At 62.7% G+C, this 56,181-nt stretch carries 52 protein-coding genes and 2 pseudogenes; 33 read left to right on the top strand and 21 right to left on the bottom strand.

What is annotated here, in order from left to right:
- Positions 1–119: 119 nt before the first annotated feature.
- The 3 genes from HDG34_RS36785 to HDG34_RS36795 form a co-directional block, all read right to left on the bottom strand.
- Complete coding sequence (locus HDG34_RS36785; protein WP_184068430.1) at positions 120–788, bottom strand: response regulator transcription factor; 669 nt, start codon at positions 786–788, stop codon at positions 120–122.
- An 18-nt stretch (positions 789–806) separates the two neighbouring features.
- Positions 807–1,712 (bottom strand): S1C family serine protease, encoded by a 906-nt coding sequence (locus HDG34_RS36790; protein WP_184039521.1) that lies wholly within the window; start codon positions 1,710–1,712, stop codon positions 807–809.
- Between the two features lie 241 nt (positions 1,713–1,953).
- Positions 1,954–2,163, bottom strand: coding sequence for a hypothetical protein (locus HDG34_RS36795; protein ID WP_084754273.1), 210 nt, complete (start codon positions 2,161–2,163; stop codon positions 1,954–1,956).
- A gap of 163 nt (positions 2,164–2,326) precedes the next feature.
- On the opposite strand from HDG34_RS36795, the gene HDG34_RS36800 reads away from it, so the two are divergent.
- On the top strand, positions 2,327–2,749 hold the full coding sequence (locus HDG34_RS36800; protein WP_184068433.1) for an ACT domain-containing protein: 423 nt from the start codon (positions 2,327–2,329) through the stop codon (positions 2,747–2,749).
- Positions 2,750–2,932: 183 nt separating this feature from the next.
- On the top strand, positions 2,933–3,394 hold the full coding sequence (locus HDG34_RS36805) for a hypothetical protein (RefSeq protein WP_184068436.1): 462 nt from the start codon (positions 2,933–2,935) through the stop codon (positions 3,392–3,394).
- Between the two features lie 12 nt (positions 3,395–3,406).
- Here HDG34_RS36805 and HDG34_RS36810 read toward each other — a convergent pair whose 3' ends face one another.
- Entirely contained in the window at positions 3,407–6,160 is a 2,754-nt protein-coding gene (locus HDG34_RS36810) for a UPF0182 family protein (protein WP_184068439.1), read from the bottom strand.
- A 296-nt stretch (positions 6,161–6,456) separates the two neighbouring features.
- Here HDG34_RS36810 and HDG34_RS36815 point away from each other — a divergent pair, with 296 nt between their 5' ends.
- Entirely contained in the window at positions 6,457–7,041 is a 585-nt protein-coding gene (locus HDG34_RS36815) for a glutathione binding-like protein (protein ID WP_090811025.1), read from the top strand.
- Positions 7,042–7,103: 62 nt separating this feature from the next.
- Here HDG34_RS36815 and HDG34_RS36820 read toward each other — a convergent pair whose 3' ends face one another.
- Together HDG34_RS36820 and HDG34_RS36825 are read right to left on the bottom strand one after the other, a co-directional pair.
- A complete protein-coding gene (locus tag HDG34_RS36820) occupies positions 7,104–8,036 on the bottom strand; it encodes a hypothetical protein (RefSeq protein ID WP_184068560.1) in 933 nt (310 codons plus the stop codon).
- Positions 8,037–8,264: 228 nt separating this feature from the next.
- On the bottom strand, positions 8,265–9,308 hold the full coding sequence (locus HDG34_RS36825) for an AraC family transcriptional regulator (RefSeq protein ID WP_184068443.1): 1,044 nt from the start codon (positions 9,306–9,308) through the stop codon (positions 8,265–8,267).
- A 488-nt stretch (positions 9,309–9,796) separates the two neighbouring features.
- Between HDG34_RS36825 and HDG34_RS36830 the strand changes: the two genes are divergently transcribed.
- Together HDG34_RS36830 and HDG34_RS36835 are read left to right on the top strand one after the other, a co-directional pair.
- Entirely contained in the window at positions 9,797–9,961 is a 165-nt protein-coding gene (locus tag HDG34_RS36830; RefSeq protein WP_167368794.1) for a hypothetical protein, read from the top strand.
- Between the two features lie 236 nt (positions 9,962–10,197).
- The gene (locus tag HDG34_RS36835; RefSeq protein ID WP_184068447.1) at positions 10,198–10,914 is read left to right on the top strand and encodes a transposase; all 717 of its coding nucleotides are present in this window, start codon (positions 10,198–10,200) and stop codon (positions 10,912–10,914) included.
- Between the two features lie 71 nt (positions 10,915–10,985).
- On the opposite strand, the gene HDG34_RS36840 is transcribed toward HDG34_RS36835, so the two are convergent.
- The 4 genes from HDG34_RS36840 to HDG34_RS36855 all read right to left on the bottom strand — a co-directional run bounded on the left by HDG34_RS36840 (position 10,986) and on the right by HDG34_RS36855 (position 14,394).
- Positions 10,986–12,209, bottom strand: coding sequence for a polysaccharide pyruvyl transferase family protein (locus HDG34_RS36840; protein ID WP_184068450.1), 1,224 nt, complete (start codon positions 12,207–12,209; stop codon positions 10,986–10,988).
- Entirely contained in the window at positions 12,184–13,209 is a 1,026-nt protein-coding gene (locus HDG34_RS36845) for a lysylphosphatidylglycerol synthase domain-containing protein (RefSeq protein ID WP_184068453.1), read from the bottom strand. The genes HDG34_RS36840 and HDG34_RS36845 overlap by 26 nt, the downstream gene beginning before the upstream one ends.
- A 336-nt stretch (positions 13,210–13,545) precedes the next feature.
- A complete protein-coding gene (locus HDG34_RS36850; protein ID WP_184068456.1) occupies positions 13,546–13,743 on the bottom strand; it encodes a hypothetical protein in 198 nt (65 codons plus the stop codon).
- Between the two features lie 108 nt (positions 13,744–13,851).
- Complete coding sequence (locus tag HDG34_RS36855) at positions 13,852–14,394, bottom strand: phasin family protein (RefSeq protein WP_311734928.1); 543 nt, start codon at positions 14,392–14,394, stop codon at positions 13,852–13,854.
- 404 nt (positions 14,395–14,798) lie between these two features.
- Here HDG34_RS36855 and HDG34_RS36860 point away from each other — a divergent pair, with 404 nt between their 5' ends.
- The gene (locus HDG34_RS36860; protein ID WP_311734927.1) at positions 14,799–15,569 is read left to right on the top strand and encodes a DUF3047 domain-containing protein; all 771 of its coding nucleotides are present in this window, start codon (positions 14,799–14,801) and stop codon (positions 15,567–15,569) included.
- Between the two features lie 67 nt (positions 15,570–15,636).
- Here the strand turns inward: HDG34_RS36860 and HDG34_RS39685 are convergent, their stop codons facing one another.
- Both HDG34_RS39685 and HDG34_RS36870 read right to left on the bottom strand, forming a co-directional pair.
- Complete coding sequence (locus HDG34_RS39685; RefSeq protein ID WP_260321459.1) at positions 15,637–15,951, bottom strand: hypothetical protein; 315 nt, start codon at positions 15,949–15,951, stop codon at positions 15,637–15,639.
- A 277-nt stretch (positions 15,952–16,228) separates the two neighbouring features.
- A complete protein-coding gene (locus HDG34_RS36870) occupies positions 16,229–16,705 on the bottom strand; it encodes a hypothetical protein (protein ID WP_184068462.1) in 477 nt (158 codons plus the stop codon).
- Between the two features lie 331 nt (positions 16,706–17,036).
- On the opposite strand from HDG34_RS36870, the gene HDG34_RS36875 reads away from it, so the two are divergent.
- A complete protein-coding gene (locus HDG34_RS36875; RefSeq protein ID WP_260321460.1) occupies positions 17,037–18,755 on the top strand; it encodes an alpha/beta-hydrolase family protein in 1,719 nt (572 codons plus the stop codon).
- Between the two features lie 71 nt (positions 18,756–18,826).
- On the opposite strand, the gene HDG34_RS36880 is transcribed toward HDG34_RS36875, so the two are convergent.
- Positions 18,827–19,555 (bottom strand): FadR/GntR family transcriptional regulator, encoded by a 729-nt coding sequence (locus HDG34_RS36880; RefSeq protein WP_184068465.1) that lies wholly within the window; start codon positions 19,553–19,555, stop codon positions 18,827–18,829.
- Positions 19,556–19,970: 415 nt separating this feature from the next.
- Between HDG34_RS36880 and HDG34_RS36885 the strand changes: the two genes are divergently transcribed.
- Genes HDG34_RS36885 through HDG34_RS36900 form a run of 4 tightly spaced genes read left to right on the top strand, consistent with a single transcriptional unit; the run spans position 19,971 to position 24,644 of the window.
- Positions 19,971–21,098: a sugar ABC transporter substrate-binding protein gene (locus HDG34_RS36885; protein ID WP_184024175.1), complete on the top strand. Its 1,128-nt coding sequence runs from the start codon at positions 19,971–19,973 to the stop codon at positions 21,096–21,098.
- Positions 21,099–21,133: 35 nt separating this feature from the next.
- On the top strand, positions 21,134–22,684 hold the full coding sequence (locus HDG34_RS36890) for a sugar ABC transporter ATP-binding protein (RefSeq protein WP_184068468.1): 1,551 nt from the start codon (positions 21,134–21,136) through the stop codon (positions 22,682–22,684).
- Positions 22,681–23,661, top strand: coding sequence for an ABC transporter permease (locus tag HDG34_RS36895; RefSeq protein WP_184068471.1), 981 nt, complete (start codon positions 22,681–22,683; stop codon positions 23,659–23,661). Before HDG34_RS36890 ends, HDG34_RS36895 begins: the two co-directional genes overlap by 4 nt.
- On the top strand, positions 23,658–24,644 hold the full coding sequence (locus tag HDG34_RS36900) for an ABC transporter permease (RefSeq protein ID WP_184068473.1): 987 nt from the start codon (positions 23,658–23,660) through the stop codon (positions 24,642–24,644). The genes HDG34_RS36895 and HDG34_RS36900 overlap by 4 nt, the downstream gene beginning before the upstream one ends.
- A gap of 84 nt (positions 24,645–24,728) precedes the next feature.
- On the opposite strand, the gene HDG34_RS36905 is transcribed toward HDG34_RS36900, so the two are convergent.
- The gene (locus HDG34_RS36905; protein ID WP_018422453.1) at positions 24,729–24,953 is read right to left on the bottom strand and encodes a hypothetical protein; all 225 of its coding nucleotides are present in this window, start codon (positions 24,951–24,953) and stop codon (positions 24,729–24,731) included.
- A gap of 587 nt (positions 24,954–25,540) precedes the next feature.
- Here HDG34_RS36905 and HDG34_RS36910 point away from each other — a divergent pair.
- A complete protein-coding gene (locus HDG34_RS36910; RefSeq protein ID WP_184068476.1) occupies positions 25,541–26,872 on the top strand; it encodes an NRAMP family divalent metal transporter in 1,332 nt (443 codons plus the stop codon).
- Positions 26,873–26,958: 86 nt separating this feature from the next.
- Here the strand turns inward: HDG34_RS36910 and HDG34_RS36915 are convergent.
- From HDG34_RS36915 to HDG34_RS36930, 4 genes and pseudogenes are all read right to left on the bottom strand, one after another.
- Positions 26,959–27,186 (bottom strand): annotated as a pseudogene (locus HDG34_RS36915) (acetylornithine deacetylase); the annotation flags it as partial.
- Positions 27,179–27,856 carry a DUF1028 domain-containing protein gene (locus HDG34_RS36920; protein WP_184068479.1) on the bottom strand — a complete coding sequence of 226 codons (678 nt, stop codon included), beginning with the start codon at positions 27,854–27,856 and terminating at the stop codon, positions 27,179–27,181. The pseudogene HDG34_RS36915 and the gene HDG34_RS36920, both read right to left, overlap by 8 nt.
- Before the next feature lie 10 nt (positions 27,857–27,866).
- On the bottom strand, positions 27,867–28,298 hold the full coding sequence (locus HDG34_RS36925; RefSeq protein WP_184068482.1) for a RidA family protein: 432 nt from the start codon (positions 28,296–28,298) through the stop codon (positions 27,867–27,869).
- The gene (locus tag HDG34_RS36930; protein WP_184068485.1) at positions 28,298–29,656 is read right to left on the bottom strand and encodes an NAD(P)/FAD-dependent oxidoreductase; all 1,359 of its coding nucleotides are present in this window, start codon (positions 29,654–29,656) and stop codon (positions 28,298–28,300) included. Before HDG34_RS36930 ends, HDG34_RS36925 begins: the two co-directional genes overlap by 1 nt.
- Positions 29,657–29,834: 178 nt before the next feature.
- On the opposite strand from HDG34_RS36930, the gene HDG34_RS36935 reads away from it, so the two are divergent.
- From HDG34_RS36935 to HDG34_RS36965, 7 genes are all read left to right on the top strand, one after another.
- Entirely contained in the window at positions 29,835–30,758 is a 924-nt protein-coding gene (locus tag HDG34_RS36935) for a LysR family transcriptional regulator (RefSeq protein ID WP_184068488.1), read from the top strand.
- Between the two features lie 124 nt (positions 30,759–30,882).
- On the top strand, positions 30,883–32,034 hold the full coding sequence (locus tag HDG34_RS36940; protein ID WP_184068491.1) for an SRPBCC family protein: 1,152 nt from the start codon (positions 30,883–30,885) through the stop codon (positions 32,032–32,034).
- Positions 32,035–32,077: 43 nt separating this feature from the next.
- The gene (locus HDG34_RS36945) at positions 32,078–33,283 is read left to right on the top strand and encodes an ABC transporter ATP-binding protein (RefSeq protein ID WP_090810995.1); all 1,206 of its coding nucleotides are present in this window, start codon (positions 32,078–32,080) and stop codon (positions 33,281–33,283) included.
- 2 nt (positions 33,284–33,285) lie between these two features.
- Positions 33,286–34,341, top strand: coding sequence for an ABC transporter substrate-binding protein (locus HDG34_RS36950; protein WP_184068494.1), 1,056 nt, complete (start codon positions 33,286–33,288; stop codon positions 34,339–34,341).
- A 39-nt stretch (positions 34,342–34,380) separates the two neighbouring features.
- Positions 34,381–35,637: an ABC transporter permease gene (locus HDG34_RS36955; protein WP_184068497.1), complete on the top strand. Its 1,257-nt coding sequence runs from the start codon at positions 34,381–34,383 to the stop codon at positions 35,635–35,637.
- A 66-nt stretch (positions 35,638–35,703) separates the two neighbouring features.
- Entirely contained in the window at positions 35,704–36,531 is an 828-nt protein-coding gene (locus HDG34_RS36960; RefSeq protein WP_090810989.1) for an ABC transporter permease, read from the top strand.
- A gap of 233 nt (positions 36,532–36,764) precedes the next feature.
- On the top strand, positions 36,765–37,214 hold the full coding sequence (locus tag HDG34_RS36965; RefSeq protein ID WP_090811862.1) for an SET domain-containing protein: 450 nt from the start codon (positions 36,765–36,767) through the stop codon (positions 37,212–37,214).
- A gap of 158 nt (positions 37,215–37,372) precedes the next feature.
- Here the strand turns inward: HDG34_RS36965 and HDG34_RS36970 are convergent, their stop codons facing one another.
- The gene (locus tag HDG34_RS36970) at positions 37,373–38,149 is read right to left on the bottom strand and encodes an aspartate/glutamate racemase family protein (protein ID WP_184068501.1); all 777 of its coding nucleotides are present in this window, start codon (positions 38,147–38,149) and stop codon (positions 37,373–37,375) included.
- 310 nt (positions 38,150–38,459) lie between these two features.
- On the opposite strand from HDG34_RS36970, the gene HDG34_RS36975 reads away from it, so the two are divergent.
- The 11 genes and pseudogenes from HDG34_RS36975 (at position 38,460) to HDG34_RS37020 (ending at position 49,404) form a co-directional block, all read left to right on the top strand.
- Positions 38,460–39,662 carry a branched-chain amino acid ABC transporter substrate-binding protein gene (locus HDG34_RS36975; RefSeq protein ID WP_184068504.1) on the top strand — a complete coding sequence of 401 codons (1,203 nt, stop codon included), beginning with the start codon at positions 38,460–38,462 and terminating at the stop codon, positions 39,660–39,662.
- 25 nt (positions 39,663–39,687) lie between these two features.
- A complete protein-coding gene (locus HDG34_RS36980) occupies positions 39,688–40,587 on the top strand; it encodes a branched-chain amino acid ABC transporter permease (protein WP_018422469.1) in 900 nt (299 codons plus the stop codon).
- Positions 40,588–40,590: 3 nt separating this feature from the next.
- Positions 40,591–42,399, top strand: coding sequence for an ABC transporter permease subunit (locus HDG34_RS36985; RefSeq protein WP_184068507.1), 1,809 nt, complete (start codon positions 40,591–40,593; stop codon positions 42,397–42,399).
- Positions 42,387–43,118, top strand: coding sequence for an ABC transporter ATP-binding protein (locus HDG34_RS36990; protein WP_090810981.1), 732 nt, complete (start codon positions 42,387–42,389; stop codon positions 43,116–43,118). The genes HDG34_RS36985 and HDG34_RS36990 overlap by 13 nt, the downstream gene beginning before the upstream one ends.
- Before the next feature lie 58 nt (positions 43,119–43,176).
- Positions 43,177–43,305, top strand: a complete 129-nt coding sequence (locus HDG34_RS39690; protein WP_260321461.1) for a hypothetical protein — start codon at positions 43,177–43,179, stop codon at positions 43,303–43,305.
- Entirely contained in the window at positions 43,299–44,144 is an 846-nt protein-coding gene (locus HDG34_RS36995; protein ID WP_184068510.1) for a DUF1989 domain-containing protein, read from the top strand. Before HDG34_RS39690 ends, HDG34_RS36995 begins: the two co-directional genes overlap by 7 nt.
- 107 nt (positions 44,145–44,251) lie before the next feature.
- Positions 44,252–45,496, top strand: coding sequence for a D-amino acid dehydrogenase (locus HDG34_RS37000; protein WP_184068513.1), 1,245 nt, complete (start codon positions 44,252–44,254; stop codon positions 45,494–45,496).
- Positions 45,497–45,979: 483 nt separating this feature from the next.
- Positions 45,980–47,506 (top strand): glycosyltransferase family 39 protein, encoded by a 1,527-nt coding sequence (locus tag HDG34_RS37005; protein ID WP_184068516.1) that lies wholly within the window; start codon positions 45,980–45,982, stop codon positions 47,504–47,506.
- Positions 47,503–47,850, top strand: a pseudogene (locus tag HDG34_RS37010) (hypothetical protein); the annotation flags it as partial. The gene HDG34_RS37005 and the pseudogene HDG34_RS37010, both read left to right, overlap by 4 nt.
- 113 nt (positions 47,851–47,963) lie before the next feature.
- The gene (locus HDG34_RS37015; protein ID WP_184024102.1) at positions 47,964–48,320 is read left to right on the top strand and encodes an STAS/SEC14 domain-containing protein; all 357 of its coding nucleotides are present in this window, start codon (positions 47,964–47,966) and stop codon (positions 48,318–48,320) included.
- 181 nt (positions 48,321–48,501) lie between these two features.
- On the top strand, positions 48,502–49,404 hold the full coding sequence (locus HDG34_RS37020) for an NAD(P)-dependent oxidoreductase (protein ID WP_184024092.1): 903 nt from the start codon (positions 48,502–48,504) through the stop codon (positions 49,402–49,404).
- Between the two features lie 174 nt (positions 49,405–49,578).
- On the opposite strand, the gene flgM is transcribed toward HDG34_RS37020, so the two are convergent.
- Complete coding sequence (gene flgM, locus HDG34_RS37025; RefSeq protein WP_184068522.1) at positions 49,579–49,890, bottom strand: flagellar biosynthesis anti-sigma factor FlgM; 312 nt, start codon at positions 49,888–49,890, stop codon at positions 49,579–49,581.
- Between the two features lie 850 nt (positions 49,891–50,740).
- Between flgM and HDG34_RS37030 the strand changes: the two genes are divergently transcribed.
- Together HDG34_RS37030 and HDG34_RS37035 are read left to right on the top strand one after the other, a co-directional pair.
- A complete protein-coding gene (locus HDG34_RS37030; protein WP_184068525.1) occupies positions 50,741–51,208 on the top strand; it encodes a CBS domain-containing protein in 468 nt (155 codons plus the stop codon).
- Positions 51,209–51,239: 31 nt separating this feature from the next.
- Positions 51,240–53,255 carry an acyl CoA:acetate/3-ketoacid CoA transferase gene (locus tag HDG34_RS37035; protein WP_184068527.1) on the top strand — a complete coding sequence of 672 codons (2,016 nt, stop codon included), beginning with the start codon at positions 51,240–51,242 and terminating at the stop codon, positions 53,253–53,255.
- A 72-nt stretch (positions 53,256–53,327) separates the two neighbouring features.
- Here HDG34_RS37035 and HDG34_RS37040 read toward each other — a convergent pair whose 3' ends face one another.
- Positions 53,328–55,613, bottom strand: a complete 2,286-nt coding sequence (locus tag HDG34_RS37040; protein WP_260321462.1) for a filamentous hemagglutinin N-terminal domain-containing protein — start codon at positions 55,611–55,613, stop codon at positions 53,328–53,330.
- Between the two features lie 32 nt (positions 55,614–55,645).
- Here HDG34_RS37040 and HDG34_RS37045 point away from each other — a divergent pair, with 32 nt between their 5' ends.
- The gene (locus HDG34_RS37045; protein WP_184068533.1) at positions 55,646–56,170 is read left to right on the top strand and encodes a hypothetical protein; all 525 of its coding nucleotides are present in this window, start codon (positions 55,646–55,648) and stop codon (positions 56,168–56,170) included.
- The last annotated feature ends 11 nt before the right edge of the window (positions 56,171–56,181 follow it).

A 56,181-nucleotide genomic window follows, 5' to 3' on the forward strand; every position in this document is an offset into this window, starting at 1 on the left:
ATCGTCGCTGCAACGGACTTGTGCCGCATCGTCCGATTACCCTTGGGATTCAATAACTGTTTCTCTTATTGACACGCAGCGACCATATCAGTGTCGTGGGTAGAGAAACGCGAGCTTGACTACACCATGATGAATCCGTGCCGCATGCCGAGCATCACCGCTTCGGTGCGGTTGGTCGCACCGAGTTTGCCGAAGATTGACGAGAGGTGGAATTTCACCGTGTTGTCCGAGATGTCGAGGTGCCGCGCGATCTCCTTGTTGCCGAGTCCGTCGGCGAGCATCGCCAGTACTTCGATCTCTCGTAACGTCAAGGCTTCGAACGGTTCGCCGGATCCCTTCTGGCGCGACGGTCTTGTTTCGGCCAGCAGCCTTGCGAGGATGTCGGGCGTCAGCACGCAAAGGCCTGCGGCGACGGCTTCGATGGACACGACGATTTCAGCTGGCATCGCGTTGCGCGGCAGGATAGCCACCGCATCGGCGGGCAACGCATCGAAGATCCAGTCGCTGTCCGGGTCGTCGCTCAACAGGACGAGCGACGGTGACCCGGGCGAGAGTTCGAGTAGCGTCTTGAGCGCATCGCTCGCCTCCGGCGCGATGTCGGTGACGACCACATCCGGCACCGATCCGGCGAGGCAATCGACGAGCTTTTCGGCGTCGGGCGCGCTACCCAGGAACTCAAGTGCCGGGTTCGCCTCGACAAGCGCTTGCAGGCTTGCGCGCTCTTGCCACGATGCCGCAATCACTACGACCCGTAAAGGCGCCCTCCGTATCGTCTGTCCATCCGACATTTGGTCGCTTCCCGGACGTCACCTGCACGAATTCCGTTGGGGCCGTTCGCCCACCGTTACCGAACACGCGTGGCGTTCGCCGCCTCGGATCAAGGCGATATGCAACTGCTGCCCAATGCTTGCGGAGCCCAGCGCCGCACTTACGTCACCCATGTCGCGGCAAGGCTTGCCGTCCAGTTCGATCAGTACATCGCCTATCAGCACGCCCGCCTGCTCCGCAGGGCCGCCCGGCGCAAGCGAATTGATCAGCAATCCACTGCTGAACGACAGGTTCATTTTATTGACCCAGGCGTCAAGCAGGCCGACCCGCTGCGTGCCGACACCAAGGTAGCCCCGCGAGACGCGCCCTTTAGCCAACAGTTCATCGGTGACGCGCTCCACGGTCATCCCCGGAATCACGATGCCGGCGCCGCGCATCAGGGCCGAGGTGCAGATGCCGATGACCTGCCCGCGCATGTCCGCGAGGGCCGCCCCGGAGAAACCCGGGCGCAGACCGCCGTCCAGTCGCACGAACGCATCGAGTTGTCCGCCTTTCCACGTGCGCCAAGGACCACCTATGCTGCCGATCACGCCAAAATCAGCGCTGACGCCGGAATCGTCCGCACGTGCGACGGCGAGCGCAAGATGACCCGGCTTCAGTGAGTGGGCGTCGCCGGAACCGATCGGGTCGAGGTCCACGCCGTCCAGTTTCAGCACGCCGACGTCGGACCCCAGATCCAGGCCCGCGAGGACTGCGGCGACCGTACGGCCGTCGGTCAATGTGACTTCGATGCCGTCCTCACGCCTGAGCGTGTGTGCAGCCGTCACGACGACGCCACGTCGCCAGATTACGCCACTCGACGGCATGCGATGTCGGCCGTGTACTGCGACGACACTCCGCCCGACTCGCGCGACGATGTCTGCCAGATTGTCCGAGAGATCCATTAAAGGATTTCCGCTCGAGGATGTGGTTTCCATTTCAAGCCCCCTGTCAATTGCGTGCGACCTGCCAGTGCTTCGCGTCGACGTTTGCTCGCCTGTCCAGCGAGCGTTATGACGACGGGTTCACAATGACAGAACGACGGGGGGCGCACACCACCCAAATGGGTAGCCGGGTGGATGCAGCGCGGACTTCACGATGCAACGAGTCTGGTCTGCGACCAGCACGTCCCTGATCACACTGCGGTTAGCGCCGCCCGCTACGGCCCCATACATAGCGAACCCACCGCTGCCACCGGCTTTGCGGTGGAGCGGGCGCGTGGCGCGCAGTCTGCGCTTCGCAGTCGCGCTGGACGGACTTCTGAACCTGTTCGTGGATCTGCCTCAAACTCATGCCGCCTGGGCCTTTCAGTTTGTCGGGATCGGTAGCAGGATCGCCATCGGGATCGTCTGTCATGAGAGTCGCCTGTTTGTGATGAGGCGACTTGATCTTGATACAGATGCTCGGTAGCAGCAAGTTGGACGCGGCTCGCCGACCGGCGCGTACTCCGACAGTCCTTGCCCGCGTGCCGTTCGTGAAGTAGATTTTTCTAATGAGGTTCGAGCCGGGAGGGACGGCCATGGAACTGAGCGTGGAACGGGTCGAGGTTTGGGCAGCTACCATCGACGATAAACCGGGAGGCCTTGCGAAGGTCTTAAGCGTCTTGCGGGATGCTGGTGTCGACTTGCAGTTCGTCGTGGCACGTCGAACGCCAGAGGCAGCGGGTAAGGGAGTCGTGTTTGTCGCTCCGCTAGAGGGAGAAAGTGTGATCCGTGCCGCCACACAGGCGGGGTTCAGCGTCAGCCCGAGCCTTCACTCCGTCCGTGTAATGGGTCTGGACCAGTTGGGCATCATCGCGCAATTGACCCAGACGTTGGCCGATGGGGGGATCAACCTTCGCGGCGTTTCGGCCGCTGTACTTGGCTCGCAGTTCATTGCGTATCTCGCGGTCGACTCGTTGGACGATGCCGAAAAGGCGATTGACCTTCTACAAAGGGCGTGAAGTACCCGTACCGGACTGCAAACCGGCCTGGCTCTTGCTGACGAGGCAAGGGGGCCACTCTGTCTGACACGACTGCCGTCGACCATCTCAAATCCGTTGCGACAAAGCCGAGCGGCCATTTGAATGGCGAACGAAGCGCCGGGCATGGCGGCGAATCCCGTTGCCGGTAGGAGGTCGACAGTGATGAAGACACCGACGACCCGAAGGCGGGTGCTTTGGGCGCTCTCGCTTTGCATTATCGCGACTTGCATGGCAGTTGGCGGGGCATTGCTGTTCGAGCTGTCGGTGGTCGGCCGTGCCGTGAGCGATTTCCGCCGGGACGCGGCCCTGGCGCAAGCGGGCATCGCACGTGGCGAGCCGGCTACGTCCGAGGAGCGCATCAACCCGCCCTATCTGAAGCGATACGGGTTGGACCGTAACCTGTACAAGGACATTCACGGAAACTTTTCGCCAACGGGTGCTGACTGGCGCCAATGGGGGCTGCGAACCAAGGTCGCAGCCACTGTGTTGTGGCTGGGTCACGATCCACCGGGAACGTGGTGGACCTACGTTCAGATCAAGTGCGTCGATCGGTTTCCTCAAGCTCACGCCGACAGCGAGCCGATCGTCGATGTTGCCGACGCTTGCCTCGGCGAGCCGCATTGATCGTCCCGTTGGTCACTTCCGGTCATCGGAACGGCCAGCGCCGAGTGCCTCGAGCAACGGCCGGAGGGCATCCAGTTCCGCGCCGAAGCCGCTCCAGTCTCCCGCCTTCAGTCTCTCGATGGCGCGGTCATAGTGGACAAGTGCCTCTCGCGCGCGAGCGTCCACTGTGCCTCGGGCTGGCGATGCCGCTTGTGCGGTCTCACTGAAAAGCGCCGCCAGCGCCTCATCCAGAGTGTTCTCCATCACCACACGGTCCCCATAGGCGGCAATCACCCGCTTCAACTCCGGCAACTGACCGGACGCCGCGCGCAAATAGAGCGGCGAAACGTAGAGGATCGAGTTCTCGATCGGCACGACCACGAGATGACCGCGAATGACGCGTGAGCCCATCTGGTTCCACAACGAGATCTGCTGCGAGATCTCGGTATTCTGCTGAATCCGCGCTTCGATCTGAAACGGCCCATAGATCAGCTTGTCCTTGGGAAAGGTGTACACGATGAGCTTGCCGTACCCGGGCGCATCGCAACGCGCCGCCAGCCAGGCAATCATGTTCTCGCGCTGGCTCGGCACCATCGGCAGCATGAGGATGAACTCGGCGCGTGCGTCGCCGGGGAGTCGCATGATCGTGTAATACGGCGGCATCGTGCTGGCGGTGCTTCCGCCATCCATTCCGACCAGCTCCTGGGGAAACTGCCACAGATCCTCGCGGTTGTAGAAGATCTCCGGCGCATCCATATGATAGGCGCGGTAGAGCTGCGCCTGGATCAGGAACAGATCTTCGGGGTAGCGGATATGCTTGCGCAGCTCCGGTGGCATCACGTCCAAAGGCTTGAACAAACCCGGGAAGATGCGCTCGTATGTGCGCAGGAGCGGATCGGCGGGATCGCTGACGTAGAAATCGACCGTGCCGTTATACGCATCGACCACGACCTTGACGGCGTTTCGGATGTAATTGGCGCCGTCGCCGAAACCCGGCCGGGAGTAAGGAAACCACCGGCTGACGGTGTAGGCGTCCTGGATCCAGAACAGGCGCCCATTGCTTGCGACGACATAGGGGTCATGGTCGAGAGTCAGGAATGGCGCGATCGTACGCACGCGGTCCTGAATGTTGCGATGAAGCAGGATCCGGCTCTTGTCTGTGATATAGCCGCTCAGCAGGATGTTCGGATCGTCGAGCTGCCAGGCGAACAGACTGCGGCGTGCCACACTGCCGATGCTGACGCCATCGCGCCCGCTATACGTCGTGTAGGCGTTAGTCGGCCGTTGGGGAAAGTCGAACTCCGCTACGTTGCCGTTCACGATGACGTAGTCCGGCCGGCCTTCGCTGAAATAAAGACGTGGTTCGCGAATGACCGGGCCGCCGCTGGAGACTGGCGGAATATCGTGCAGATAGAAAAACGGTAAGCCTTCGGTGGATTTCTCGGTGACTGGCGACATCACGACGCCGATGCCGTGAGTAAAGATAAGGTGCAGGTTCACCCAGGTTTGGGCGTTGGTCGGAAGCATCGCCGGTTCCAGTTCACGCGCCGACAGCATTACCTGTCTGTATCCGGCGTCAAGCTGATAGCGGTCGATGTCCACCGAAATAAATTTGTAATAAGTCCTGATCTCCTGCAACTGTGCATAGGTATCCATCAGCGGTCGCACATCCCATAGCCGGATGTTGTCGATGGTCGCCCGATTGGCCTGCAGCGAATCGAGAGTCAGTCCCTGCTCGGCCTCAAACGGTTTAACCTCGATCTTGGCGAGGCCGTAAGCCTGTCGCGTTAGCGCGATAGCGTGCTCGATATAGGGTGTTTCCAGTTTCAGCTCGCTCGGTTTGACATAGAAGCGCTGAAACAGCGACGGATAGATCACAGCGAATACAAACGAACTGCCGAATACGAGCAGCGCGAGAACGACGGGTTGCAGATGGCTCCGCCGGCGCATGTTGATGCAAAGGGCAACGGATGAGGCTGCGGCAAGGCCGACAAGCATCCACAGGACCGGCAACTCGACGTGGACATCGGTATAGCTGGCGCCGACCACGACGCCGTTGTCGCCATAGAGCAGCAGAAAGCGGTCGAGCCACCACGACCAGGCCTTCACCGCAAAGAACAAACCGAGCAGTGCCGAACCATGAGTGAGGGGGGCGGCCGAGAGCGTGCGTGGTGGCCGCTCCAGCGCGATGTCACCGCGCACCCCGTAGACAACGCCTGCCATGATCGCGCTCCAGAAGATTAGCTGCAGCAGCCAGTTCTTGAGTGCGACATACGCGGGGAGCGAGAACAGATAAAAGCCGATATCCCTGTCAAAGATCGGATCGCGTTCGCCAACAGGGACCTGATAAATGAAGCGAAGCGCGAGGTCCCAGCTCGAGACTTCGCTAGCGGCAATAACCAACCCCAGGACGACCGCGGCGCAGGCAATACTGGAGCGCCAGGGAACGTGCGGCGCGATCAGCTCAGACAATTCAACGGCAACTTCCGTCGCACCCGATCGATCAACAGATTGAGCTCGCAAGACATCGATGCGCCTCGCGTAACGATGCGCCAAAATCCCAGACAGCCATATCGCGCACGCCGAGACTGCGAACACCGCGGCAAACAGCAGCGCTCTCGCGCAGAGGATGGTCCAGAAAACGCCACCATAGCCGATCGAAGAGAACCACAGCCAGTTGACCAGGATGCCCGTGATGCGTCCGACGACAAGCAGGCCAACGATGACGGCCGTCACCGTGATTGCATAACGTCTCAGGCGCACGCCGGACTTCACTTCCGACCGCATGGTCTCTCCTGTGCTGGCCGTCGCCCTGCCCTGCTGCGATTGCGATCCGGGTTCGGATGGCTACATTAATTCAAGCTATCTGAAGCCGCTCCACGAACCATGACGAAAGACCCTTGTGGACGTGGCGCGAGTGAAAACGGACAGTGCCCGGCGCAGCGATGCGGCAATTATGCCAAAGTTCATCCATCGCAATCGACGCTCGACGTCGAACTCTCGTTCCAGGTGTCGACGGCGGCGGCACGCCCTTTGCTGCGTTGAAACGGTTCAGTTCATCTCACGAAAAGGGACCCCCTATCATGAAGCTCTACTATTCGCCTGGTGCCTGCAGCCTCGCCGACCATATCGCAATGCATGAGGCCGATCTCACTTTCGAAAGGATTCGCGTCGACCTGAAGTCCAAGGAGACCGAGACTGGGGAGCAGTTCAATCGGATCAATCCAAAGAGTTACGTCCCAACCCTCGAAATGGATGATGGTCAACGGCTTACCGAGAATATCGCGATTCTTTCGTGGGTCGCACAGCGCAAGCCTGCCCTTGCGCCGAATAGCGAACCCGGCAGCCTGCGCCTGCTCGAGATGCTCGCGTTCATTTCGACGGAAATCCACAAGCAGTTCAGCCGTGTTTTCAAGCCCACTTCGGATGCTGAAGCAACGGCAGCGCGCGAGAAGCTCGGTCAACGCTTCCAGTTGATCGCCACCATGTTCAAGGGCGAATACCTGTTCGGCAGCGAAGCGAGTGTGGCGGACGCCTATCTGTTCACGATGCTGCTCTGGGCCAAAAAGGTAGGCATCGAAGTGCCGGAGAAATTGCGAAACTTTGCCGAACTGATGCGCGCGCGTCCGGCCGTCCAGCTTGCCATGAAGCACGAGGGACTCGACTGATGAAACGCAGATCCTCGCCGCGCGCACCTTTAGCTGGATGATTCGTGTGCGTTCGGGCTCGCTCAATGCAGTGTGGCGAGTGCGGCCCGGATACGCATCCCCTGCTCTTCGGAGACGAGCCGATCGAGCACTTCCGCGAAATGGGGGTGATGCATACCGGAATGGAGGTACTGCCACCGGTAGGCATGATGGAAATTCGCTTCGATCGACATGGCTTCTGCCTCGACGACGGCACGCCCGCAGTTCGCGATGAAATACCGCGAGTCCGCTGTCGCCTGCCCGCCCAAAATGCCATCGATCGCAATCATCAGGTCGATGAACTCGTTGACCGCGTTGTCGCGCGCCGCATCTGTCAGCGTGGCGTCGTGCCGCTTCCATTCCAGCTCATCGAGAATGGCGTGCTGACTTTCTTCCTTCCAGTGGTACAGAAATACATCCTTGAACAGCTCGGATAACTGATCGTCAGGATGAATGCTCTGGCGGTAGTGAATTTGCGAGAACAGTTCAATATGCAGCGTCATGGCCAGCACCGCCCAGGTGCTCTTGCCGAGGACCACGGCGGCAAGCGCATCGGGATCGACGTCGAAGCGATAACCCACTGGCAGCGTTTCGCCGATCATTTTTTCGATGCGGCGAAACAGCGCCTGGTGTTTAAGCTCTTCGTCGCTGAAACGCACGAGCGCTTCGAGCGCCACCTGATCGCCGAGCCAGTAGTCGCGGCTCACTTCCAGCACCTTGGCGTTAATGAAGCGCTCGACGAGCCCGAACACGTTCGCGTATGTGCGCCCCTGAATCTGGCTGACGAACCGCTTCTCAGCCTCCGAGAGCATGATGAAATCCGGCACCAGCGACAGCCCGTCCGGCAAATACTTCTGGGACATGTCGAAGGTACGGCCTCCAATCACGTCACGGTCGATGTCCCAATTGACCATCTTCGAAGCGCGAATGCATCGGGCGTAGCGATCGCGATCGGACAGCCGCAATATTGCGTTCATTGAAGTTCTCCCAATATGGACCGCGATGCGGTCTAGCGTTGAGTGTCGGTTCACCGGGCAGAGCCAGTCGGATGATCTGGCTTTCCGGCACGCTCAATTTACGATTGGGAGTCTTGAAGTTCTATGATCGAGTCGCCGGACGATATGACTGAAACGCCGTTTCGTCACGTTGGTCGCACAGGTCGACAATTGAGTGGGTAGAAACAGCACGGCGCGTCGCGGCAGGCATCACTGATCCCCCAGTGCGGCAACGCCACGCGTAGGTTGCGCGTGCTGCGCTGATGTGGCCACGCCGTTCGACTTTCCCTTGCTCTTGCGCCAGCCGGCCGGCGGCATGCCGAATTCGCGTCTGAACGCGCGACTGAATGCGGCTTCCGACTCATAGCCAATCTGTTCCGCAACGGCGTTGAGCGGCTTGCTACCGATCAGAAGTTCGTGCGCCGCAATCTGCATGCGCCATCTCGCGAGGTATTGCATGGGCGGCTGCCCCAGAAGATCGGTAAAGCGTTGCGCCAACGCGGAACGCGACAGGCCCACTTTGCGCGCAAGTTCCTCGACGGTCCACGCATGCGCCGCCTGCGCGTGAAGCAGCGAGAGCGCGCGTCCAACGTAGCGGTCACGCACGCCGGCGAGCCACCCGGTCTGGTTATCAGGTAGCGCTTCAATACAGCTACGGATTGCTTCGACAAACAGCAGTTCCGATAGCCTGGCAAGCACGATCGTGCCGCCCGCGCGCGAGTCGGCCGCTTCCGCGGCAGCAAGTTTGAGAGACGACTCGAGCCATGCCGCACGCGGATCCTGGCGCATGTCGATCTTGAACAGTCGCGGCAGCGATGAGAGCAGCGGATTGCTCAAAGTATCGTCGCAGGCCAGAAAGCCGCACACGATGCGCGTCACAGCGCCCCCGCCGCCATAGGACAGCGTCATCACTTCACCGGGTGCTGTCGCCATCTGCCCGGCCAGTAGGGAGTCCGACGGCACAGGGGAGATATCGATCGCGCTGCCGATGATGTGCGTTTCACCCTGAGGCACCACGATCAGTTCGCCGGCATGGACGTGAATCGCCGAACCGGGATCGTCGGCCAGCGTCGCCCAGCAACTCCCCTCTATGATCAGATGATAAGAAACGACGCGCTCGGAAGGCGGCAAGTAAGCGCCGCAGAGCGATGCATCGGTGCGACCGATCAGACACCACGGCGCGGTGAGTGTCCCGTTCAGAAACACGGCGCCGCTCAGACGAACAGCGCGCAGAACCTCAGAGACTGCATCCATGGATAGCTCGCGTGAAATGCGATTTCCCGGGCGAGAAACCTGGCCGCCGTTCATTCGTCAGGATGGCCAAGGGCTCCATGTTATACCCGCAACCTCACTTGATGACAATTCCCTTACTGGCGTTTTTCGCGAGGCTTATGAAGCGCTTTGCGGGTCCGTTGAAGACTCGCGCCTGGCAAAAAGCGCACCGCGGAACGTGCGCTTCGCCAGGATGACAGGACGATCTTTGTGGACGCCCGCACTGCGCACGCGATGCATCGGCAAGAAGTGGACGATCGGTCAAGAAAGATCGACGCACGGGCAGGACGGCAATCGCTTGCCGCGGGCAGAGTTCATGACAGGAAGGAACATCACGGATCGGCGTCATCCGTACTTCGCCAACAAGCCTTCCTCGGACTCTGGAAACCTGGCGCGTCACCCAACTTGCACGAATCGGTTCAAGCACAGCAACTGACCGCTTCGCGCAAACACAGTAGCGTGAGACACCGATGAAACGCCTGATAAGCCGTGCGATGTACCACCCGATCATTGCGCTATCCGTTTTCTATCTGGCCGACGTTATGCATCACGTCGATTACAGCATCGCTGGTGCATTGCTGGTTCTGACCGCGAAAACGATCTCGCGGGTTTCAAGTCTGTTCGACAAGGGATAGAGCTGCGATGCGAAGCGTTCGTCGATCAACGTCCGAGCGCGGCGCTGCAATTCAGCATTGGCATAAGAGACACTGGTGCGATCGGCAAATCAACGAACAGAGGCCATAAAAAAGGCCTGTTCGTGATGCAGATGCACGAACATGATCGCTAGAATTTCCTCCAGCACGTTACACACGGTCCCGCGTCCGATATCTATCGGACCGCTTTCTCACATCGGATCTCCGGTTAATTCAGCATGGCACGGCTTGCACGGCACTACGTCCCCGATCAACCGCAGCACGTTATCTTGCAGGGACTCGCGGGGCCCGCTTTCATGGACGAAGGAGACTACCTGTACTTCCTCGCCTGCGTGGCAGACGCAGCGCGCGTCGCCGATCTGGCGGTCCATGCGTGGGTGCTCATGCCTGATGCGGTACAGTTCCTCGTCACGCCTTCGTACGAGTCGAGCGTCGCCATGGCAATGCAGGCGGTTGGCCGTCGCTATGCCGAGACCTTCAACCGCCGCCATGGACGCCGCGGTGCGGTATGGCGTGGCGAGTACCGGTCGACAGTGATTGAGCCCGACCGGTATTTCCTGCTCGCGAGCCAGGTCATCGATCAGGCGCCGGTGCGCAATGGCCTGGCGGCCGAGCCGGGAAACTACCCGTGGTCGAGCTGCGCGCACCACATCGGGCTGCGTGTCGATAGGTTCATCAAGGACCATCCACTGTACCGGGCGCTCGGCAATACGCCGTTCGAGCGCCACCAGGCTTATCGCGATCTGGGCGCACAGCCTGTTGACGAACGCGAGATCAATAACCTGATGCAGTCGACGCTCAACGGCTGGGTGCTCGGCAGCCCCGCGTATTGCGAATGGGCGGCGCAGACAGCCAATCGGCGCTTGATGCCACTGCTGCTGCGCGACCGGCCGTCCACGGTTCGCACCACACGCTCGCTCGTACACGTGGGCTGAGCAAAGAACGATCGAGCTTCGCGAGATTACACGACCGCGCCGACGCCGCTCGTCGCGCGAGGCCCTGCATTTCACGCACAACACATTGCCGCTCGCGTCTGCGCGAATCCCTCGCGATAGCGAGCGGCAAGGTGTGTGGCCGTGCGCCGCAGCAACGTCCGGTCGATCGTCAGGGCATGGAGCATTGCTTGCGAAAGTGCCTCGATCCCGACGCTGCCCGGCACGCACGCTGGCTCCCACGTCGCGGCAAACGCGGACTGTTTGGTCGTGTGGTTCGCGCGCGCCGGATGGAAGAAGTTCACCCGCGGCAAGCCGAACGCCAGCGCGACGATCCGTCCGTGCAGGCTGCTTCCCGCGTAGGCCGTGGCGTCCGCGATCAGTGCGCAGATGTCCCATATCTCCAGCGAACGGAAGAGTTGCGTACGTGAGACCTTCATCCGTGCCGCAATCCGCTCGTAGCAGGCCATATCGTCATGCCAGGGCGCCGCACCCGCTCGAAAGAACACAATACCAAGCCCGCTCTCGTTCGACACGCGATCGAGCTCGCGCGCAAGCACACCGAGCGTTCCGTCGTCGCCGAAATCCGCACTGAACTGCACGGCGACATACCCCTCGGGAAACGCCCTTTGCAAATCCGCCACGCCGCTTCGTTCCTTGCACGCGCGAATGTTCGCGCCGAACAGCTCCGTCACCATCACCGCCGGATCCGGCACGAGCCGCGCGAGAATGCCTGCTGCGGCGAGCCCGTTCTGGGTGCGGATGTCACGCACGCTGACGTCGTCGGCTTGCGCGAGCTTCGACAGGACTTCTGCTCGCATCCCGGGATCGAGTCCCTCCACATCGACGCCGCCGGCCGCTTGATAAGTGACGCTCGACGCACAGGGAAACATCGCGCGAGACGTCATGTAGGGGGCAAGCGCATCGAGACCCGTCAGCGCACGTGCCCACGCGCGTCGCTCGTCGTTGTGCGTTTCCAGTCGCGCGATGACCTTCTGTGCCTGGTCCCACGGCAGCAGCATCACCGCCGCCTCCCAGTCGCCGCAAGTCAGGATCTCGCCGCCCGCGTGCACGATATGCACACGGTCCTTGCCGCGTTCTGCGGCCAGTTGCGCGAGCGCCTGAACAGCGTGGCCGCCGTGGACGCGCAGGTCACGCTCCGCGAGCCCGGCGAAGATCACGTCGTCGCACGCAAGCAGTTTTGCGACGACGTGAGGGAACAGCAGGTCACCCAGGTTGTGGCGATCGAAGGCGCCGAACACCACGACCGCATCATGTTTTCCTGTGTCTCGCATCATGATTCGGACCCCGACCTCCCTCGGTACGAAGTCGCCGCTTGTCGCGCCACTCCTCCACCTGCCAGGCGATCAGTCCAGGCAAAAAGACGATGATGTCACGAATACGGCGCGCACCCGCGAGCGCGAGGCAAAGCTGCGGATGGAAACCAAGCACCGTGCCGATCAGCAGAAATCCACCTTCCTGAACGCCGAGTGCGCCAGGCACAAAGAACGCGACGCTACTGAGCGCCTGGATGAGCGACTCGAGTACGACTGCCTGCAGGAAACCTGCTTTTGCCGACAGAAAATAGAGCGCGAGCCATAGCTCGAGCGCCGTCGCGATGCATTGGAGTGATTGCCAGATGAGCAGGTAACGGATGATGACGCCGGGCTGATGCCAGAGCTCACTGATCGATTGATCGATGCGCACCGACTCGCCGACGAGCGAGCGGAACTTGCCGCTCGTGATGCGATTGAAAAGTTTCGTGAGCCGCGCGAACGGACTCGCTCGCTGCACGAACGAAAACGCCAGGAGCAGAACCGCCAGAATCGCGATGCCGCCTCCGAGCCTGGCTGCGAGGTGCAACGCCCTGGAGCCGGCATGGGCGATCAGATAGCCGATGGCCGCGATGGCGAACAGCATTTCGCTGATGAGCGTGAGCTGGAGGTCGACGACGAGGCTCGCCATGGCTGGGGCAGGCTCCATGCCCCATTTGCGCATCATGCGAAACGTCACGACTTCACCGCCCACACGGGCAACGGGCAACATGCCGTTCACGGACTCCCGAATCCAGACGAGATGCAGTACCGCGAACAGCTTCGGGCGTATCGCGCCGCGCATCAGCATTTGCCAATTCCTTGCGTTGGCGAGCATCGGCAGAATGTGGACCATCCCTGCAAGCGCGAGCCCGGCGCCGGCCGCGCGCATCAAACCGAGCACCTTCTGCGCGTCGGCGTGCCAGACGAGCCAGACCGCGATGGCCAGGCCAGCAAGTGCGGCAGCCCGGGCGAGATATTTCATAAGCTGGCGCGAGCGTAGTGTCAGTCGCTTTTAAGCGGCAGCAATAGACTTTTGCGTCCACTTCGGAGATCGAGGCGCAGCTGCGAACTCTCCCGATAACTTTTCACCGAGAATCTGGCAGATCGCACCTCGGGCCCCTATTCGAGCTATCGCATAACTCGTTCCCCGCGCGGGGAGAATGGTGGTGTGATTAGCGACCGTGACGAAGTCCCCGCTGCGCGCTGCGGTGCTCAGCGACAGTCACTGGCGAAGCTGTTCGTACACACGATTGCCGAGCGGCGGCGCAGGCGGCCACCCAACGTATGTAGGTCGTCAGATACGTTGTCTGCGCACCGGTCAGCGGACCCGTGCGAATGCTCGCAGCACGGCGTCGCCGCGCGGCGTCACGCGAGGTAACCGGAAGCCCGGCCCAGTTGGCTCATTCGCAATCAACTGCAGTTCGCGGAGCGCGCCAAGCTCTGCCCGATCCGAATCAATTCGTTCAGGCGCATCCTTCAACAGCAGCAACGTGGCCACTTCGTGCGGGCTCAACATGTCGTTTACCTCACGGCGGGAGCGAAGGAACGGGTGACCAGATCCGGCCACGGCTGCATCGGCAGCACGCGAATACCGGACCCGGCAGGATTGGTGGAAGCTCGTCGCCTATCGGGTTGACGAGCGACGTGTGCGAGGCGGACCTCGTCGTTCCGCCGTGTCAGGCGTCGCCTTTTCGACGCGCTCGAGAAAGGCACGGACCATTTCTCCGACCTGTGCCTCGGCGACGGACACGCCATCCGGCTGCACTTCCGGCGGCACGGCCGCGCGCATCATCGCGTCGACGCCCGTTGCGCAGGCCGGCAGCCCAGCGGGCCTGGTGTCCTCGTGGAGCTCACGCTCGTCGTCGTGATCGCCGCCGGCGTGGCACGGTCTGATTGTTTCAGACGCAATATCCATCCAGCCGCGGGTGTATCCGGCGAACTGCAGGGTGAGCCAAGGCATCACATCCGCTTGACGTCTGAGGAACTGTTCAGGCGTCTGGGCGCGCAATACGCTTTCCCAGTGCAGCGCGGCACCCGTGACCGCGGACCTGTATGTATCCACGTTCAGCCGTATCAGCGCGCAATAACCGGCGAGGAACTGGTTGGGCAGTTGCGACACGTCGGTCGGAACGGATAGGGTAAATGGCATCTGTTTTGGGCTGCTCACGGAATATCTCTCAGGTTCTCGCGGACACGGCGATCGCTGCCACTGCGATTCGTGAAGGTCGTTCCCATACCGGGCCGTTGGCCAGGCACACGGTCTGAAGCCGTCTTAGAGCAGCCATTCTAACTTTGTTAAGTCGAGTTACGATTTTTACGAGCCAGGGAGTTTCCCCAATATGTGGGAAATTGACGCCTGTGATGAGTGGCGGCGATCACGGTCATTGATAGCAAACCCCTCGCGCGCCGCACGACGCGACGGGAATACCGCGCGGCGCGTTGCGAGCCTCGTCATGCAGCCGCTACGACGCAGCAAACAGAACCTCAACCGCCGGCGTGAAAGCTCCGCTGAAACGTCGCCCGAGGAGCCCATTACAATGGACGCTATCCAACATACGAATGCGACCTGCCGTGCATCTTCCCACGCGCCGTCGAGCGCAAAAACGAACAGCCCCGTCAGCCTGGATCGCCGCATGCGTCGCGCTTCTTTTGTTGTCGCCACCCATCCTTGCCCAGGACGAAAAGCCCGGTATCGCCTTTTCCTCGTTCGAGCCCGGCGCATCGCTGCCCGCGGGCTGGAAAAACCTGCCGGTCGTGCGCGGCAAGCCCATCACGCAATACACGCTCGTTCACGACGACCACACCACTGTGCTGCAGGCGGACGCGAACCGCTCTGCTTCCGCGCTGATGCACGACGGTGATATCGACCTCGCTCGCACTCCCGTCGTGGCATGGCGCTGGAAAGCGGATAGACCGATCGAAGGCGCCGATAACCGCGTGGCGTCGAAGGAAGACGCGCCAGCGCGGCTGGTGTTCATGTTTGCCGGAGACAAGAGCAAGCTGTCGCTTTTCGACCGGGCGAAGATGGGGCTGGCCAAGGAACTGAGTGGCGAAGATCTGCCCTATGCCACGTTGATGTACGTGTGGTCGACCACCGCCGCGCCGGGTACCGTCATTGCCAACCCTCACACGAACCGCGTACAGATGATCGTGGTCTCCGGTCTGCCTGGCGATGCGGGTCAGTGGCAAAGCCTGCGCCGCAATATCGTGCAAGACTATGAGCGGGTCTTTCACGAACCGCCAGGACGAATCACAGGCTACGGGCTGCTGACCGATACCGACAATACCGGTGCCACGACACGCGCCTGGTACGGAGACGTCCAGTTCCTTCCCGGGCCTTGATCACCGGGTGCCATCGAGTTGATCGAGCCCGTCGGCGCGGCGTGGCCGGCTGAGCGTCCCGCGCGCTTTACCCGTGCCGATGCGCGTCCGCAGGCCAATGCCGTTCATGCGTACCCCATCGTGGTTCCGCCGGCTGCATGCCCTCTTCCACGAACGCGTCGACGGACCACGTATCGACGAACTCGTTTCGCGCCTTGCGGCTTTTGGCGACCTGGAAGTCCCGTTCCGCCACCTGAATCGCCTTGATGTTCAGCCGGTGCGCGAGCGCCGCGTCACGAAGATCGGCGGAATGGCCACGAGCGCAGCCGCGCTGCGGGCCGAGACGATGGTTGCCGCGCGGGAACGCGCGTTGCTCGATGTGCATCGTCAACACGAAATGCATAACGAGACACCCATGGGCTGCGCGTTTTTCGCGGCCGAACGGCGCGACCAGCGGGGCGAGCGTCTATTTCCCGGTCGCGGACGAGATCGACTATCCCGCCGATCTGGAGGCCGCGCGCAACCGCCGGCAAAGCAGACGTACGTGGCAAGCGTTCAGTTGTGGGAGAAAAGCGATGTCCATTCAGGAATATGCGCCGTATCGCGGCTGCAATATCGAGGTGAACGTTACGCTATCGAAGACGCATTGGCTCGGTGGCAAATATCGCCGTTATCGCGTGTCATGGACCGTGACGTTGCCCGGCAATCCGGAACAGGAACTGCTGAGTTTTCCGGAACAGTTCGATTTTCTGACCGAGCATGAAGCGTTCAAGTATGGAGAAAATCGGGCGCACACCTTTGTCGATTCGATGTTGTCGACGCCTTCTCAAAGGCGCAGGTTCCGCGACGCGGCCGCTCGGCCCGCAACGCGCCAGGAGGTTTAATGGCTCGCGCCGGCGTGCCCTTTCGGAGCGGTATGGCGCGTCGCCGCGTTTGCCTATGATCCCTTCGAGCTTCGTGCGGCAGACAGAAGCGACCGGAGACACCGGGTCTTCCTGGAAGTCTCGCGACAATCGCAACACCATCTCGCTATCTGGCCTGTTTGCCTTGCCGGTCAACTGCGTAGCGTCGGCAATGCTCCAGATATTCGGCTTGGTTTGCGACGGCCAATTCAACCAGCGGGTTTCGAACCGCTTGCCACCGACAGTCCGGTTCATCGATGTTTGAACACGATGCGCGCAGAGCGACGATGTTGTTCGGGGGACAGAAAGGTAAATACAATGCGACGCATGGCCGGTTTATCGTTGACGTTTTTTCGACGTAGGAGAAACATCGCACGAGATCGGAGCAGCCCCGTCCGTCCCGCTGCCCCCATGTGTCGCGTTGCGCGCGGTAATCAGGAAAACATCGTCGTGGCTGATCATGCGGCGGCATCGTCCATTACTGCCCTCCTGGCAGAGTCTGAATCAAGGCTGGTCGCGTCATCAACTCCTTTGCGGGTGACCCGCGGAAACGAGGTGCGAGTTGTGCCAATCCGAGCGAGCACGCATGCGGGACTCCCATGAGCCGGTAGCCGCCGGGCTTCGAAGCACGTCCTGGACGCCGACGCTCAGCGGCTCGCTGCTCGCGCTCGTGTTCTGGTGGCAGTCACTGACGCCGACACTGATTCCGCGGTCGTGGGGAACGCAAACCGTGGTCGGCGCGTTCTGTCTGGCCATCGGCTATGGGATAGGCACATGGGTCGGCCGCGGCGTGCATCGGCTGCTGGAGCGATGGGGGCGCGTGGCCGGCAGCGAGATCCGACGGCGCAGCTGGATCATTCTGACAGCGGCGTGGCTCATTGCACTATTCGTTGGCTCGAAGCTATGGCTCGGCTGGCAGAACGAGCAGCGTAGTTTCATGGGGATGGCGCCGATCGCCTGGTTCGACGCCGTGCTGGTGAGCGTCCTGTCGCCGTTGAGCGCGGTGTTGCTGGTAGTCATCGGGCGATTGACGGCGCGCGGTATCGCCGCAGTCAAGCAGGTCATCCAGGGCCACGTGCCCCCGATCGTTTCGGTGCCGGCAACAGCGCTGCTCATCATCGTGATTGGCATGGCGCTCGGTCGCGGAGTGGCCTTTCCCGCCCTCACCACGGTCTCCAACTTCGTCCACGGGCGGGTGAACGAGAACACGACCGAAGGAATCGTGGCCCCGACGTCGCCGGCGGTGTCGGGCAGCAGCACGTCGTTCGTCGCATGGGACACCTTGGGCCGCATGGGGCGCGGCTTCGTGGCGACAGCGACAAACAAGCAAGAGCTCGCGAAGTTCCACGGGACTGATGCGAGACTGGTCGATCCGGTGAGGGTCTACGTGGGAGTGCGTTCCGCGGACTCCCTCGAGCAGCGTGCGCAGATTGCGGTCCGCGAGCTCGAGCGCGCGGGCGGGTTCGAGCGGAAAGTGCTGGTCGTGTGGATACCCACCGGCACGGGCTGGATAGTCCCCAAAGCCGCGGCTTCGCTGGAGCAACTGCACCGTGGCGACACAGCGATCGTGGCGATCCAATACTCTTTCCTGCCTAGCCGACTCGCCATTTTCATGGATGCGGGTCTCGCGAACGAGGCGGGTATCACGCTCTTCAACGCGGTTCGCGCCCGATGGTCGATGCTCCCGCCGAAACGACGGCCAAAGCTCGTTCTGTTCGGCAAGAGTCTCGGCGCCGCAGGGGTGGAAGCGCCTTTCGTCGGGAAAGACGCCTCTGCCTCGGTGGCCAACATGATGGCCCGAACGGATGGCGTGCTGATCGTCGGCGCCAAACAAAGCAACCCGATCCATTCGCAACTCACTCGCGAGCGCGATAGCGGGTCGCCCTTCTGGCAGCCGATCTTCGATGGGGGGCGTTCGGTACGGTTCTTGAACCGCGATCCGCATCAGGCGGCATTGGACACCGACTGGCCGGCCCCGCGAATCGTGTACCTTCAGCATCCGGCCGATCCGGCCGTGTTCTGGAGTGCCAGTGCGTTCTGGTGGCCGCCCGAATGGCTGGCTCGGCCACGTGGCTTCGACGTGCCTGACGCCATGCATTGGTTTCCCATCGTCTCGGGCGTGCAGGCGGTGGGCGATCTGATTCACCAACTCGGCGTGCCGGCGGGTTTTGGTCACAACTACTCGTCGGAGGACTACGTCAACGGTTGGGCCAGCGTGGTGCCTCCCGAGGGCTGGACGCACGCCGATACCGAACGACTGGCGCGGTTCCTCAACCACATTGCCGGCGATGAATCAGAGCCGTGACCGAGCGGAAGGCGAACGGATTGGGGCAGTGCCGTTGCAGCTTGCGGCGCGCACCGCAGAACATGGTCTGGCTAACGCCAGGCTCGTGTGAACTCGCCGACCACGCGCGCCAGATGCGCCTGCATCGCCGTGCGCGCGGCGGTCGCATCTCGCGCCATGATGGCCGCAAAGATACGCTGATGGTCATCCTGTGAAGCCGCCCGCAATGCGGGAGTATGAAAGTGCTCCTCGATCTTTTTCCACAACGGGTCGGCACGGGAGTTGTCCCACATCGCTGTCACCACGAGCCGGAGCATTTCGTTTCCCGTCGCCCGCGCGATCGCCAGATGGAAATCACGGTCGGCGGCCTCGTTCGCAGCCTTGTCGTCCATGTTTTCGCGCATCGCGCGCAACGCGGCGAAGAGCCGGTCGAGGTCTGAATCTTTGCGCTCGGTAGCGGCTAAGGCCGCGATCCCGCTTTCGATGACCGCCCGCGCGCGCAGCGTCTCGATCGGGCCCAGTCCGCGCGGCAGTTTAAACATGGCGGAGCGCGCCTGCGGCGCTTCTGCCACATAGATGCCCGAGCCGACACGGACCTCGACCACGCCCTGCACTTCCAGCGCGATGATCGCTTCCCTCACCTGCGTGCGGCTCACGCCAAAACGCTCGGCCAGCGTACGCTCGGAAGGCAGGCGCGCACGCGGCCCGACGTCGCCGGCGACGATCAGATCGTAGATCTGCTTCGCGAGCCCGACATAGGAACGGTCGGTCGCGTCCTCATCGGCGGCGCGGCCGGTTGGCGTGTGCGAAAGATCGGCCATTCAGGATTCCCGAAAGCTTCGAAGCCGCCCAAGGATTGGCTCGAGTTCGCCAAAATGGTACACCAATTGCCGGCGTCAGCCTGCATCGGCCTGACGCCGCGTTTGCCGCCCATCGAACCGTTACAGCAGGAGTTTCAGACTACTCGAATCTTCCCGCGACGCCGTGGTAAACCACTATCGCGCGCGGATTGGTATGCCAGTACTGTCAGACGTGACTGCGTTCGCGCCGGCCCTTCGTTTTGCTTCGAGGCGGCGCCGTTGAAGAGGTCATAGCGCTGCTTCGGCGAGTCCGAGTCAGCCCCCGCTGCAGCACATTCCGCAAGATTCCCTGCTTCACGCACAGAATTCGGCGGCGATCCATGACCGCCATGTTCGCCGGCAATCGGCAAGTTCAATCCAACAAAAGGGAGACGACATGCTTTCAGGAATCCAGGTGCTTCGAGCGGCGGCGACCGCGGCATTCACGCTGTGTGCAAGCGCGGCTTTCGCGCAGGCATCGTTCGTTTCAGGACCGTCCAGCGATCCAACCTGCATGGTCCCCTGGAAGAGCGACACGAAGTTCATCAAGTATCCGAAGAAGAACGGGCCCTACCGGATCGCACTCGTGAACGGCTATATCGCGAACACCTGGCGTATCCAGATGATCAAGACAGCCAAGGCCTATACGGCGCAGCCGGCCGTCGCCGCCAAGCTCAAGGAATTCAAGGTCGTCTCGACCGGCGAGGATGTGCCGGCGCAAATCTCGGCCGTCAACAACTTCATCGATGCCGGCTATGACGCGGTCATCGTGGACGCGCAAAATCCCGCCTCATTCGGCCCCGCGATCCGCCGCGCGAAGAAGGCCGGCGTCGTGCTGATCGCGTTCGACAACATCCTCGACAGCGAAGACGCGATCAACGTCAACGTCGACCAGTACGGGCTCGGCGTGCTGTGGGCCAAGTGGCTCGCGAGCCATCTGTCGAACGGAGGCAAGGTGCTCGAGGTTCGCGGGGTGGCGGGCACGTCGGTCGACACGGACCGGCACAATGGTTTCCTGAAAACCTTGGACGACACCGGCAAGAAGTGGAACGTCGTCCAGGTCTACGGCAAGTGGGACGACGGGGTCGCGCAAAAGGCCACCGCCGACGCGATTGCCGTGCAGGGCCATTTCGATGGAATTTCGGCGCAAGGCGGCGACACGGGAGTCGTGCGCGCGATGATCGATGCGAAACATCCGTTCGTGCCTTTCGGCGGCGAGACGGAGAACGGCTTTCGCAAGTTCTGCGCGCAGTATGGGAGCCAGGGCCTGAAGTGTACGTCGGCAGGCACCGGTCCCGCGCAGGTGGCCGTGGCGATCAAGACGGCGCTCGCCGCGCTGGACGGCCAGACGATCCCGGTCTCGATCAAGCTGCCGCTCGACGTCACCGACGATTCGAAGCTGAAGGCGGGAGTCAACTATTTCCCGAACGACTCCGACAACTTTTTCGTCGGCAACTCGTTTCCGACTTGCGGCATCAATTTCTCTGCGCAGGAAATCATGAAGCAGAGCCAGGGCAACCAGTGATCGGATGATGGCCGGGATGTGACCGGAGACGAAGCATGCTGCAGGATGCAGAGCAGCCGTTCTTTCAGATGTCTGGCGTGTCGAAAAGCTACGGCGGCGCCGTCGCGCTGGATCACGCTGAGCTCACGGTGCGCAGGGGCCGCATTCACGCGATCCTCGGCGAGAACGGCGCGGGCAAGTCCACGTTGCTGAAGGTGATGTCCGGCGTCGTACAGCCGGACGAGGGCACGATGCACTTCGATGGCCGGCAGGTCTCGTTCGCGTCGCCGGCCGAGGCGAACGCGGCCGGCATCGTCTGCGTCTATCAGGAACTGTCGCTGATCCCCGACTTGAGCGTGGCGGACAACATCTTCGCTTCGCACCCGCCGCGACGTTTCGGCATGATCGACCGCCGGGCCCAGCGCCGCCAGGCCGAGGAGGCGCTCGCCCGGGCGGGCGCCGCCGACATCAATCCGCTTGCGAAGGTCCGTGACCTGCCGCTGTCGCGCCAGCAGATGGTCGAACTCGCGAAGGGGCTGGCACACGCGCCGCGCATTCTGATCCTCGACGAAGCCACCTCGGCGCTGACCGCGGCCGACGTCGCGCGCGTGATCGAGGTGCTCAAGCGCCTGCGCGAAGAGGGGCTCGCGCTGCTGTTCATCTCGCACCGGATGCACGAGGTGAAGGCGCTCGCGGACGAATGCACGGTCTACCGGAACGGTCGTCATGTGATGAGCTTCGAGGCGGGCACGCGCTCCGACAACGAGGTCGTCGAAATGATGATCGGCCGCAAGTACCAGCATGCGTTTCCGGCCAAACCCGCCGGCGACCGCAGTGCCGCTCCGGTTCTCGCCTGCCGTGATCTCGCGTGGAACGACACGCTGCAAGGCATCAGCTTTTCATTGCAGCCCGGCGAAATCCTCGGACTGGGCGGCCTCGACGGACAAGGCCAGCGCGAACTGCTGCTGGCGCTGTTCGGCGTGTTGCGCGGGTGCGCCGGCAAGATCGAGATCGACGGCAAAGCCGTGTCGATCGGCAGTCCGTTGGCCGCGCGCGCCAACGGCATCGGTATGGCGCTGATACCGGAGGACCGCAAGACCGAAGGCCTGATGCTGCCGATGTCGGTACGCGAGAACCTGTCGTTTGCCGCGCTCGATCGCATGTCCACCGCCGGCGTAATCGATCGCGACCGCCAGCAGTCGCTCGTCGACCGGATGATGGAGCTGCTTGCGATCAAGTCGTTCGGCGTCGACGCGCCCGTGAATTCGCTGTCGGGCGGCAACCAGCAGAAGGTGGTCATCGCGAAGTGGCTGATCCGGCAGCCGAGGATCCTGCTGCTCAGCGACCCGACGCGCGGTATCGACGTCGGCACCAAGCAGGAGCTCTATCAGTTGCTCAGGCGCCTCGCCGACGAAGGCGCCGCGATCGTGTTCTATTCGACCGACTACGACGAGCTGATCGGCTGCTGTGACCGCGTGCTCGTGCTGTACGAAGGCAGGATCAAGAAGGAACTCGTCGGCTCGGCGATCACCGAGCAGAACCTGATTGCCAGCGCACTGGACCTGCCCGTCGGACAGATTTCGCCTTCCACGGGAGTCGCGCTATGAGCGGGCTGCGTTACTGGTATGCGGAGAATCGCGGGGCCGCGTTCGCGTTCGGCCTGTTCGTGCTGATGTTCGCGATCTACCTGGTCAACTATCCGTCGGCGTTGTCGGCCAACGTGTTTCAGACGGCAGCGAACAAGGCGGTGCTGCTCGCGCTCGTCTCGATGGGCCAAGCGCTCGTCGTGCTGACGGCCGGCATCGACCTGTCGATCGGCATGACACTGGTGCTGACGAATTGCATCGGCTCGTGGATCGTCACGGGCGGCACGCTGCACAGCGCGCTCGGCATCGCCGGCGTGCTCGCGGCGGGCGCGCTGTGCGGCGCGCTGAATGCCGTGATCATCATTTTCGGCCGGCTGCAGCCGATCGTGACGACGATCGCGACGGGCGCCGTCTACTACGGCCTGGCGCTGCTGCTGCGCCCCGTGCCCGGCGGCTCGATCAACGAGGACCTCGCCGACGCACTGACCGGCAAGGTCGCCGGCGTCCTGCCGGCGAGCTTGCTGATTCTGCTCGCGGCGACGCTGATCGTCTGGATTCCTTTCAAACGCTCGGCGGTCGGGCGCGCGGCGTACGCGACCGGCTCGTCCGAACCCGCGGCCTTTCTGTCCGGCATGCCGATCCGCCGCGCGAAGTTCGCCAGCTATACGCTGGCCGGACTGCTCACTGCGATCGGCGGCCTATTCCTGACGTTCTTCACCGACACCGGCGAAGCGAGCCTCGGCAGCGCCAACTCGTACACGCTGTTTTCGATCGCCGCGGTGGTGATAGGCGGCGTGTCGCTGCTCGGCGGCAAGGGCAGCGCGATTGGCGCGATCTTCGGCGCATTCGCGTTCCGCTCGATCGGCGACCTGCTGTTCGTGTTCAACGTCGATGCGCTGTGGCAGCCGCTATTCCAGGGTGTGATTCTTCTGCTCGCTGTCGCGATCGGCGCATGCGGGCTGTTCAGGGTACGCAACCGTCTGGAGTGGTTTCAATGAGCCACGTTTCAGCGACCAGCCGGACCACGTTCGTGTCGAGGCTCGCGCGCAGAATCGACAAACCGATCGTGATCGCGTTCGCGTGCATCGTCGCGCTGCTGCTCGTCGGCGGGATGTATTCGCGCAACTTCACGTCGCCGGAGTACATCCTACTGCAACTGAAGGTCGGCGCGTTCCTCGGCATCATCGCGACCGGCCTGATGATGGTGATCCTGCTCGGCCACATCGACCTGTCGCTGCCGTGGACCATCACCGTCGGCGCAATGATGGCGTGCGCGGTAGCGGGGCACGGCGAACTCGGACGGATCCTCGCGATACCGGTTGGGATTGGTTGCGGCGTGCTGATCGGCGTCGTCAACGGCATCCTCGTTGCGCTGCTGCGCATTCCGTCGATGATCGCCACGCTCGCGACCAATGCGGTCGCACAGGGCATCATGATCGTCTATACGGGCGGATCGTCGCCGCAGGATTCCGCGCCACAGGTGATGCGATGGCTCGCGGCGGGCTGGCTCGTACCGGGCGTGCCGAATGCCGTCGCGCTATGGCTCGTGATCGGCGGCGCCACGGTGTTCCTGTTGTCGCGTACGACCTTCGGCCGCACGTTGTACGCGATCGGCAATACCGAACGCGCGGCGTATCTGTCCGGCATCAATACGCGGCTCGTGACCGTGGCCGCATTCGCCGTGTGCAGCGCCTTCGCGGCGTTCGGCGGCGTATTGCTCGCCGGTTATGCGTCGAAGGCAGCGCAGTCGATGGGCGATGCCTACCTGTTGCCGGCGATCGCGGCAGTCGTGCTCGGCGGCACATCGATTCTGGGTGGACGAGGTTCATACCTCGGCACCGTGGCTGGCGCGATCCTCATCACGCTGCTGCAGTCGATCCTTTCAGTCGCGCAGATGCCCGAGGCGGGACGTCAGATCATTTACGGCGCGGTGATAGCGGCAATGTTGCTGCTGTATGGGCGCAGCAAGCGGGAAGCGTAGGTTTGAGTCGATCCGCTGGCGCGTCCTCCCGGCCCACCAACGGCAACGGCTCCGAGCCTCTCGACTACCCTGCCAAGCGCAAGCTCATCCATGAGCATCCACCCACGCGCGCGCCCAATCCAGGCCTGCATGGTGGGCTTCCTCCTCGCTATCGAATAGTCCCAGAATGCCTGATGCTTCGATCAGCTTTCCGCCTCGCGTAATGGTTCCGCTCGCCGCATAGCGCTCCGGTTGCAGGATGCCTTCGCCTTCCTGCTGAAGGATGGCATGCCCCCACAACGTGTACCCGTCGTAGTCGATCGTTTCCATTAGCGCACGACCCTGATGGATGCGGCGCGAGTCGTCACTCGAAGCATGTTCGCGCGTGCCTCTGGTGGATTCCAGAGCTCAGCGTAGTCCGATGCGTGCGCGCCCGTGCAAGGCGTCATGATCAGAACCGTGAATCCTGTCTTTTTCAAGATTTCTCCTTTCCAGCGATTTTCTTCAGCGGCTCGTCGCTACTCTCACTTTGTCCGGCACATCCGGCATCCCTGCCGAAGCAGGTCGGGAATTCAGGCAAACGCAGCGAGTCAGCTGCGGTGCAGTATGGCCGAGTGTGTCATTCACCGCTTTGAATCCGTTTCGATTGCCGCAGCGCGGAAAAGACGCCTGGGCATTGAGACCTCACTTGCGGGGAGCTATCGCGGAGACTGGTCGTTCGCTCGCCGCGGTCGACGAGCGTTTCGCGCTGGTCGGCGCGGGTTGAAGATGTGACATTGTATCGTCAGCCTGAGGGAGTCCTGATAGTCGCCCCCGATAGCGTCACATCCGCTGTATATGTAAGCCGCGAAACGAGTCGACGAAGGAACGTTTCGTGCGAGCGCTACAGCATCCCTGGTTTCCCGACGGTCAGGCGAATGCACTCTTCCCCCGACAGGGGCACCGCGCCCCGCGCCGCACAAGGTAATACGCACGCTGCCTCGTCGCAGCCCGCCCGCTCGTGGGCCGCCGAGCTGCGGCCGGGGCTGGCAAGTCTCGGCTGCGATAACGATCCCAGCGGTATCGCCACATATTCACTCGCGGGCGCGTGGTACGGCTACGACCTGCTGTGGACCTGCGTGCTGTCGTATCCGTCGATGGTCGCGTTGCAGCTGGTCTCGACGCGTGTCGCCGCCGTCACTGGACATGGCCTGACCGCGAACATGCGCGCGCACTATTCGCCGGTGTTCTTCTATTTGGCGGTGGCGCGGTTCGTGATTGCGAATACGCTGAATATCGCCGTCAATGTGATGGCGATGGCCGCGGTCGTGCAACGCTTCACTCATGGGCCGCTTTGGTTGCTTGCCCTCGCATGCGGTTGCACCTCGATTGCGTTGCAGTGGTTCATTCCCTATGCGCGCTATGCGCAGGTGCTCAAATGGTTGATGCTGCCGATGCTCGCGTATGCCGGCGTGCTGCTGATCGTCGATGTGCCGTGGCACACGGTCGTGCTGCGCTCGCTCGTGCCGCATGTCGAGTGGAAAGAAGATTTCGTCACGATGCTGATGGCCGTGCTCGGTACGACGATGAGTCCCTATCTGCTTTTTTCGCAGGCCGAGCAGGAAGCACAGGAAGAACATCGACAGCACGAACAGCACGCGGCGCGAGGCGATCGACGTTCGTCAGAGCAGCTTCGCCGGGCGCGCATGCAGACCTTGACGCGCACCGCGCTATCGAGCGTGGCCGCATTGTGCATCATGATTGCGGCTGCGGCGACGCTGCATGGTGCACAGACGCGGCCCGGCGAGCCCATGGAGCTTTCCAGGGTGCTCGAACCGCTAGTGGATGGCTACGCCGGCACACTGCTGGGGCTTGCACTGATCGGCTCAGCGCTGCTCGCCCTGCCTTCGCTTGGGGGTTCCGCTGCGCAAGCGGTCGCGAGTTCGTTCGACTGGCCCCACGGCCAACGGCGTGATCGGCGCATTGCTGTTCTGCTCGTTGCGCTCGCGGGGCTCGGGACGCTGCTTGGCGTTGCGCTCGGCCTATGGCACGTCGACCCTGTCAAGGCGCTGTACTGGAGCGCCATCGTCAACGGTATGACGATTACGCCCGTGCTGGTGCTTCTGGTGCTGCTGAGTGCGAAACGAGAAGCGGTCGGCGAAATCGTCGCGCACTGGTCGTTACGCGCGCTCTGCTGGCTCGCGACCCTGATCACCGGTGTGGTCGTGGTCGCGCACTTCGTGCTCGAAGTGGCGGAGCGCGTGTCCTGATGAACCCCTCACGCCCGATTTGCACCGCAGACGCGCGGGCTACCTCACGCTTTTGAGACGTTCAGCGAGGCGAGCGAACATCGCGTCACACCATCGGTATGCCCGGACAGCACGATGCCACCACGCTCTCGCGGACCGATCGTGGCGAACAGGTTCGTCTTGGTACGCTCGGCGTTATGGAACAGCTCGCTGTCCACACCTGGATCCGCGAGGTATTGCTGCACGAAGCCGATCAGTTCCAGATTGGAGTCGCGGCTGACAGTCGCAAAACCGATCAGCCGTTCGAGCAGCGCACGGCTCGACAACTCACTCATCGCCGGGCACTCCGTAGCTCGGCGCCGCGGTTGGATTCAACGCGCGTGCGATGTAGTCCCGCATCTGCGGCCGATACGCTTGCCAAAGCGCGGCAAGCTTGCCGATCGGATCGTCGTCGGCCCAATCGACACGCAGATCGACGCTCGGCCAGACGTGTGTATCGACGATCTTCAGAGCCGCCGAATGCACGGGCCCTGCTTCTCCGCCAGCTTCGACGGCCGCATGCATCGCGTGCAGCAGGCGATCGGCGAGCGCGCCTTGTGCGCTCTCGAACGCTTTCACCATCGCGTCGATCACCGGCTTGCCGGCGAGCAGATTGCCCGCTGCCACACACTGATTTCCCGCGACGGCGTGATGCACGCCGAGTGCTTCCTTGCCGGTGAACATCGCGGTTCGCCCCTCACTGTCGACCACCGTCACCTGCCGGTAATCGCTCCATTCGCTCGCGCCTAGCGCCCGTTCGAGCGCCGTATCCGCCGCGATACGCCCGCTTTCCAGCAGATCGAGAATCTGCGGCCCGAGCGCGGGCAGCGTCACGTTCTGCGTCGCCACCGCACCGACGCCCGCGCGCGCCCACGGACACCTCGCACCCACCGCAATGCTCGACGAACTGATCGCGATACCGAGCTGACCGGTCTTGCCACAACGTCCGACGATCGAGAATGTCATGGGTAGCTCCTCACGCCTGAGATGGCTTCCAGTTGTCCGGAATCACGGCGATCACGTCGATTTCCATCAGCCATTGCGGCTGGCCGAGCGCGCTGACGCACAGCCCCGTCGAAATCGGATACACGCCCTTCAGCCACTTGCCGACTTCCTGGTACACCGGCTCGCGATAACGAGGATCAGTGATGTAAGTCGTCGTCTTGACGATATGCGACAAGTCGCTGCCGGCTTCCTCGAGAAGTTGCTTGACGTTCTTCATCGCCTGCTCGGCCTGCGCGCCCGGATCGCCGAGACCGACCAGGTTGCCGTCGAAATCCGTACCGACCTGGCCGCGCACATAGACCGTATTGCCCGCGCGAACCGCCTGGCAAAGATCGTTATCGAGCGACTGGTTCGGGTACGTATCCTTCGTATTGAACATGCGGATGCGGGTATGCGTAGGCATCAGTTCACTCCCACTTCTTTGGTCTTCGGCGCGTGCGATTCGTCGCACGCGGTGTCGGTTGGATTCGCGCCGTGCACGCCGCGCGCGTCCTGCCGACGCTGCAACGCGTCGCGATACGCGAGGTATTTGCGCTGCGTGACGATGTGATCGGCGATGTGCTTTGCGTCGTGCCAGACGCCCCAGATAAACGACGACGCGCGCCGCGACAACCACGGCAAGCCGAGGAAATACACGCCGGGTTCCTTCGATACACCGCGCTGATGCTGCGGCTTGCCCTTATCGTCGAATGCGTTCACGTGCAGCCAGCTGAAATCGACGGCATAGCCGGTGGCCCAAATGATCGTGCTCACACCCGCCTTCTTCAGATCCAGTTCCGGGAGCGGATGCGTCACGCACTCCGGGTCGGGTGGAATCAGGCGTGCGTCGGGGTCTTCCGGCAGGTCCACGCCGTTGCGCTCGACGTAGTCGTCGGCCGCGTCCAGTAGCGACATCAGGTTTTCGTCGCCACGCTTCAGATTGGCGGCGAGGTCCTGTTCGAAGGTCGCAACGCCATTCGCGAACGATTTCGTCGTGCCGACCAGCGTCATGCCCTGATCAGCGAGCCTGCGAAAATCGATGGTCTGGCCGCCGTACGCGCCGCTGACGGCAATGGTCACATGCTCGCGTCCCGGCACGGCGACTTCCTTGTCCCATTCGCCGAGTACACCCAGCCACCAGCAGAAATCGCGACCGCGATAGGCGCGCGGCGGACGGTCATGCGCACCGACGGACAGATAAACCTTGCGGCCCGCGCGTTGCAGTTCGTCCGCGATCTGCACGCCGGACGAACCCGCGCCAACCACGAGCACCGCCCCTTCGGGCAGCTGCGCCGGGTTCCGATAGTGGGCCGAATGAAGCTGCATGAGCTCGACGCCCTGTGGCGCGATGGGGGGAATGACGGGCCGCTGGAACGGCCCCGTCGCAACGACCACACGACGGGCTTCGATCGTGCCATCGGACGTTGCGACCGTAAATCCTGCCCGGCCCTTCAGACGCTCGACGCTCGTGACTTCGACGCCCGTGCGGATCGGCGCATCGAACTTGCGCGCATACGCCTCGAAGTAATCGGCGACCTGATCCTTGGCGGCGAACCCATCAGGATCGAGTCCTTCGAACTCCATATTAGGGAAGCGGTCGTGCCAGGCGGGACCATTGGCGACCAGTGAATCCCAGCGGCAGGTACGCCAGCGTTCGGCAATGCGGTCGCGCTCCAGCACGAGATGGGGTACGCCGAGTTTGCTCAGGTGTTCGCTCATTGCCACGCCAGCCTGACCCGCGCCTATGACCAGCGTGTCGATCGACAATTTTTCAGCCGACATGGCCTTCTCCTTCTGAAAAGCGCTCTGGATTCAGGTCACTCTCTCTCTTCGGTCGGACAGAATGTACGCCGCGCGGCGGGCAACAAAAACTATATTTTAAAAATGCTTTGCATCGTTTTTCGCTATGCAATCGACAATTGGCGAGCGACAATCGGTTCGACCGAACACGGAGCAACTGATGGACGGCAACTCGATACGCTACTCGTTGCGTCAGCTCAGGTATTTTGTCGTCACGGCCGAGACGCTTTCGTTCACCGCCGCGGCAAGGCGTCTGCACATTTCGCAGCCGTCTATCTCGACGTCGCTCGCGGATCTGGAGGAATCGTTCGGCGTCCAACTGTTCATCCGCCATCACGCCAGCGGGCTGTCGCTCACGCAACCGGGCCGCGATCTGCTCGGCCACGCTCGCAATCTGCTTCAGAACGCCGAAGAATTGCAGCTGACCGCGAAGGAAATCGACGGCGGCATGTCGGGCTCCATCTCGCTGGGCTGTATGGTGTCGCTGGCCCCGCCGCTGATGCCAGGCATCATCAGCCGCTTCGTGCGGGACTATCCGGCGGTCACCTTCCGTACGACGGAAGCGCATCAGGACACGCTTTTGAGCGGCCTGCGCGACGGCTCGCTCGATATCGCGCTGACCTACAGCCTCGATATCGCCGATGGAATCGCGTTTACCCCGCTGCTTTCGCTGCCACCGTATGTCATCCTGCCTAAAACACACAGGCTTGCACGGGCCCGCAAAGTGTCGCTGGCCGATCTGCTGCCCGAGCCCTATGTGATGCTGGACCTGCCGCATAGCCGCGAGTACTTCTCCGCGCTGTTCGACGCAGTCGGCAGCCGCCCTACCGCGGCTTTCCGGTCGTCACAGCCTGAAGTGGTGCGTGGCATGGTTGCCAACGGCTTGGGTTACAGCATACTCAACTTCCCGCTGAAGTCGACCCGAACAGTGGACGGCGAAGACTTCGTGATTAAACATTTCAAGGAAAGCGTCAATGCGACGACGCTTGGCATCGCACTATCGGGCGCCGTCAAGCCGCGCGAGGTTGTGAAGCGCTTCTCGGCATTCTGTGAAACGTATATTCGGCGCCTCCATATCGGTTAGCGGTCCCGAAAGCCTCTCGGCATAGGCTTGAGCTATGCACTGCATGCAAAAACAATATTTTACCTAGCAATTTGGATTGTTAGATTGGTGCTCATCGGATGCACACACTGATGGGGGGCCCCCTATGTCAGCCATTCTTCAGTCGACGGACACTGAGCTCGACATCGTTCGCGCCCTGCGCGAGAACTGCGAGCGTCCGTTCGGGGATGCACACGCCATGCCGCCGGCCGTCTACACGTCGGAGGCGTTTCTCGCGCTCGAACGGCGCGACGTGTTTCGCCACGAGTGGTTGTGCGTGGGCCGCGCGAGCGCGCTCGCACAGTGCGGCGACTATCTGACCGCGCAAATCGACGACCAGCCGGTGTTCGTGCTGCGCGATGCGAGCGGTGCGTTGCGCGCATTCTCGAATGTTTGCCTGCACCGGATGTCGGTATTGCTTGAAGGGCGCGGCAACGTGCGCCGGATCGTGTGCCCCTATCACGCATGGAACTACACGCTCGATGGTTCGCTCGCGGGCGCGCCGTTGATGGATCGGCAGCCGGGCTTTTGCAAGGAACAATACAAGCTGCCTGCCGTGCGCTGCGAGACGTGGCAAGGCTGGATCTACGTAACGCTCAACGCGCACGCGCCTTCGGTGGAATCACATTTGTCCGGGCTGACGAAGCTGATCGAGCCGTACGGCATGAGCAACTACGTCGAGACCTTCCACGAAGAGCACGTGTGGGACACCAACTGGAAGATCCTCGCGGAAAATTTCATGGAGAGCTACCACTTGCCGATGCTGCATCGCGCAACGGTCGGGCCGCACTCGAAGCTCGAAGAAATGGAATGTCCGCCGGGCTTGCCCGCGTTCAACTATCACTGGATCACCAAGGAAGCGTCGCTGCCGATCGGCAACGCGCATCCCAGCAATACACGTCTGCAAGGACACTGGCGCCGTACCACCGCGCTGCTGGCGATCTACCCGACACACCTGATCACGCTGACGCCCGGCTACTTCTGGTATCTGATCCTGCAGCCGCGGGGCGTCGGCCGCGTGCATATCCGCTTCGGCGGCGGCCTCGCACCGGATTTCGTCGACGATCCGCGGGCCGCCGATTACATGGCTACGCTGAAGACGCTGCTCGACGAAGTCAACGCCGAGGACCGGCGCGGCGTCGAGGCCGTGTTTCGCGGCGTGCACGCGCCACTCGCGAAGCCTGGCCATCTGAGCCCTCTGGAACGGCCGAATTACGACTTCGCCCGCTATCTGGCGGGACGCCTGGGCGCGAAGTGATTCGCCGCCCCACGTGGACCGCCAACACTCTGCCGAGTTACTCATGTCAAGCCAACCATTTATTTCGTTCGACGGCGTCAGCAAGTCATACGACGGCGTGCATAGCGTCGTCGAGGGACTCGATCTCGATGTCGCGCACGGTGAATTCGTTTCGCTGCTCGGTCCGTCCGGTTCCGGCAAGACCACGACACTGATGATGCTCGCGGGATTCGAAGCGCCGACGCGCGGCGAGATCCGCCTCGGCGGCAAGCGTCTGGACGACAAGCCGCCGCATCGGCGCGATATCGGCATGGTGTTTCAGAACTATGCGCTGTTCCCGCACATGACGATTGCCGAGAACGTCGCGTTTCCGCTGTCGGTGCGCAAGATAAGCCGTAGCGAACAGAAAACGCGCGTGACGCGCGTGCTGGACATGGTGGAGTTATCGCATCTGGCGGGGCGGCGTCCGTCGCAACTGTCCGGTGGTCAGCAGCAGCGCGTTGCGCTTGCCCGCGCGCTGGTTTTCGAGCCGAGCGTGGTGCTGATGGACGAGCCGCTTGGCGCGCTCGACAAACGCCTGCGTGAAACCATGCAATACGAAATCATGCGGCTGCATCGCGAACTGTCGCTGACGATCGTCTACGTGACCCACGACCAGAACGAAGCGTTGACGATGTCGGACCGCGTCGCCGTGTTTTCCGATGGACGCATCCAGCAGGCCGCCGCACCGACCGAACTCTACGAAAACGCAGCGAATGCGTTCGTTGCCAATTTCGTCGGCGAGAACAATGGACTGACCGGTCGCGTCGATTCCGACGGCGGGGAATGGGCTGCGATGCAGCTGGCCGACGGCAGCACTGTGCGCGGACGCCCAGGCGCGGGGCTCGCGTCGGGCGACACGGCGGTGCTGGCGCTGCGTCCCGAGCGCGCGCACATCGCGGCGACGCCGGACGCCGTGCAGGAAGCGACCCGGCAGAACATGAACGTCGTGCACGCGCTCGTCGAGGAACTCGTCTACTGCGGCGATCATCATCGCGTGCATCTGAAGCTCGGTCATGGCGAAAGCATGGTGGTCAAGCTGCCGAACACGCAGCACCATGATCTGCCCGCACTGGGCCGTCAGACCGCCGTGACCTGGCGCCGTGACGACTGCAAGGTGCTGCCCGTCATGGCGCCCGCGCCGCATTCCGCCGCCGCGTCCGGCGGCGCCGACTATTCCACTGTTGCCGTTCCCTCGTCCGCCTCGCCACTTATCGCAGGAGCCAACTAGAAATGAAAACCACACTCTCGTCCTTCCGGACCACCATCGCGGCGTGCGCGCTCGGGGCGTTTGCCACGGCCACGGTTCATGCGGCCGAAACGATTTCCGTCGTCACCTTTGGCGGTGCGTATGAAGCTGCCGCGAAAAAGGCATGGTTCGAACCGTTCACTGCGAAAACCGGCGACCAGTTCTCCACCGAGTCCTACGATGGCGGCCTCGCCAAGCTGCAAGCGATGGAACAGTCGAAGAACCCGACCTGGGATCTGATCGACCTCGAAACCAACGACGCAATCACCGCGTGCGACGAAGGCCTCATCGCCAAGTTCGACAAGAAGTTGCTCGGCAACACCAGTGACTTCCTGCCGGGCTCGATCAGTGATTGCGCCGTCGCGGCGATGGTATGGTCCACCGTCTATGCGTATGACACCAGCAAGCTGAAATCTGCGCCGACCACCATCAACGATTTCTTCGACCTCAACAAGTACCCGGGCAAGCGCGGCATGCGCAAGTCGCCGAAGGTCGCGATGGAATGGGCCTTAATCGCCGATGGCGTTGCACCCAAGGACGTGTACAAGACCCTCTCCACGCCGGCTGGCGTCGATCGCGCGTTCAAGAAGCTCGACACCATCAAGCCGAGCATCGTCTGGTGGGAGGCGGGTGCGCAGGCGCCGCAACTGCTCGCCGACGGCGCGGTCGTCATGACGCAGGCGTACAACGGCCGCATCGACGACGCCGTGCACAAGGACAAGAAGCCCTTCAAGATCGTCTGGGATGCACAGGTGTACGACTACGAATGGTGGGCCGTGGTCAACGGCGCGAAGCATGCCGACGCGGCGCGGAAGTTCATCGTCGCATCCTCGACACCGCAGGCCTATGCGGACCTGTCGAAGTACATCGCGTACGCGCCGCCGCGCAAGGACGCCATTCCGCTGATCGACAAGGCGCGTCTGAACGATCTGCCGACAGCGCCGGAGAACTTCAAACGCCCGCTGCAAATCAACGCGACGTTCTGGGCCGACAACGCGGATGCGATCAACAAGCGGTTCCAGAACTGGCTGGCGCAGTAGCGCCAGATCGAACGAACGTCACCCGGGAGATCGAGCACGATGAACACGCAGCTGCCATCCACCGCCCCTTTTGGCCGCGGCCCGCAGGCCGCGAACCGCGAGTCGTTTCGCGCCGCGCGCCGCAAGGCCGCGCTGCGCGCGTTGCTGCTGGCTTTGCCGTTGCTCATCTTTCTGCTGGTGACGTTCGTCGCGCCGATCGCGAGCCTGCTCGCGCGCAGCGTGCGAAACCCTGAAGTGCGCGCCGGCATGCCGCAATTGAGCACGGCGTTGGCCGGATGGGACGGTGCGGGCGTACCCGGCGAACCGGCCTTTGCCGCACTCGCGCACGACCTGAAGGACGCCAGCGAATCCGGCCAGCTCGGCAATATCGCGCGACGCATGAACTTCTCTCAACCAGAGTTCCGCAGCCTGCTGTTCAAGACGGCGCGTGCCACACGTTCGCAAACGCCCGCGCAATGGAAGCCCGCCCTGATCGATCTGGATGAACGCTGGAACACACCGGAAACCTGGCGGCTCCTCAAGCGTGCGTCGATCTCGCCCACGCCCGACTATTTGCTGAACGCCGTCGACGCGCAAGTCGCGCCCGATGGCTCGGTGACGTCCGTCGCGGCGGACAGCGCCATCTTCCGCGCGGCCTTCGGACGCACGGTCACGATCAGTGCGACGGTCACGCTGCTGTGCCTGGTGCTGGGTTATCCCGTGGCGTATCTGCTCGCGACATTGCCGGAGGACCAGAGCAACCGGCTGATTCTCTTCGTGATCGTACCGTTCTGGACCTCGCTGCTGGTGCGGACCACCGCGTGGTATGTGCTGCTGCAACCAGGTGGTGTGATCAACGGCGCGTTGCTCCGCTTTGGGCTCATCAATCATCCGTTGCCGCTGATTTTCAATCGCACGGGTGTGTTGATCGGCATGACGCACATCCTGCTGCCATACATGATCCTCGCGATCTTTTCGGTGATGAAAGGTGTCCCGCCCGTGTACATGCGCGCGGCGAAATCCCTCGGCGCGCATCCGGCTGTGGCCTTCGTGCGAGTGTATATTCCGCAAACGCTGCCGGGTGTCGGCGCGGGATGTTTTCTCGTGTTCGTGCTCGCGCTCGGTTATTACATCACCCCCGCCCTGCTAGGCGGCGCCGGCGACGAAATGATCAGCCAGCTGATCGCGTCGCAGACCAACGATCAGCTCAATTGGGGACTCGCCGGTGCCTTGTCGTGCTATCTGATCGCATTCACGGCGGTGTTCTATTTCATCTTCAACCGGCTGGTCGGTATCGACCGCTTGCGCTTCGGCTAACGCGCCGCGCAACCGACGCCAATGGGTTGTCGCTCCTTCGTATGGTTGATCAACAGGCAGACTCAGATGAAAGACGGACGAACCCGGCTACTCTCGGAACGCATCGCGGGCGCGGGACTACGCGTGCATTGCGCGCTCATTTTCTTTTTCCTCGTCGCGCCGATCCTCGCGATCGTGCCGCTGTCGTTCAACTCCGGCTCATTCTTCTCGTACCCGATGCAGGGCTTCTCGCTGCGCTGGTACGCGCAGGCGCTGAGTTCGCCGGACTGGCAACGCGCGTTGGCGAACAGCATCGGCATCGGCGCGGCGTCGACGCTGATCGCGACGGTGCTCGGCACGCTCGCCGCGCTCGGCTTGAGCCGCACGCAGTTTCCTTACCGCTCGATCATCATGCCGATCATCGTGTCGCCGATGATCGTGCCTATCGTTGTCGTCGCGGCAGGGTTTTATCTGGTCTTTTCGCCGCTCGGCCTGGTCAATTCGTATCTCGGCGTCGTGCTTGCGCATGCCGCGCTCGGTACGCCCTTCGTGGTGATCACCGTGACGGCTTCGCTGCTGTCGTTCGATCAAAGCCTGCTTCGCGCTGCGTCGGGGCTGGGCGCGCAGCCGTGGGTCGCGTTTCGTCGCGTCACGCTCCCACTGATCACGCCCGCCGTCGCAACGGGCAGTGTGTTCGCATTCGCGACGTCGTTCGACGAAGTGATCGTCATTCTGTTCATTGGCGGCCCCGAGCAGCGCACCGTGCCGCGGCAGATGTGGAGTGGCATCCGTGACCAGATCGACCCGTCGATCCTTGCCGTGGCCACACTGCTGATGGCGTTCGCCATCGCCCTGTTCGCCTGCATGAACTGGTTGCGCAAGCGCGCAGCGGCGGCCAGCCGCTCGTTTGGCTGAGCCGACCGTTGTGCCAGCGTGATGCCGTGGACATGCGACTTGACGACCTCCCTGTAACCGTCGACCGTTGCCAGCCTCGTTGCGGCAAAGCCGGAACCCTTGGCGCGGTCCGTCCTTGGCTGTTAGTTGCGCTTTTAAAAAGAAAAATATTGAGCGCCTGACTGTGTGGCGATATGCTTCGCATCGCCGCTCAACCACATGCAACGACCGAGGGTCGCGAAGGAAACGACAAAATGCGATTGCGACGCATCACCGCACGACGCTCACCAGTGCATGGCATGGGACTGTTTGCCCTGCAGCCGATCGCCCCGGGCGAACGGGTGATCGAGTACAAGGGGGAAGTGACCAGCTGGCGGCGCGCCGCCGCCCGTCAGCGAGCCGACGCGGGCCACACCTTCGTGTTTGGGCTGTCCAGCGGACGAGTGATCGACGGCAGCCGCGGCGGCAACAGCGCCCGCTTTCTGAACCATGCGTGCGCCCCCAACTGCGAGGCCATCGAGACGGGCGACCGGGTGTTCATTCATGCGCTCGCCACGATCGCACCCGGGGAGGAGCTTTTCATCAATTACGGTCTGTCAGTGGACGGCGCGGTCACCGACGACATTCGCGCCCAGTACGCGTGTCATTGCGGCGCGCCGGCATGTCGTCGAACCATGCTGGGAAATGACGGACAGTCGTCGTAGTCCTGCCGCCGCGCAGACGCTTCGATGAGCGATTCCTGCGGCGGTTCATCCGACGCGCCTGCCGCGTCTGTGGTGCGCGTCGATGTCTGGAACAGGGCCTCGGCGTCGATCGCCGCATGGTCGCCCCGCCGCGCTGCGTCGCGTTTCAAGGTACAACGTCACAGCGCAAACAGCCGCCCAAGATGAGGCTCGCAATCTCCCACGCCGGCGAGCCGCAACGCGTGCCACGCCATCGCGTAGTTGCTCGATATCACCGGCTTGCCGATCGCCGCCTCCAGCTCCGGAATCAACCCGGCGATGCGCAAGCTCGTGCACGATACGAAAATCGCGTCCACGTCACGATTGCGCGCAAGTCGCTCAACACCAGTTCGCAATGACGCCGCATCGATCCGCGCCACTTCGTTATCGTTCGCATGCTCGAACGACGCCACGCGCGTAATGCCGTGACCGCGCGACTCGATATAGTCGCGCATGTATTCGTTGATCGAACGCACATAGGGAGTAAGCAGGGCCGTACGTTGGACGCCAAGTGCGCGAAGCGCCGCCAGCGCCGCGGTGATCGGCGTAGTGCACGCGGCGTCCGCACGCGCTTCGCGAATCCGCGCGAACACCTTTTCCTCCCCAATCACCATCGACGCGGACGTGCAGCCAAACGCCACCACATCGATACGCTCGGCCGGACGGATCAGCGCGACCGCCGGTGCAATACGGTCCTCCATTTCCGCTAGCCGTTCGGGCGTGATGTCCGCCGAGTTATACACGCGGCTTTCGTAGAACGCCACGCCGTCCTGCGTCAGCAAGCCCCGCCACTCATGCTCGATCGTATGATCGGTGGCGAGCACCACGAGCCCAATCGCGGCACGACGGCCGATGCCGTCGTCCAGCGTGAAATCGAGCTTCGTGTACACGTCGTCATGCGGTGCAATCGCACTCATTTCGGAGTCGTCCTGTCATGTCGCGTTCGGGCTCGCGAGTCTCTGTCGTCACTGCCTCTTAAAGGTAGGGGATTGCCGGCGCCTTTGTGTAATGGTTTATACGCAAATACCCTATACCGTCCAACGCACACCGGCTTCTATCATGAAAGAAGCGCTTTAGTGTCAGCGCTCCGGTGAAACCAGCAGTCACGCCGTTGACCTGGTGGGTATGAATCACACGCAATCGCCCCATTTCCGTCCGCTTTCCGATGTCACCGGTATACCCGTGTGGCGGATCGTCCGATCCCTCTCACAATAAGGAGTCTCTAACATGTTTGCTCAGACGATTGGCTGGTCCGGTGCAAAGCGGGGCTCGCGGCAAACGGCCTTTGCGGGCATGGCGGCCGCCGTGGCCCTGCTTGTCGGCATGGCTCCCGGTTCGGCGCTAAGCCAGGGCGCCACCATCAAGATCGGCGTGCCCGTTCCGCTGTCGGGCAGCAGTGCCAATGCCGGCACGGATATTGTCAATGGCGCGAAGCTCGCCGCCGCCAGAATCAACGCGGCCGGTGGCGTGCTCGGCAAGCAGATCGAGCTGGTGCCCGAGGACGACGCCTGTGATGCGCAGACCGCGGTGCAGGCGGCGCAGAAACTCGTCGATGCGGGCGTTGTCGCGGTAGCGGGCGGATATTGCTCAAGCGCGGCGCTGCCGGAATCGACAACTTTTCATCGTGCCGGGATTCCCTACGTGCTGGATGCGTCGACGAATCCGCAACTGACCGAGATGGGGTACGACAACGTGTTCCGCACGATCGGCCGTGACGACCAGCAGGGCCCATTCGCGGCAAGCTTCATGAAAGACGTTCTGCACGCGAAGCGCGTTGCAGTGATCGACGACAACACGACCTATTCCAAAGGCCTCGCCCAGAACACCGTGCAAGCCCTGAAGAAGGACGGTGTCGATGTCGTGTACGCCAATTCGATCACGCCCGGACAGATGGACTATTCACCGACGCTCACGCGGGTCTCCTCACTGAAGCCTGACGTGATCTACTACACAGGCTATTTCTCCGAAGCCGGCCTGCTGGTCAAGGAGGCGCGGCAACTGGGTCTGAAAATGACCTTCATGGGCGGCGACGCCACCAATGACCCCACCCTGATGAAGACGGCCGGTCCCGCCGCCGACGGCATGATCATCACGACGGCACCGCTCGCGCAGTTCCTGAGCGGCGCGCACGCGTACGTCGACGACTATATGAAGGCTTACGGGCAAGCGCCGGGACCGTACTCGGTCTATGAATACGACGCTGTCGGAGTCACGGCCAAAGCCATCGCGGACGCAAAATCGGCCCAGCCTGCCGCGATCACCGCGGCTCTGCACAAGATCTCGAACTACCCGGGCGCGACCGGAACGATCTCCTTCAATGCGAAGGGGGACCGCAGTAAAGCGGTGTACATCACCATCATCGTGCACAACGACAAATTCGAGCCCTACCAGAGGCAGGATGCGAGCGGACATTGGGTGGCGATGAAGTAGGCGTCATTACGCGCGCGCCCCCGTCATGAGCGACTTCTTCCAGTTCGTCATCGAAGGGCTGACGACCGGCTCGTTCTACGCGCTCGTCGCCCTCGGCTACACGATGGTCTACGGCATCATCCGGCTGATCAACTTCGCTCATGGCGATCTGTTCATGGTCGGCGCGTTCATCGGCTGGACCGGCCTGATGGTTCTTGCGTCCGCGCATCTGCCGCTCGCCCTGGCGCTGCTGATCGCCCTTGTGGCCGCCATGACGGTCACAGGCGCGCTCGGCCTGCTGATCGAGCGGCTCGCGTATCAGCCGTTGCTGCGCGCGCCGCGGCTGTCGATTCTGATTACGGCGCTGGGCGTCTCGCTGGCGCTGCAAAATGGGGTGCTGCTGATCTACGGCGCGGGCTTTCGCACCTATCCGCACGTGCTGAGCCAGGCCGGCTTCGAACTCCACGGCGTGCAGATCACCTTCGCGCAGATCGGCATCATCGTGACGAGCCTGGCCCTGATGCTGGCACTGTATTTCTTCGTTCACCACACTTTCCTCGGCACCGCGATGCGCGCGCTGGCAATCGATCAGGACGCCGCGCGTCTGATGGGCATCGACGTCGAACGCCTGATCCAGCTCACCTTTCTGCTCGGGTCGGTGCTGGCCGCCGTGGCGGGCGTCATGGAAGGTCTTTACTACACGCAGATCAATTTCTTCATGGGCTTCGTGCTAGGCCTGCGCGCGTTCACCGCCGCCGTGCTCGGCGGCATCGGCAACATCCCGGGCGCGATGGCGGGCGGCATCCTGATTGGCCTGCTCGAAGCTTTCGGCGCGGGCTATGTCTCTTCGCAATGGACCGACGTGTTCGTCTTCGGCGTGCTGATCGCCGTGCTCGTGATCAAGCCGACCGGGCTGTTCGGCGAACGCGTTGTCGAGAGAATGTAGTCCATGAGCGCCAGTCAGGCTTCCGCGCGTTGGGCCAAGCCTCTCGGCGGTGCGCTGCTGGCCGCCGCCGTGGCGCTGCCCGCTGTCGTCAGCAACTATGTCGTCGATGTCGGCCTGACCATCGTCACCTATTCGATCCTGGGTCTTGGGCTGAACATCGTAGTCGGTTATGCCGGGTTGCTCGATCTGGGCTACGCGGCCTTCTTCGCGATCGGCGCATACACGACGGCATTGCTGGAAACCCTGCTGCACTTCTCGTTCTGGGAGACGCTGCCGTTCAGTCTGGCGTTCGCCGGGGTATCGGGCATCGTCATCGGCTATCCCACCCTGCGCCTGCGCAGCGACTATCTGGCGATCGTCACGCTGGGGTTCGGCGAAATCACGCGTATCGTCGCCACCAACCTCGACATCACGGGCGGCCCGAACGGCATCTTCGGCATCGCGAGTCCGAGCCTGTTCGGTTTCGAGATCAGTTCGCCGCTAGCGCTCTACGAACTGGGCATGGCGTTCCTCGTGCTGGTGCTCGTGTTCGCCATCCGGCTCGGCCAGTCGCGGCTGGGCCGCGCATGGACCAGCATCCGCGAGGACGAGGCAGCTGCCGAGGCCGTCGGCGTGCCGACGCTGCGCGTCAAGCTGCTCGCCTATGTGATGGGCGCGCTGATCGGCGGGCTGGGCGGCAGCCTGTTCGCCGCCCGCTTCGGCACCATCGATCCGACCGGCTTCACCTATCTGCAGTCCGTCACGATCCTGATTGTCGTCGTGCTCGGCGGCCGGGGCAGCATTCCCGGTGTGCTCCTCGGCGCCATCATCGTCGCCGGCCTGCCGGAGATTCTGCGTTTTCTCAATCTCTGGCGCATCTTCGCTTTCGCGATCGGGCTCGTGATCCTGATGCTGTTAAGGCCACAGGGGTTGTGGCCAGCGCCGTTGCGCCGCGTCGCGCCGGCGCGCAAGGGCGCTGACGCCGATCGCGTCGCTGTGCCCGATCACGCCGTCACCGATGAGGTCCTGCTGGAGGTGCGCGACATGCAGCGCCGCTTCGGTGGCGTGCTGGCGGTCGGCGGTGTCAGCTTCATGGTGCGAAGCGGCGAGATCGTGAGCCTGATCGGTCCGAACGGCGCCGGCAAGACCACCGTGTTCAACTGCCTGACCGGCGTCATCCGCCCGACTGGCGGCCAGATCGTCTGGTGCGGGGAACGGCTTGCCGGCGGCGCGCCTCATCGCATCGTCCATCAAGGCATGGCGCGCACCTTCCAGGGCATCCGCCTGTTCGGCCACATGACGGCCTTCGAAAACGTCCTGACCGGCATGGACCATCGGCTTCGGACACCGCTCGCAGCCGAGCTTCTGGCGTTGCCGTCCGCGCGCGCCGAGGCGGCGGACCATTCCACCGAAGGCCTGCGCTGGCTTGCCTTCGTCGGTCTTGCCGGCAGGGCGGGCGAGCGCGCCGCCGATCTGCCCTACGGCGACCAACGCAGGCTGGAGATCGCCCGTGCGCTCGCCAGCAGCCCTCGCCTGCTGCTGCTCGATGAGCCGGCTGCGGGCATGAACCCGACCGAGAAACGCGCGCTGATGGAACTGATCCGGCGGATCCGGGATCATGGCGTGACGGTGCTGCTGATCGAGCACGACATGATGCTGGTGATGGGCGTGTCGGACCGGATCATCGTGATGGACCACGGCGTCATCATCGCCGAGGGCCAGCCCGCCGCGATCCAGGCGGACCCGCGGGTGATCGATGCCTATCTCGGCACAGCCGGAAAGGACGAGGCGAGCGACGATACTGCCGGGGAGAAATCGCTGTGGGACTCCTAGAAATCCGCGATCTGCGTGTGAGCTATGGGACTGTCGAAGTGCTGCACGGCATCTCGCTGGACGTCGCGGAGGGCGAGATCGTCGCGTTGCTCGGCAGCAACGGCGCGGGAAAAACGACCACACTGCGGGCGATTTCCGGATTGATCCGGCCACGCGCGGGCGACATTGCGATGGCTGGCCAGCGCCTGACGGGCTTGCGCGCACACCAGATCGTGGCGCTGGGTCTGGGTCATGTGCCAGAGGGGCGGCGCATTTTCGGGGCGCTGACGGTGGAGGAAAATCTGCATCTCGGCGGCTATCTGATCCGGCGCGACAGTGCGGCATTGCAACAGCGAAGGGATCAGCTCTATGCGACTTTCCCCCGGCTCGGCGAGCGACGCAGCCAGCTGGCTGGCACGCTCAGCGGCGGCGAACAGCAGATGCTGGCGATTGCCCGAGCCCTGATGCTGCGCCCGCGTATCGTGGTGCTGGACGAACCGTCGATGGGACTCGCGCCGAAGCTGGTCCGCGCGATCTTCGGCATGATCGCCGACATCTGCCGCGAAGGCACCTCGATTCTCCTCGTCGAGCAGAACGCCCGCCAGGCGCTGCGGATCGCTCATCGGGCTTACGTGCTGGAAAGCGGGCACATTGCGCTCGCGGGGTCCGCCCGCGAGCTGGCTCAGGATAGCCGGGTCCGCGCTGCCTATCTGGGCGGCAGTGCCAGCTCGGCAGAGTAACCTGCCAACGGGGCAATCGACCTTGGCTGAAACGGGTCAGACGTCATGGAGGCAAAACATGTCAGAGATCGATAAGGAAAAAGATAAGGAAAAGGTCGTTGCAGTGTTGCGTCGCCCGAGCGATGACGACGCCGCCTCGTCGCGGCACGGCGCCGGCCTGAGTTCGACGGAGAATGCATCATGCTGAATTATCCTGCTGCCTATCAGTCCACCAAAGGCTCAGCGCTCGACGTCGACAAGACGTTCTATCAGCGCATCGCCTCACAGCACGACACCCGCACGCTGGTCGAATCGATCGTCGTGCCGATCCGCTCGGGGCAAGCGTGGACCGTGCCGGCCGGCCACGTGTTTCGCATTGTCACGATCGAAGGCCCGCAGGTTGCCGACCTGAACATGTGGAACCGGCACAACCCGCGCGAGCGCATGTGGGCGTCGCGCACGCGCCAGTTGCAGCAGGCGCACGTGAGCACCTTCGACCGTCTGTGGTCGACGCTGCCATTCCTGCGTCCGATGGTGACCATCACGGATGACAGTCTCGCAGGCTACGGCGTCGACGAGCACGGCGGCCGTGTCCACGATCTGCTCGGCACGCGCTGCGACCCCTACGTGAACCGCATGCTGACCGGCGAGGATTTTCATTTTCACTGCCACTCCAACCTGACGCGCGCCATCGCCCCGTATGGATTGACTGAGTACGACGTCCACGACGTGCTCAACGTGTTCCAGTGCACCGGCCTGAATCTCGAAGACAAATACTTCATGAAGGCGTGTCCGGCAAAGAAAGGCGATTACCTCGAATTCTTCGCGGAGATCGACCTGCTGTGCGCGCTGTCGACCTGTCCGGGCGGCGATCTGTCAGTGCCGATGTGGGGACCCGACGCGCGCGATCCGCTGGAAGTGTGCCGGCCGCTTGGCATCGAGGTCTGGCAACTCGCGCCACAGATGCTGGATGGGTGGACGCCGCCGGCTGTGGCTGCCTACAAAGGGCAGCACGGAATGGTGCTGAATCAGCCGCAATGGAAGTGAGACTGGTGCCTCCTGTCCAGCAGGAATCGAGGGTGGCGCAGCACACAAGCCGGAGCGAGACCGCGCCGCCTTGAATGCCCGCCGGCCCCCTTGTATCTGAGGACATCATGAAAGTTGTCGTGCTCGGTGGCGGGGTAGTCGGTGTGACAACCGCGTACCAGTTGCAGAAGGATGGCCATGAGGTCGTGATCGTCGAGCGGCAGCCTTTAGTCGCATCGGAAACCAGTTGGGGTAACGCGGGCATGATCGCGCCCGGGCATTCCTTTGTCTGGTCCTCGCCCAAAGCGCCGATGATTCTGCTCAAATCGCTGGTGCTGAAAGATCAGGCGTTGCGCTTCAAGTTCTCGGCGGATCCCAGGCTTTACAGCTGGTCGTGGCGTTTCCTGATGGAATGCACCTCAGAGAAGGCACGCCGCAATACCCTGCTCAAGCATCGGCTTGCCGCGTACTCGCAACGCGTGCTACAGAATGTGATCGCTGAGGAAGCCATTGAATACGATCGAAATGACCGCGGAATTCTGTATTTTCATCGGACGCAGGAAGCGCAGGATCGCGGAGTCGAACACATGAAGCTGCTGGAATCCGATGGGCAAGTCATCAGGGTTCTCAGCCGCGATCAGGTCGTCGCTCTCGACCCGTCGCTGGCTTCGGCAAAAGACAGGATAGCGGGTGCCATTTACTGCCCGACCGATGAGACCGGAGACCCTGCGAAGTTCACCCGCGCCCTAGCGGAAAAGATTGTCGCGCGTGGCGGTACGCTTCTGACGGACACCACCATCGACGGCTTCGAAACCGCTGGGCAGGACGTGGTGGGCATAAGAACGAGTCGAGGCCTTGTAAAAGCCGACGCGTATGTGCTCGCCCTTGGCCCCTATAGTCCGGTTCTTGGCCGACAGATCGGCATCGATCTTCCGATCTATCCGATCAAGGGATACTCCCTCACGATTCCGATCGATGGCCGGCCCATGCCTCCCTCGGTCGCAGTGGTCGACGAACACAACCTGGTCGCAATCTCGCGCTTCGGCGACCGGATCCGGGTCACCGCAACGGCGGAGCTTGCCGGCTACGACACGAGCCATAAGCCTTCTGATTTTGCGTTTATGAAGAGCGTGACACAAGAACTCTACCCGGCCGGCGCCAACTACGATCGCGCCGAAATGTGGGCCGGTCTCAGGCCGATGACGCCGACGAACCTGCCGTTTCTTGGGCGCAGGAAGTATCGCAATCTTTATCTGAATACCGGTCACGGTCATATCGGCTGGACCATGTCGCACGGATCGGCTCGAATCACGGCCGACCTGATCGCGGGACGAACCCCGGCGATTCCGATGGTGGGGCTGCTTTGCGACTGATGGCGACGCGTTTTGCAGCCAAAACATGGGGCCCAGCCGAACGATGCCAGCAAACTATTGCATCGACCGGTCGAATCCGCCGCGCATGACCCGTCGGTACACGTCGCGCTCAAAGAATCGCGACTTCGAGACGCGTTATCGCGCGTCACGCGCAGCTTTTCGCCATCAGATCCACTGGAACGCTGGCGACGGTTGCGCGGCTCGTGTCGGGGTTGCTACGATCCACGCCCAGCTCAGAGCTTCCTCAAGCGCATCTGCAATTGCGGCCGAGTTGAGCGCCGCGTCAAGAGAATCGAATCTTCGGCTTGACCACACGGGTCAACTTTCGCCGCGAACGTCCTTCATCAAGGCCTTTTTGATTTGATCGGGCGCCATGGGTTGCCGGGCAGTCTGTCAGGATCGCTCTCTCCCTACGTAAGCTCATATTACAATGCCGGGCCAAAAACGCTGCCCGGTAGGGCGGCACTCAGACCAAAAGGTTCAATGTCGACCCAGCTTTCGAATCCCACGTCGCTCGCCTCAGCCTCCGATAAACCTGCCGCCGCGCGCATCGCATCACTCGGCTGGCTGCTCCCATTCCACGCGCTGGTCTGGACGCTGGCCGCCTGGCTCGCGCGCGGCAATCTCGACATCCAGGGCGACATGGTCGAGACCTATGTCTGGGGCATCGAGTGGCAGGCCGGTTACGCGAAGCACCCGCCGCTTTCGTCGTGGGTCGCAGCGGCCTGGTTCAGCGTGTTCCCGCACACCGATCTCGCGTATTTCGCGCTGTCGGCGGTGAACGTGCTGGTCGGCCTGGCCGGGATCGTCGCGCTCGCCGGGCGCTTCGTGCCGCGCCAGATCGCGATCATCGCCGGGCTTGCGATGGCGGTCTCGCCGCTTTACTCGAATCTCGCCATCAAATTCAATCCGAACTCGATCCTGCTGTCGGTCTGGCCGTGGACCGCCTACTTTTTCGTCCGCTATGTGCAGCCGGGCAGCCGCCTCTCGCGCAGCGGCGCGGCGCTCGGTCTCGGGGCGTGCGCCGCGCTTGCCGTGCTGGGCAAGTACTTCACGATCGTGCTGCTGCTCGGGCTGTTGCTGGCATTGCTCGCGCGTCCGGCATGGCGTGCGCGCCTCGTCAGCGTCGATTCGCTGCTCGCGGTGGCGGCGGGAGTCGCCGTGCTGGCCCCGCACGTACACTGGATGATGGTTAATCATTTCCCGACGCTCGAGTATGCCGCGCAACGCACCGGCGGCACGCTTCTCGCCGCGGTCGGGCGCTTTGGCATCTACACGCTCGCGCAGATCGGCTATCTCGCGCTCAGTTTCGTTTTTGTGCTGTTGATGGTGCGCACGCGCGGGGCTGCGCGGCTCATGGCGCTGAGTGTAGTTCGGAGCGCGTCGTACCCGGATCTCTGGTGGCTCGCGCTGGGGCCACTGTTCGCGGTGGGCCTGCTGTCCGTGATCGGCAAGACGCAGATGGCCTCGGTCTGGGGCATGGCGCAGTGGTTTGCAATGGTGCCGCTCTGGCTTGCAGTGCTCGTGCAAGCCCGCTTCGAGTTCGCGCCGCAGCGTGCCATACGCGTCATGGCGGTGTACTGGGCGCTGGTGCTCGCGGTATCGGCAGTGGTCGGCTACACAGGGGCGCGGCGCAATTCCGACGACGCGGCCGAGCCGCGCGCGGAACTCGCGGCAGCCGCGCAGGCGGTGTGGCACGAACGCACCAGCCAGCCGCTGTCGATCGTGGCGGGCTCGACGCATGAGGCCGCTTCGGTGGTGTTCTATGACGGCGGCCACCCCCGCTTCTGGGATCTCGACTGGCCGGCGGCAACGCCCTGGCTCACATCCGCCGATTTCGCGCGCCAGGGCTCGCTGATTGTGTGCCGTGGCGCCGACTCGGGCTGCATCGCGACGGCATCGTCGCTAAGCCATGCAGCGCCGATTGCGCTCGAGGTGAGCAAGACCGCATGGGGACGGGAGTTGCCCGCGCGTCCCTACCAACTGTTCGTGATCGTGCCGCAGTCGTGAGCCACGCGCCCATCACGCCGTACCGCGGCCGGCCGCTCGTCGTCGATCTCGACGGCACGCTGTTGCGCTCCGACGTTCTGATCGAGTGCGTGTGGGCCTATCTGAAAGCCTCGCCGCTGCGCTGCTGGCAACTGCTGGTCTGGCTGCTGCATGGTGGCAAAGCGGGCCTGAAGGCGCGGCTCGCGGCCGGCCGTGCGCTCGTGCTTGCAACCGCCACGCACCAGCGTTATGCGCAGGCCACCGCGGATCGTCTGGGCTGCTTCGACGAGGTCCATGCGACCGAGGGTGAGGTCAACCTGTCGGCAAGGCGCAAGCGTGATGGCCTCGACTGCCTCTCAGGGGAAGATCGGCTCGTAACCTAACCGAGCGCGTGGAAAGAGGTACCATGAGTACGCCGTCGAACGCCAGGCTCATCCTTGCCTGAGCGTGTAACGTCACTCTGGCTAGAGGTCCTGCCATGATCCTGTATCACACCGTCCCCGATTCGTCGGTCATCGAAATATCCGTCGAAGGCAAAATCACCGACCACGAACTGCGCGAAGCCATCGAGCGCATGCGTGGTGATCTTGAACTGAACGGTAAGACCCGCGTGCTCGAACGCATCGAGCATTTCAGCGGCATCGAGCCGAAGGCGCTATGGACCGACCTGACGCTCGGCGTCTCCGTCGCCCGCAAGGTCACGCGCGCCGCCGTGGTGGCCGACGCGGGCTGGATTCGCGCCTCGATGCATTTGGCCCGGTTCTTCACGAAGGCTGAAATCAAGGCGTTCCACGTCAACGAGCTGGAACAGGCGCGAGCCTGGATCAACGCCTGAACGTCGTCTCCAGCCGGCCGCATCGGGCGGAGGCCGGCCAGTTGGAGCCGCACGACTCAACATCAGAACTGTTACTGCCGAATCAAGGATACGGAGCGCAACGATCCTATGATGGAATGAGGCCGCGCGACACGCGCGGAAAAGCGCTAAAACATGTAGGAAAACAGGAGAAGAGGAGCACATGACGAAGCGAGTGATCGTGACCGGCGGCAGCGGCCTGGCCGGAAAATGGGTGGTCCAGAACCTGGTCGAGCACGGCTACGAGGTGATGAATCTTGATCGCGTGCCGATGGCGGCGCGCACGGCGCGTACGTTGATTACGGACATCACCGATGCGGGCCAGGTATTCAATGCGCTGGCATCGAGCACCGCGCCGGGAGAATTCGCCGACGACCTCGAACCAAAGCCGATCGACGCGATTGTGCATTTTGCGGCGATCCCTCGCATCATGATCACGCCCGACAACGAGGTCTACCGGATCAACGTGATGGGCACGTACAACATCCTCGACGCAGCGTCGAAGCTTGGCATCCGCAAGGTGATCGTGGCATCGAGCGAAACCACATACGGTATGGTGTTCGCGCACCGGGATCGCAGTCCAGAGTACTTCCCGCTCGACGAGGAATACCCGGTGAACCCGATGGACAGCTACGCGACGTCGAAGGTTATCAACGAAGTGACGGCGAAGGCGTTCCACGCGCGCACGGGCTCTGACATTTACTGCTTTCGTATTGGCAACGTGCTCGAACCCAACGACTACGCGAAGTTTCCGGCGTGGCTCAAGGATCCAGCACTGCGCAAGAGGATTGCGTGGAGCTATATCGACGGGCGCGATCTCGCGAGCGCGTGCCGGCTTGCCATCGAAAAGGACGGCCTCGGCTTTCAGGTCATGAATGTCGCGGCCGACGACGTGTCGTCCGACGTACCTACCGCGGAACTGCTCCGACGCTACTACCCCGGCGTGCCGCTCAAAAAGCAACTCGGCGAGTTCGAGACCCTGCTCAGCAACGAGAAGCTCAAGCGCCTTCTTGGGTGGAACCAGCAACACTACTGGCGCGACGAAGCGAAAAAGGTCGTCCAGTAAGCATGGCGGGCCGGCCCCCGGCCGGCCAATCACGCCGTGCGAGTCTTCATGGACTGCCTTGCAACGACGCAGACCGGCGCAATGGCGTCGTTCCCGCAGTCGGGTGGTGGGTCTTCGGAAGAATTTTCGAACAAGCCCGCAGCGAAAATTCTCCCCGCTACGTTCAGCCGCCGGTCAGCGAGTAGTCGTTTGCAGCAGGTCGCGCGCGGTGCTTAGCATGCCGTCGGCGATCTTTCCGGAATCGACCTTGTAGCTGCCGTCACGCAGGGCGGCCTTGATCGACTCGACCTTCGCCGTGTCGCTATCCGAATCGCTGGACGTGTGCATCGCGGACATTGACGAGAGATTAACCGTCGAATTCTGCGCGGCGGGAGCGCTGACCTGGTGCGCGGACTCGACGGCATCCTTCGCATCGCTGTTGATCGTTGCGCGTTGCGGACCGTTCTGCGAAGCCGCGAGCGGAAAATTGCTGGATTCAATCTTCATGGTGTGTGTTCCCCACTGGTTGAGTCCTTTAACGGTTCAGCGTTTGAAATCTTCACCCTGCTGTGGGAAGCGGAACCGTATCCACGTTTCGCCGCGAGCCGCTAAGCCTTGCCGGGCGGGCACTCTAGCCGCCTGCAGCAAATTGCAACAAAGTGTGAGCAATACCACACAACGGCTATAAGCTGATCGAAGCGTCGACCCGCTCCGAATCAAAGGCGCAGGTATGCTTGAGAACACGCCGCCGCACCCCATTTTGCTTGCTGTGAACAAACGTACCCGCCGCCCCTTGCAGCCTCGATGGCCCTTTCCGCCAAGTCGCGATGTCGCTGGTCGCGCCTTTGGCGATCTCGTCGCGCTTCAATATTGCGGCGCGGACGTGTGGCTCTGGCGATGCCGATGCGGCGGCCATGTGACTTCCGCCCTGAAGACGGTAGAGAGCGGTGCAGTGCGTGATTGCGGCTGCCGTGAGCAGCGTCGCGTGTGGCGGTCGCGACCGGGCTCACCTGCGCTGAAGAGCGGCGAGGTTTTCGGCCAGCTGACGACCGAGCGGTACGCTGGCGATGGATTGTGGGTTTGCCGGTGCGACTGCGGTGGTGAGGCGACAGTTAGCGCCGGACGGTTGCGAATGGGCAAGGCGCGCTCGTGCGGCAGGTGCCTCGTCGCTTCGACTCACCGAGTGGCGTAGCGCCGGAACGGAAAATGTTCGTTCGACTCAGGTCAAGCGATCTACACTGCAATTCAACGAATAAGAAAAGATCGCCAGCCTTGGCTGGGTCTGGACGATCGTATTCCGATTTCGCTTTAATCAAGCGTAGTCCGTACATGCTCCCCTTTCTGTCTGGAGGCGGTCATGAAAAAGGAGAGAAAGACAGCACGGCAAATTTTGTCCGGGAACCCTCGGGAGGTTATCTCAGTGGGCCCCGACGACACGGTGCTGAACGCGTTGCAGTTGATGGCCGACAAGGACGTGACGACGGTGCTGGTGCTGCAGGCCAGCAATCTGGTTGGCGTGCTGTCTCAGCGCGACTACGCCCGCAAGGTCGAGGTGCTTGGCCGCAACGCCGCGAACACCAGGGTTGGCGACATCATGACCACCCAGGTGCTTTATGTGACGCCCGAGCATACCTGCGATCAATGCCTCGCGTCGATGCATACCCGGCGGATCCGGCACCTGCCTGTGATCGAATCCGGGCGCGTCATCGGCGTGCTTTCCGACAGTGACGTGCTGGAGGAACTCCTGCAGGAGGACGAGCATTTCATCAGGATTCTCGAGGACGACATGCTCCATCTGACCATTGATACCGGTGGCGCCTATTAGAAAGTCGCGCTCGAATCAGGCGAGGTGAAACGTGAGCACGCAATCAACCGCGGGGGCGCTTTCACCGGCCATCCTTTCCCGTTCGTCCGGCAAAGTGGCGTCGGCGCGCGATGCCGTGCGCCTGATCCGCGACGGCGATACGGTCGCGACGGGTGGCTTCGTCGGCATCGGCTTCGCCGAAGACATCGCCATTGCCATCGAGCAACTCTGTACGGCGCATGACGAGGATACGTTAGTCACCCTCCCAAAGCCCGCCAACCTCACGCTAGTCTATGCGGCCGGCCAGGGAGACGGCAAGGAACGCGGACTGAACCACCTGGCGACGCCGGGACTCGTCAAGCGCGTCATCGGCGGACACTGGGGCCTCGTGCCGAAGCTACAGCAGCTTGCGGTGGATAACCAGATCGAGGCGTATAACCTGCCGCAGGGCGTGATCAGCCACCTGTTTCGCGACATTGCGGCCGGCAAGCCAGGCCATCTCTCCCGGGTCGGCCTCGGCACCTTCGTCGATCCGCGCTTCGGTGGTGGCAAACTGAACGAGCGCACCACCGAGAATCTGGTCGAGTTGATGCGGATCGGCGACGAGGAATATCTGTTCTACAAGGCCTTCCCGATCAACGTCGCGATCGTGCGCGGCACCACTGCCGACCCGGAAGGCAATGTGACGATGGAGCGCGAAGCCCTGACACTGGAGGCTCTCGCGATCGCCATGGCCGCGCACAACTGCCGCGGCCTCGTGATCGTCCAGGTGGAACGCATCGCCGAAAGCGGCTCGCTCAATCCGCGACAGGTCAAGATCCCCGGCGTGCTGGTCGATTGCGTCGTGCTGGCGCCGCCCGAGAACCACCAGCAGACCTTTGCCACACCATACAGTCCGGCGTACGCCGGCGAAATCCGGGTCCCCGCGAGCACTGTGGCGCCGATGCCGATGAGTGAGCGCAAGGTGGTCGCGCGACGCGCGGCAATGGAACTCCAGCCAAACAGCGTGGTGAATCTCGGGATCGGCATGCCCGAAGGCATCGCCAGCGTCGCCAACGAGGAAAGGATCCTTGACCTGATGACGCTGACCACCGAGCCCGGCGTCATCGGCGGCATTCCGGCGGGAGGCTTGAACTTCGGCGCGGCGACCAATGCGCAGGCGATCATCGATCAGCCCGCCCAGTTCGATTTCTATGACGGCGGCGGGCTCGACGTCGCCTTTCTTGGCCTCGCCCAGGCCGATCGCATGGGAAACCTCAATGTGTCGAGATTCGGGCCGCGCCTGCCCGGCGCCGGAGGCTTCATCAACATTAGCCAGAATGCCAGGAAAGTCGTGTTCGTCGGCACTTTCATGGCGGGCCACAGCCAGATTTCGGTCGTCGACGGCAAGCTGCATATCCACCGTGACGGCACGGCCAGGAAATTCATCGAGGAAGTCGAGCATCGCACGTTCTCTGGCCCGTATGCGGCGGCAATGGGCAAGCCGGTCCTCTACATCACCGAGCGTTGCGTGTTCGAGCTGGGCGCCGAGGGCATGGAACTCATCGAGATTGCACCGGGCGTCGATCTGGAGCGCGATATTCTGGCCAGGATGGACTTCGCACCGATCCTGCGTTCGCCGACGCAGATGGACGAGCGGATTTTCCTGCCTGAACCGATGGGCCTGCGCTCGAATGTTTTGCGACTGCCGCTGGAAGCGCGCTTCATCTACGACGACGACAAGAACATCATGTTTCTCAATTTCGCGCGCCTCGAGGTGAAGCGTCCCGACGACATCGCGGCGATCCGGGCTCAGGTATGCCGCGTCTGCGAACCACTGGACCACAAGGTTTATGCAGTGGTGAACTACGAGGGTTTCGTGTTGGACCCCGCGCTGGAGGACGCGTACGTCGAAATGGTCGAGGATATGGTGCAGCGCTACTATGTCGGCGTAACACGCTTCACTACCAGCGCTTTCATGCGCGCCAAGCTGGGTGGCGCCCTTACGCGGCGCGGGCTGTCACCTTATGTCTATGAGACGGAGGCGGAAGCGCAGGCCTACCTGCGCGAACAGTCGTCAAACCGCTGAATCCGGCTTGCATCGTGATCGCGGCACCGAAGGCCGAGTGCGCCCGCGCCGCGTTCTGTCGGACCCTCGATGTCAGTGCCCTGCCAGCCAGCGCAACTGAGGCCCCGGATATCCCGCGACCCACGTGCCGTTCGCGCTGAAATCCCACGTCGGACCGAAGCTCGCCGGCTCGAGCAACTGGGTGTCCGTGAGTCCGCTCGAACTGGCCACCGCCGTGCCCGAACCGACACCCGCCGCCGCCCCCGACGATTGGCTGTTCCAGAACACGTTGGCCGCGATCCGGCCGCTGTTCGTGCCCGCGATACCGCCCGTCGTCGAGTTCGCGCCCGCCGTGAGCCTGGACGCGGCATACGACTCGCGGATGAAGCCCGTATTGATGCCGACAAGTCCGCCGACAGTCGCGCCGCCGTTCAGGAATTCGTAGGCATACGATCGGGTGATGGCGCCATGGTTCGTGCCGACGAGTCCGCCGACCGTGCTTTGCGCACCGCCCGATGCGGGGGCGATCGCGAAAGACTGATCGATGTGGCCATCGTTGAGCCCGACCAGCCCACCTATCTGGCCCACGCCGATGATGTTCACGCCCGCCCACGAGCGCTCGATGCGCCCAAAGTTCTCGCCGACCAGACCGCCGGCCACTGTGCTCGTGTTGCCCGGGGCACCGATGGCGCCCGTTGCGCCGACGTTCACCATGTATCCGTAGTTGATGCCGGCCAGCAAGCCGACCGTTTCTCCCGAGGACGTCGCGGTGCCGTCCGCGAGCGTGAAATTGCGCACGACGCCGCTCTTGCCGATCACGCCGAAGAGTCCGGTATCGGCCGTGCTTGAGAGACGCAGATCCGCGGGGAGATGCCCCATGCCGTCGAACTGACCGGTGAACGGATTCGCGGCGGTGCCGATGCCGCCGAACTCCGGCGCACCCGCGAATTCCAGCCCCCTGCTGCCCAACGCATAGTTGCCGGAGAGGTTGTTATTCACTGCGCTCAGGTCCGTCATGGAGTTGACGAGCTGATAGGCCGTGAACTGCGTGACGAGCCCAGTAAACGGCGCGGGGTGCCACGTTACGTTGGTGTACACCGTGCCGGGCGTGTAGCTGCCGTTCATGTCGTACAGGCCGCTGACGATGCCCATGCTTCGCGACCAGTCGATCGTGCCCTGGTTGGTCAGACTGCCGCCGTTGTCGAAACCATAGGTGTCGGCGGACAGCGTGAGCGAGCCTGTGCCCCTATTGGCGATGGTCGCCTGCGGTGCGATCGTCAGCGAGTGCGCCGCGTCGAGCGTCAGGGAGGAGGCTCCGTGCCAGCGCACGCTCGCTTCGATCGCGATGTCTCCCTCGCCGGTCGCCCCGAGCTTGCCGTCCGCGCCGTTCGCGAGCACGGAGATGGATGCGCCGTTGCTCAGACTTGCGCCGAGCGTGTTGGCGGTGGGGACGTCCGCGGTGAAGTCCCCCGCGGTGATGTTCCATGCTTTCGCCCGCACATCCGCGCCGCCGACCTTGACGTCCTTGCCGGACATGTCGAGCGTGCCGCCGCTGCCGTCCGCGTTACGCGCGCTGATTTGCGCCCCGCGCGCATCGACGTTGCCGGAGTTGACGACGACCCCGTTGACGGTGGTATTCGCGACGAGCCAGACGTGGCCGTCGCGCGTCGCGGTGCCGGTGGCGCGCAGGGCGCCCGAATGACCCGCGAGCGCGAAGATATTGCCGTCGGCCGCCTGCACGTCGATGATCGCCGCCTGTACCGTGCCTGAGTTCGTCACCGTGCCACCGCTTCCCATGTCCACGAAGACCTGTTGAAAGTTGCCGTCGAAGAGCCGGACCTGACGGCCTGCGACGAGTTCGGCATTGCCGTTCGGCGCATCGATCGTCCCTGCGTTCGTGACCTTGCTGGCCGATATCAGGAACACGTCCCCACCCGACGAACTGATCTTGCCGAGATTGACTACATCCGCCGTGGAACTGCCTGTGTAAGCCGAGCCACCGAACACGGGCGGGTTGAGAAAGACGTCGTTGGCGACGTCGAGCGTCGACGCGACGAAACGCCCTCCCGTCGACACCACGCCGCCTGGCCCGATGAGCACGCCATGCGGATTGACGAGGTAGATGCTGCCGGTGCCCTTCAGCGTGCCGTAGATCGCCGACACATCGTTACCCGTCACGCGATTGAGTGTCGCGCCCGTGCCGTTGTTGATCGACACCGTGCGGGACGATCCGATCGAAAAACTGTTCCATTCGATGATGCCGCGCGAGCCCGCTTGCGTGATGCTCATGCCGGCATCGTTCTGAGTGATGCTTCCCGAGCCGGCGACGAAATGCCCGCCTTGCGGCAGGGTACCCGCCGCGTACGCGACGTGCGTCATGGAAAGTCCGGTCAGCGAAATGACGATGGCAAATGAAATCCGCACGCTTGCATGACGGCGTTGCGATGGACGTTGCCGCAGCAGAGATGGCCTTCGAGTGCTCATACATCCCCCTTCCACGCTCGCGCGAAACGGCTGCCAACGACCCGTGGAGCCGACCGGAAACGCGTGAGTCGCCGCGTATGAAGATTAGCAGTTCGCCTCGTCGCCACTTAACGACCGTGGCCGATTTGGTCGATATTTCGGCCCGAAACGTTGTTGCGCGACGGGACGGGATTACCGTCGCGTTCCATCTTGATAACGATTTCAATGCAAGTTTGAAATACCTTTATTACGGGAGGTTATTAAGTCACTGGTTTCAAGCGCGGTCGACCATCGTCAAGCGCCCGTGCGGCGGGCCTTGCAGCCTGGCGGCACCGCGCGCGCCCGGATTCGCGATCGCGCAGCGCGAATCTTGCTGTGCAACAGCCGCAACGCGACATTTCGGTATACTCGCGAACTTCCCCAAAAACGATTATTCGCGGCCCTCCGCCCGCGCAGCGACCGCCGTTTCATAGGCGTGCCGCCC

The organism is Paraburkholderia sp. HC6.4b (assembly GCF_014200875.1).
GTDB classification, from domain to species: Bacteria; Pseudomonadota; Gammaproteobacteria; order Burkholderiales; family Burkholderiaceae; genus Paraburkholderia; species Paraburkholderia tuberum.

What these genes read in the sequence shown, in the direction of transcription:
- flgM (WP_184068522.1), bottom strand. Translation starts at nt 49,890, where the DNA reads ATGAAGATTGAATCCAGCAATTTTCCGCTCGCGGCTTCGCAGAACGGT.
- HDG34_RS36785 (WP_184068430.1), bottom strand. Translation starts at nt 788, where the DNA reads ATGTCGGATGGACAGACGATACGGAGGGCGCCTTTACGGGTCGTAGTG.
- HDG34_RS37040 (WP_260321462.1), bottom strand. Translation starts at nt 55,613, where the DNA reads ATGACGCACGTCGCGTACGCGGCGGGTACCCTGCCGCAAGGCGGGCAT.
- HDG34_RS36830 (WP_167368794.1), top strand. Translation starts at nt 9,797, where the DNA reads ATGAAACGCCTGATAAGCCGTGCGATGTACCACCCGATCATTGCGCTA.
- HDG34_RS36945 (WP_090810995.1), top strand. Translation starts at nt 32,078, where the DNA reads ATGTCAAGCCAACCATTTATTTCGTTCGACGGCGTCAGCAAGTCATAC.
- HDG34_RS39690 (WP_260321461.1), top strand. Translation starts at nt 43,177, where the DNA reads ATGTCAGAGATCGATAAGGAAAAAGATAAGGAAAAGGTCGTTGCAGTG.
- HDG34_RS36880 (WP_184068465.1), bottom strand. Translation starts at nt 19,555, where the DNA reads ATGGCCGATCTTTCGCACACGCCAACCGGCCGCGCCGCCGATGAGGAC.
- HDG34_RS36805 (WP_184068436.1), top strand. Translation starts at nt 2,933, where the DNA reads ATGAAGACACCGACGACCCGAAGGCGGGTGCTTTGGGCGCTCTCGCTT.
- HDG34_RS36985 (WP_184068507.1), top strand. Translation starts at nt 40,591, where the DNA reads ATGAGCGCCAGTCAGGCTTCCGCGCGTTGGGCCAAGCCTCTCGGCGGT.
- HDG34_RS36895 (WP_184068471.1), top strand. Translation starts at nt 22,681, where the DNA reads ATGAGCGGGCTGCGTTACTGGTATGCGGAGAATCGCGGGGCCGCGTTC.
- HDG34_RS36795 (WP_084754273.1), bottom strand. Translation starts at nt 2,163, where the DNA reads ATGACAGACGATCCCGATGGCGATCCTGCTACCGATCCCGACAAACTG.
- HDG34_RS36825 (WP_184068443.1), bottom strand. Translation starts at nt 9,308, where the DNA reads ATGGATGCAGTCTCTGAGGTTCTGCGCGCTGTTCGTCTGAGCGGCGCC.
- HDG34_RS37015 (WP_184024102.1), top strand. Translation starts at nt 47,964, where the DNA reads ATGATCCTGTATCACACCGTCCCCGATTCGTCGGTCATCGAAATATCC.
- HDG34_RS36835 (WP_184068447.1), top strand. Translation starts at nt 10,198, where the DNA reads ATGGCACGGCTTGCACGGCACTACGTCCCCGATCAACCGCAGCACGTT.
- HDG34_RS36810 (WP_184068439.1), bottom strand. Translation starts at nt 6,160, where the DNA reads ATGCGGTCGGAAGTGAAGTCCGGCGTGCGCCTGAGACGTTATGCAATC.
- HDG34_RS36870 (WP_184068462.1), bottom strand. Translation starts at nt 16,705, where the DNA reads ATGAACCGGACTGTCGGTGGCAAGCGGTTCGAAACCCGCTGGTTGAAT.
- HDG34_RS36955 (WP_184068497.1), top strand. Translation starts at nt 34,381, where the DNA reads ATGAACACGCAGCTGCCATCCACCGCCCCTTTTGGCCGCGGCCCGCAG.
- HDG34_RS36935 (WP_184068488.1), top strand. Translation starts at nt 29,835, where the DNA reads ATGGACGGCAACTCGATACGCTACTCGTTGCGTCAGCTCAGGTATTTT.
- HDG34_RS36885 (WP_184024175.1), top strand. Translation starts at nt 19,971, where the DNA reads ATGCTTTCAGGAATCCAGGTGCTTCGAGCGGCGGCGACCGCGGCATTC.
- HDG34_RS36920 (WP_184068479.1), bottom strand. Translation starts at nt 27,856, where the DNA reads ATGACATTCTCGATCGTCGGACGTTGTGGCAAGACCGGTCAGCTCGGT.
- HDG34_RS36975 (WP_184068504.1), top strand. Translation starts at nt 38,460, where the DNA reads ATGTTTGCTCAGACGATTGGCTGGTCCGGTGCAAAGCGGGGCTCGCGG.
- HDG34_RS36840 (WP_184068450.1), bottom strand. Translation starts at nt 12,209, where the DNA reads ATGATGCGAGACACAGGAAAACATGATGCGGTCGTGGTGTTCGGCGCC.
- HDG34_RS36845 (WP_184068453.1), bottom strand. Translation starts at nt 13,209, where the DNA reads ATGAAATATCTCGCCCGGGCTGCCGCACTTGCTGGCCTGGCCATCGCG.
- HDG34_RS36960 (WP_090810989.1), top strand. Translation starts at nt 35,704, where the DNA reads ATGAAAGACGGACGAACCCGGCTACTCTCGGAACGCATCGCGGGCGCG.
- HDG34_RS39685 (WP_260321459.1), bottom strand. Translation starts at nt 15,951, where the DNA reads ATGCATTTCGTGTTGACGATGCACATCGAGCAACGCGCGTTCCCGCGC.
- HDG34_RS37005 (WP_184068516.1), top strand. Translation starts at nt 45,980, where the DNA reads ATGTCGACCCAGCTTTCGAATCCCACGTCGCTCGCCTCAGCCTCCGAT.
- HDG34_RS36850 (WP_184068456.1), bottom strand. Translation starts at nt 13,743, where the DNA reads ATGTTGAGCCCGCACGAAGTGGCCACGTTGCTGCTGTTGAAGGATGCG.
- HDG34_RS36875 (WP_260321460.1), top strand. Translation starts at nt 17,037, where the DNA reads ATGCGGGACTCCCATGAGCCGGTAGCCGCCGGGCTTCGAAGCACGTCC.
- HDG34_RS36980 (WP_018422469.1), top strand. Translation starts at nt 39,688, where the DNA reads ATGAGCGACTTCTTCCAGTTCGTCATCGAAGGGCTGACGACCGGCTCG.
- HDG34_RS36905 (WP_018422453.1), bottom strand. Translation starts at nt 24,953, where the DNA reads ATGGAAACGATCGACTACGACGGGTACACGTTGTGGGGGCATGCCATC.
- HDG34_RS37020 (WP_184024092.1), top strand. Translation starts at nt 48,502, where the DNA reads ATGACGAAGCGAGTGATCGTGACCGGCGGCAGCGGCCTGGCCGGAAAA.
- HDG34_RS36890 (WP_184068468.1), top strand. Translation starts at nt 21,134, where the DNA reads ATGCTGCAGGATGCAGAGCAGCCGTTCTTTCAGATGTCTGGCGTGTCG.
- HDG34_RS36965 (WP_090811862.1), top strand. Translation starts at nt 36,765, where the DNA reads ATGCGATTGCGACGCATCACCGCACGACGCTCACCAGTGCATGGCATG.
- HDG34_RS36900 (WP_184068473.1), top strand. Translation starts at nt 23,658, where the DNA reads ATGAGCCACGTTTCAGCGACCAGCCGGACCACGTTCGTGTCGAGGCTC.
- HDG34_RS36800 (WP_184068433.1), top strand. Translation starts at nt 2,327, where the DNA reads ATGGAACTGAGCGTGGAACGGGTCGAGGTTTGGGCAGCTACCATCGAC.
- HDG34_RS36970 (WP_184068501.1), bottom strand. Translation starts at nt 38,149, where the DNA reads ATGAGTGCGATTGCACCGCATGACGACGTGTACACGAAGCTCGATTTC.
- HDG34_RS36995 (WP_184068510.1), top strand. Translation starts at nt 43,299, where the DNA reads ATGCTGAATTATCCTGCTGCCTATCAGTCCACCAAAGGCTCAGCGCTC.
- HDG34_RS36790 (WP_184039521.1), bottom strand. Translation starts at nt 1,712, where the DNA reads ATGGATCTCTCGGACAATCTGGCAGACATCGTCGCGCGAGTCGGGCGG.
- HDG34_RS36815 (WP_090811025.1), top strand. Translation starts at nt 6,457, where the DNA reads ATGAAGCTCTACTATTCGCCTGGTGCCTGCAGCCTCGCCGACCATATC.
- HDG34_RS36910 (WP_184068476.1), top strand. Translation starts at nt 25,541, where the DNA reads ATGCACTCTTCCCCCGACAGGGGCACCGCGCCCCGCGCCGCACAAGGT.
- HDG34_RS37045 (WP_184068533.1), top strand. Translation starts at nt 55,646, where the DNA reads ATGAAATCCGCACGCTTGCATGACGGCGTTGCGATGGACGTTGCCGCA.
- HDG34_RS36930 (WP_184068485.1), bottom strand. Translation starts at nt 29,656, where the DNA reads ATGTCGGCTGAAAAATTGTCGATCGACACGCTGGTCATAGGCGCGGGT.
- HDG34_RS36925 (WP_184068482.1), bottom strand. Translation starts at nt 28,298, where the DNA reads ATGCCTACGCATACCCGCATCCGCATGTTCAATACGAAGGATACGTAC.
- HDG34_RS36950 (WP_184068494.1), top strand. Translation starts at nt 33,286, where the DNA reads ATGAAAACCACACTCTCGTCCTTCCGGACCACCATCGCGGCGTGCGCG.
- HDG34_RS37030 (WP_184068525.1), top strand. Translation starts at nt 50,741, where the DNA reads ATGAAAAAGGAGAGAAAGACAGCACGGCAAATTTTGTCCGGGAACCCT.
- HDG34_RS36940 (WP_184068491.1), top strand. Translation starts at nt 30,883, where the DNA reads ATGTCAGCCATTCTTCAGTCGACGGACACTGAGCTCGACATCGTTCGC.
- HDG34_RS36820 (WP_184068560.1), bottom strand. Translation starts at nt 8,036, where the DNA reads ATGAACGCAATATTGCGGCTGTCCGATCGCGATCGCTACGCCCGATGC.
- HDG34_RS37000 (WP_184068513.1), top strand. Translation starts at nt 44,252, where the DNA reads ATGAAAGTTGTCGTGCTCGGTGGCGGGGTAGTCGGTGTGACAACCGCG.